Annotated in this window: 52 protein-coding genes and 1 pseudogene (1 of these 53 running past the window's edge); 30 read left to right on the top strand and 23 right to left on the bottom strand. The window is 72.3% G+C overall.

What is annotated here, in order from left to right; translation table 11 throughout:
• Window positions 1-220, top strand: partial view of an RNA polymerase sigma factor gene (locus AC07FJ_RS27005; protein ID WP_479052128.1) — the 3' portion only. It extends 443 nt beyond the left edge of the window; the window shows 220 of its 663 coding nt (coding positions 444-663); the start codon falls outside the window, past its left edge; its stop codon occupies window positions 218-220.
• Complete coding sequence (locus AC07FJ_RS27000; RefSeq protein ID WP_479051892.1) at window positions 220-1,419, top strand: hypothetical protein; 1,200 nt, start codon at window positions 220-222, stop codon at window positions 1,417-1,419. Before AC07FJ_RS27005 ends, AC07FJ_RS27000 begins: the two co-directional genes overlap by 1 nt.
• A gap of 213 nt (window positions 1,420-1,632) precedes the next feature.
• Here the strand turns inward: AC07FJ_RS27000 and AC07FJ_RS26995 are convergent, their stop codons facing one another.
• Window positions 1,633-2,505, bottom strand: a complete 873-nt coding sequence (locus AC07FJ_RS26995) for a L,D-transpeptidase family protein (protein WP_479051890.1) — start codon at window positions 2,503-2,505, stop codon at window positions 1,633-1,635.
• Between the two features lie 187 nt (window positions 2,506-2,692).
• On the opposite strand from AC07FJ_RS26995, the gene AC07FJ_RS26990 reads away from it, so the two are divergent.
• The 3 genes from AC07FJ_RS26990 (at window position 2,693) to AC07FJ_RS26980 (ending at window position 6,540) form a co-directional block, all read left to right on the top strand.
• On the top strand, window positions 2,693-4,273 hold the full coding sequence (locus tag AC07FJ_RS26990; RefSeq protein WP_361420923.1) for an acyl-CoA mutase large subunit family protein: 1,581 nt from the start codon (window positions 2,693-2,695) through the stop codon (window positions 4,271-4,273).
• A 638-nt stretch (window positions 4,274-4,911) separates the two neighbouring features.
• Window positions 4,912-5,610, top strand: a complete 699-nt coding sequence (locus tag AC07FJ_RS26985) for a DUF2637 domain-containing protein (protein ID WP_479051889.1) — start codon at window positions 4,912-4,914, stop codon at window positions 5,608-5,610.
• Window positions 5,611-5,712: 102 nt separating this feature from the next.
• Window positions 5,713-6,540, top strand: coding sequence for a MerR family transcriptional regulator (locus tag AC07FJ_RS26980; RefSeq protein ID WP_479051888.1), 828 nt, complete (start codon window positions 5,713-5,715; stop codon window positions 6,538-6,540).
• Here AC07FJ_RS26980 and AC07FJ_RS26975 read toward each other — a convergent pair.
• Together AC07FJ_RS26975 and AC07FJ_RS26970 are read right to left on the bottom strand one after the other, a co-directional pair.
• Window positions 6,527-7,885, bottom strand: coding sequence for a polysialyltransferase family glycosyltransferase (locus tag AC07FJ_RS26975; RefSeq protein WP_479051887.1), 1,359 nt, complete (start codon window positions 7,883-7,885; stop codon window positions 6,527-6,529). The two genes, AC07FJ_RS26980 and AC07FJ_RS26975, sit on opposite strands and share 14 nt — an antisense overlap.
• Window positions 7,882-8,865, bottom strand: a complete 984-nt coding sequence (locus tag AC07FJ_RS26970) for a glycosyltransferase family 2 protein (protein ID WP_479051886.1) — start codon at window positions 8,863-8,865, stop codon at window positions 7,882-7,884. The genes AC07FJ_RS26975 and AC07FJ_RS26970 overlap by 4 nt, the downstream gene beginning before the upstream one ends.
• A 176-nt stretch (window positions 8,866-9,041) precedes the next feature.
• Here AC07FJ_RS26970 and AC07FJ_RS26965 point away from each other — a divergent pair, with 176 nt between their 5' ends.
• The 13 genes from AC07FJ_RS26965 to AC07FJ_RS26905 all read left to right on the top strand — a co-directional run bounded on the left by AC07FJ_RS26965 (window position 9,042) and on the right by AC07FJ_RS26905 (window position 23,274).
• Window positions 9,042-10,331 carry a DUF6716 putative glycosyltransferase gene (locus tag AC07FJ_RS26965; RefSeq protein WP_479051885.1) on the top strand — a complete coding sequence of 430 codons (1,290 nt, stop codon included), beginning with the start codon at window positions 9,042-9,044 and terminating at the stop codon, window positions 10,329-10,331.
• The gene (locus AC07FJ_RS26960) at window positions 10,328-11,548 is read left to right on the top strand and encodes a cytidylyltransferase domain-containing protein (protein ID WP_479051884.1); all 1,221 of its coding nucleotides are present in this window, start codon (window positions 10,328-10,330) and stop codon (window positions 11,546-11,548) included. The genes AC07FJ_RS26965 and AC07FJ_RS26960 overlap by 4 nt, the downstream gene beginning before the upstream one ends.
• Window positions 11,549-11,561: 13 nt before the next feature.
• Window positions 11,562-12,449 carry an N-acetylneuraminate synthase family protein gene (locus AC07FJ_RS26955; RefSeq protein ID WP_479051883.1) on the top strand — a complete coding sequence of 296 codons (888 nt, stop codon included), beginning with the start codon at window positions 11,562-11,564 and terminating at the stop codon, window positions 12,447-12,449.
• On the top strand, window positions 12,446-13,492 hold the full coding sequence (locus AC07FJ_RS26950; RefSeq protein WP_479051882.1) for a hypothetical protein: 1,047 nt from the start codon (window positions 12,446-12,448) through the stop codon (window positions 13,490-13,492). Before AC07FJ_RS26955 ends, AC07FJ_RS26950 begins: the two co-directional genes overlap by 4 nt.
• 214 nt (window positions 13,493-13,706) lie before the next feature.
• Entirely contained in the window at window positions 13,707-14,933 is a 1,227-nt protein-coding gene (locus AC07FJ_RS26945; RefSeq protein ID WP_479052127.1) for an amidohydrolase, read from the top strand.
• A gap of 286 nt (window positions 14,934-15,219) precedes the next feature.
• Complete coding sequence (locus AC07FJ_RS26940; RefSeq protein ID WP_479051881.1) at window positions 15,220-16,263, top strand: BMP family lipoprotein; 1,044 nt, start codon at window positions 15,220-15,222, stop codon at window positions 16,261-16,263.
• Window positions 16,264-16,456: 193 nt separating this feature from the next.
• Window positions 16,457-18,049, top strand: a complete 1,593-nt coding sequence (locus AC07FJ_RS26935; RefSeq protein ID WP_361421646.1) for an ABC transporter ATP-binding protein — start codon at window positions 16,457-16,459, stop codon at window positions 18,047-18,049.
• The gene (locus AC07FJ_RS26930; RefSeq protein ID WP_479051880.1) at window positions 18,046-19,155 is read left to right on the top strand and encodes an ABC transporter permease; all 1,110 of its coding nucleotides are present in this window, start codon (window positions 18,046-18,048) and stop codon (window positions 19,153-19,155) included. The genes AC07FJ_RS26935 and AC07FJ_RS26930 overlap by 4 nt, the downstream gene beginning before the upstream one ends.
• The gene (locus AC07FJ_RS26925; protein ID WP_479051879.1) at window positions 19,152-20,423 is read left to right on the top strand and encodes an ABC transporter permease; all 1,272 of its coding nucleotides are present in this window, start codon (window positions 19,152-19,154) and stop codon (window positions 20,421-20,423) included. The genes AC07FJ_RS26930 and AC07FJ_RS26925 overlap by 4 nt, the downstream gene beginning before the upstream one ends.
• Entirely contained in the window at window positions 20,420-20,815 is a 396-nt protein-coding gene (locus AC07FJ_RS26920) for a cytidine deaminase (RefSeq protein WP_479051878.1), read from the top strand. Before AC07FJ_RS26925 ends, AC07FJ_RS26920 begins: the two co-directional genes overlap by 4 nt.
• 80 nt (window positions 20,816-20,895) lie before the next feature.
• Entirely contained in the window at window positions 20,896-22,173 is a 1,278-nt protein-coding gene (locus AC07FJ_RS26915; protein ID WP_479051877.1) for a thymidine phosphorylase, read from the top strand.
• An 88-nt stretch (window positions 22,174-22,261) separates the two neighbouring features.
• A complete protein-coding gene (locus AC07FJ_RS26910) occupies window positions 22,262-22,852 on the top strand; it encodes a Uma2 family endonuclease (RefSeq protein WP_479051875.1) in 591 nt (196 codons plus the stop codon).
• A gap of 74 nt (window positions 22,853-22,926) precedes the next feature.
• The gene (locus tag AC07FJ_RS26905; protein ID WP_479051874.1) at window positions 22,927-23,274 is read left to right on the top strand and encodes an STAS domain-containing protein; all 348 of its coding nucleotides are present in this window, start codon (window positions 22,927-22,929) and stop codon (window positions 23,272-23,274) included.
• Here the strand turns inward: AC07FJ_RS26905 and AC07FJ_RS26900 are convergent.
• From AC07FJ_RS26900 to AC07FJ_RS26890, 3 genes are all read right to left on the bottom strand, one after another.
• Window positions 23,207-24,172, bottom strand: coding sequence for a sigma-70 family RNA polymerase sigma factor (locus AC07FJ_RS26900; protein WP_479051873.1), 966 nt, complete (start codon window positions 24,170-24,172; stop codon window positions 23,207-23,209). The genes AC07FJ_RS26905 and AC07FJ_RS26900 overlap by 68 nt on opposite strands.
• A gap of 68 nt (window positions 24,173-24,240) precedes the next feature.
• Window positions 24,241-24,915, bottom strand: a complete 675-nt coding sequence (locus tag AC07FJ_RS26895; RefSeq protein WP_479051872.1) for a L,D-transpeptidase family protein — start codon at window positions 24,913-24,915, stop codon at window positions 24,241-24,243.
• A gap of 60 nt (window positions 24,916-24,975) precedes the next feature.
• Window positions 24,976-26,265, bottom strand: a complete 1,290-nt coding sequence (locus tag AC07FJ_RS26890) for an MFS transporter (RefSeq protein ID WP_479051871.1) — start codon at window positions 26,263-26,265, stop codon at window positions 24,976-24,978.
• 62 nt (window positions 26,266-26,327) lie between these two features.
• Here AC07FJ_RS26890 and AC07FJ_RS26885 point away from each other — a divergent pair, with 62 nt between their 5' ends.
• The gene (locus AC07FJ_RS26885; protein ID WP_361420867.1) at window positions 26,328-27,287 is read left to right on the top strand and encodes a LysR family transcriptional regulator; all 960 of its coding nucleotides are present in this window, start codon (window positions 26,328-26,330) and stop codon (window positions 27,285-27,287) included.
• 57 nt (window positions 27,288-27,344) lie between these two features.
• On the opposite strand, the gene AC07FJ_RS26880 is transcribed toward AC07FJ_RS26885, so the two are convergent.
• Window positions 27,345-28,115 (bottom strand): alpha/beta fold hydrolase, encoded by a 771-nt coding sequence (locus AC07FJ_RS26880; protein ID WP_479051870.1) that lies wholly within the window; start codon window positions 28,113-28,115, stop codon window positions 27,345-27,347.
• A gap of 110 nt (window positions 28,116-28,225) precedes the next feature.
• Between AC07FJ_RS26880 and AC07FJ_RS26875 the strand changes: the two genes are divergently transcribed.
• Window positions 28,226-29,371, top strand: a complete 1,146-nt coding sequence (locus AC07FJ_RS26875; RefSeq protein ID WP_479051869.1) for an adenosine deaminase — start codon at window positions 28,226-28,228, stop codon at window positions 29,369-29,371.
• A 138-nt stretch (window positions 29,372-29,509) separates the two neighbouring features.
• A complete protein-coding gene (locus AC07FJ_RS26870) occupies window positions 29,510-29,824 on the top strand; it encodes a hypothetical protein (protein ID WP_479051868.1) in 315 nt (104 codons plus the stop codon).
• A 99-nt stretch (window positions 29,825-29,923) separates the two neighbouring features.
• On the opposite strand, the gene AC07FJ_RS26865 is transcribed toward AC07FJ_RS26870, so the two are convergent.
• From AC07FJ_RS26865 to afsQ1, 5 genes are all read right to left on the bottom strand, one after another.
• Window positions 29,924-30,124 carry a PspC domain-containing protein gene (locus tag AC07FJ_RS26865; protein ID WP_361420856.1) on the bottom strand — a complete coding sequence of 67 codons (201 nt, stop codon included), beginning with the start codon at window positions 30,122-30,124 and terminating at the stop codon, window positions 29,924-29,926.
• A gap of 77 nt (window positions 30,125-30,201) precedes the next feature.
• Window positions 30,202-30,756, bottom strand: coding sequence for a VanZ family protein (locus tag AC07FJ_RS26860; RefSeq protein WP_479051867.1), 555 nt, complete (start codon window positions 30,754-30,756; stop codon window positions 30,202-30,204).
• A 92-nt stretch (window positions 30,757-30,848) separates the two neighbouring features.
• Entirely contained in the window at window positions 30,849-31,493 is a 645-nt protein-coding gene (locus AC07FJ_RS26855; protein ID WP_479051866.1) for a hypothetical protein, read from the bottom strand.
• Window positions 31,480-32,958 carry an ATP-binding protein gene (locus tag AC07FJ_RS26850; protein WP_479052126.1) on the bottom strand — a complete coding sequence of 493 codons (1,479 nt, stop codon included), beginning with the start codon at window positions 32,956-32,958 and terminating at the stop codon, window positions 31,480-31,482. Before AC07FJ_RS26850 ends, AC07FJ_RS26855 begins: the two co-directional genes overlap by 14 nt.
• A 32-nt stretch (window positions 32,959-32,990) precedes the next feature.
• Complete coding sequence (afsQ1, locus tag AC07FJ_RS26845; RefSeq protein WP_361420847.1) at window positions 32,991-33,668, bottom strand: two-component system response regulator AfsQ1; 678 nt, start codon at window positions 33,666-33,668, stop codon at window positions 32,991-32,993.
• A gap of 170 nt (window positions 33,669-33,838) precedes the next feature.
• Here afsQ1 and AC07FJ_RS26840 point away from each other — a divergent pair, with 170 nt between their 5' ends.
• The gene (locus AC07FJ_RS26840) at window positions 33,839-34,567 is read left to right on the top strand and encodes a SigE family RNA polymerase sigma factor (RefSeq protein ID WP_479051865.1); all 729 of its coding nucleotides are present in this window, start codon (window positions 33,839-33,841) and stop codon (window positions 34,565-34,567) included.
• Between the two features lie 156 nt (window positions 34,568-34,723).
• Here AC07FJ_RS26840 and AC07FJ_RS26835 read toward each other — a convergent pair whose 3' ends face one another.
• Window positions 34,724-35,428: a uridine kinase family protein gene (locus tag AC07FJ_RS26835; protein WP_479051864.1), complete on the bottom strand. Its 705-nt coding sequence runs from the start codon at window positions 35,426-35,428 to the stop codon at window positions 34,724-34,726.
• Window positions 35,429-35,495: 67 nt separating this feature from the next.
• Here AC07FJ_RS26835 and AC07FJ_RS26830 point away from each other — a divergent pair, with 67 nt between their 5' ends.
• On the top strand, window positions 35,496-35,843 hold the full coding sequence (locus AC07FJ_RS26830) for a hypothetical protein (protein ID WP_479051863.1): 348 nt from the start codon (window positions 35,496-35,498) through the stop codon (window positions 35,841-35,843).
• A 122-nt stretch (window positions 35,844-35,965) separates the two neighbouring features.
• Here the strand turns inward: AC07FJ_RS26830 and AC07FJ_RS26825 are convergent, their stop codons facing one another.
• Entirely contained in the window at window positions 35,966-37,585 is a 1,620-nt protein-coding gene (locus tag AC07FJ_RS26825) for a serine/threonine-protein kinase (RefSeq protein ID WP_479051862.1), read from the bottom strand.
• A gap of 318 nt (window positions 37,586-37,903) precedes the next feature.
• Here AC07FJ_RS26825 and AC07FJ_RS26820 point away from each other — a divergent pair.
• Together AC07FJ_RS26820 and AC07FJ_RS26815 are read left to right on the top strand one after the other, a co-directional pair.
• Window positions 37,904-37,993 (top strand): annotated as a pseudogene (locus AC07FJ_RS26820) (IS5/IS1182 family transposase); the annotation flags it as partial.
• Between the two features lie 241 nt (window positions 37,994-38,234).
• On the top strand, window positions 38,235-40,352 hold the full coding sequence (locus AC07FJ_RS26815) for a GAF domain-containing SpoIIE family protein phosphatase (protein ID WP_479051861.1): 2,118 nt from the start codon (window positions 38,235-38,237) through the stop codon (window positions 40,350-40,352).
• Window positions 40,353-40,621: 269 nt separating this feature from the next.
• Here the strand turns inward: AC07FJ_RS26815 and AC07FJ_RS26810 are convergent, their stop codons facing one another.
• The 3 genes from AC07FJ_RS26810 to deoC are packed head-to-tail and all read right to left on the bottom strand — an operon-like array spanning window position 40,622 to window position 43,903.
• Complete coding sequence (locus tag AC07FJ_RS26810; RefSeq protein ID WP_479051860.1) at window positions 40,622-41,521, bottom strand: aldehyde dehydrogenase family protein; 900 nt, start codon at window positions 41,519-41,521, stop codon at window positions 40,622-40,624.
• Entirely contained in the window at window positions 41,514-42,947 is a 1,434-nt protein-coding gene (locus AC07FJ_RS26805) for an aldehyde dehydrogenase family protein (protein WP_479051859.1), read from the bottom strand. The genes AC07FJ_RS26810 and AC07FJ_RS26805 overlap by 8 nt, the downstream gene beginning before the upstream one ends.
• Before the next feature lie 5 nt (window positions 42,948-42,952).
• On the bottom strand, window positions 42,953-43,903 hold the full coding sequence (deoC, locus tag AC07FJ_RS26800; protein ID WP_361421637.1) for a deoxyribose-phosphate aldolase: 951 nt from the start codon (window positions 43,901-43,903) through the stop codon (window positions 42,953-42,955).
• 260 nt (window positions 43,904-44,163) lie between these two features.
• Between deoC and AC07FJ_RS26795 the strand changes: the two genes are divergently transcribed.
• The 3 genes from AC07FJ_RS26795 to AC07FJ_RS26785 all read left to right on the top strand — a co-directional run bounded on the left by AC07FJ_RS26795 (window position 44,164) and on the right by AC07FJ_RS26785 (window position 46,893).
• Complete coding sequence (locus tag AC07FJ_RS26795) at window positions 44,164-45,528, top strand: hypothetical protein (RefSeq protein WP_479051858.1); 1,365 nt, start codon at window positions 44,164-44,166, stop codon at window positions 45,526-45,528.
• 90 nt (window positions 45,529-45,618) lie between these two features.
• Window positions 45,619-46,257 (top strand): class F sortase, encoded by a 639-nt coding sequence (locus AC07FJ_RS26790; protein ID WP_479051857.1) that lies wholly within the window; start codon window positions 45,619-45,621, stop codon window positions 46,255-46,257.
• Between the two features lie 30 nt (window positions 46,258-46,287).
• Window positions 46,288-46,893, top strand: coding sequence for a PH domain-containing protein (locus tag AC07FJ_RS26785; RefSeq protein ID WP_479051856.1), 606 nt, complete (start codon window positions 46,288-46,290; stop codon window positions 46,891-46,893).
• A gap of 11 nt (window positions 46,894-46,904) precedes the next feature.
• Here AC07FJ_RS26785 and AC07FJ_RS26780 read toward each other — a convergent pair whose 3' ends face one another.
• The 4 genes from AC07FJ_RS26780 to AC07FJ_RS26765 form a co-directional block, all read right to left on the bottom strand.
• Window positions 46,905-48,095, bottom strand: a complete 1,191-nt coding sequence (locus tag AC07FJ_RS26780; RefSeq protein WP_479051855.1) for a hypothetical protein — start codon at window positions 48,093-48,095, stop codon at window positions 46,905-46,907.
• Between the two features lie 175 nt (window positions 48,096-48,270).
• The gene (locus tag AC07FJ_RS26775) at window positions 48,271-49,920 is read right to left on the bottom strand and encodes a phospho-sugar mutase (RefSeq protein ID WP_479051854.1); all 1,650 of its coding nucleotides are present in this window, start codon (window positions 49,918-49,920) and stop codon (window positions 48,271-48,273) included.
• Window positions 49,921-50,210: 290 nt separating this feature from the next.
• Window positions 50,211-51,035, bottom strand: coding sequence for a purine-nucleoside phosphorylase (locus AC07FJ_RS26770; protein WP_361429907.1), 825 nt, complete (start codon window positions 51,033-51,035; stop codon window positions 50,211-50,213).
• Between the two features lie 232 nt (window positions 51,036-51,267).
• Window positions 51,268-51,705 (bottom strand): gamma-glutamylcyclotransferase family protein, encoded by a 438-nt coding sequence (locus tag AC07FJ_RS26765; protein WP_071965776.1) that lies wholly within the window; start codon window positions 51,703-51,705, stop codon window positions 51,268-51,270.
• Window positions 51,706-51,896: 191 nt separating this feature from the next.
• Between AC07FJ_RS26765 and AC07FJ_RS26760 the strand changes: the two genes are divergently transcribed.
• Both AC07FJ_RS26760 and AC07FJ_RS26755 read left to right on the top strand, forming a co-directional pair.
• Window positions 51,897-53,363, top strand: coding sequence for an NAD(P)H-quinone dehydrogenase (locus AC07FJ_RS26760; protein WP_361429905.1), 1,467 nt, complete (start codon window positions 51,897-51,899; stop codon window positions 53,361-53,363).
• Between the two features lie 188 nt (window positions 53,364-53,551).
• The gene (locus AC07FJ_RS26755) at window positions 53,552-54,517 is read left to right on the top strand and encodes a DeoR/GlpR family DNA-binding transcription regulator (protein ID WP_468294454.1); all 966 of its coding nucleotides are present in this window, start codon (window positions 53,552-53,554) and stop codon (window positions 54,515-54,517) included.
• A gap of 27 nt (window positions 54,518-54,544) precedes the next feature.
• Here the strand turns inward: AC07FJ_RS26755 and AC07FJ_RS26750 are convergent, their stop codons facing one another.
• Together AC07FJ_RS26750 and AC07FJ_RS26745 are read right to left on the bottom strand one after the other, a co-directional pair.
• Complete coding sequence (locus AC07FJ_RS26750; RefSeq protein ID WP_479051853.1) at window positions 54,545-55,150, bottom strand: TetR/AcrR family transcriptional regulator; 606 nt, start codon at window positions 55,148-55,150, stop codon at window positions 54,545-54,547.
• Between the two features lie 124 nt (window positions 55,151-55,274).
• A partial coding sequence (locus AC07FJ_RS26745) for an ATP-binding protein (RefSeq protein WP_479051852.1) occupies window positions 55,275-56,495 on the bottom strand: 1,221 nt, incomplete at its 5' end.

The following is a 56,495-nucleotide window of genomic DNA, read 5'->3' as shown; positions in this document are numbered from 1 at the left end:
ACTGGACGCTAAAAGCGCGGCCAAGACCCTCGGCAAGCGCCCCGGCGCCGTCCGCACCGCCGCCCACCGCGGGCTCAAGCGACTGGCGGAGCTGATGGGCGCGGACGCGGACGCGGCTGCGCCGCTGGGGGCCGTACCGCCCCAACCGGGGCCGCACCGCGGGTCGGTGGCGCGTACGGGTGTGACGCATTGGCGCTCGCGGACGCAGAAGGACATGTGATGGCCGACGAGCGGGATGAGTGGCTCGATCAGGATGCGGCGGAGCGGCTGCTGCGTGGCGAACCGGTCGACCCTGTCGACGATCACGCGCGCGAGCAGGCCCGACGGCTGACCGAGGCACTGGAAGCGATACGGGCCGAGACGGTGGCTCCGGCGCCCCCGGCGCCGATCCCGGGGGAGGAGGCGGCGCTCGCCGCCTTCCGTGAGGCCCGGGCGGAGCGGATGGCGAAGTCCGCCGGCACGTCCGCCGCGTTCTCCTCCCCGTCCTCCCCGTCCTCCCCGTCCGCCAGGGCCGCCGGCGCCGACCTCGGGGCCGTACGGCTCAGGGCGCCGGCGCCGCGCAACCAGGTGCGGGGCCGCTGGACGCGGCCGCTGCGCTGGGGGCTGGCCGCGTCGGTGGCCGGGCTGGCCGTCGGCGGTGTGGCCGTCGCCGCGAGCACCGGCGTCCTGCCCGTCCTCGGCGACGACCGCAAGCCGCTGCCCGCCTCGTCGTCCGCCTCGGCGGCGACGCCCGGGCCGCTGACCCCCTCCGACGCGTCGGAGGACGGCGGTACGAGCGCGGGGCCGGGCTCGGCTTCACCCAGCGCACCCGGCGATCAGGGCGCAATACCGCCGTCCACGGGCGAGACGCCCCCGCCGTCCCTGCCGGGGTCTCCGGCACCGGAGGGGCCCGGCTCGGGCCGCGACAACGTTTCCGCGGGCAGCGGCGACGCTTCCGGCACCGGCGGCGCCGGAGCGGGCACCGGCGTCCCCGACGTCGGCGGTACGGTCGGTACCGGCGAGAAGGGCACCTGGTACGCGCGCACCGCACAGGCGTGCCACGACTACCGCCAGGGCCGGCTCGACAACGACAAGCGCCGGTATCTGGAGCTCGCGGCCAAGGGCGAGAGCGTCAAGAAGTTCTGCGACAAGGTACTGGGCACCGACACGCGCGGCCGCGAGGGCGGGACGGCGGGCGGCGGCGACGAGGACGCCGGCGACGGCGGGACCAGCGGCGGTCACGGCGGCGGCAAGGGTGGTGGCAAGCCCGGCGGCGGCAAGGGTGACGGTGCCGGCAAGGGTGACGGTGCCGGCAAGGGCGGCGGCAAAGGTGTCGGCAAGGGTGGTGGCAACGGCGGCAAGGGCCGCGCGGCCGCACCCGGCACGCCCCTCCCGGCGGTCCCGCTCATTGCCGTAGCGGCGCCGACTTCCACGCTCTGACCTGCGCTTTAAAAAAATTTCGGCGCGGGTGTGACGTTTTCGAGCCGCCCGGCGCAGTACTAAGTGAGCCGACTGGTCATCGGCAGCGCTAGAAGAGCCGGGGTTCCCCCCGTACCTACGGCTCAGCGCATATGGCGCGGGCGGGACACGTTCCCCCGGTCCCGCCCGCGCCCTCTCTCCCTCAGACCCTCCCGGGCCCGGTCCGGGTCCCGCTCACCAGTGGACGACGACCTTGTCGCCGACCTTCACCTGGTCGAAGAGCGCCGCGATCTTCCCCTTGTCCCGGACGTTGACGCAGCCGTGCGAGGCCCCGTTGTAGCCGCGCGCCGCGAAGTCCGAGGAGTAGTGCACCGCCTGGCCGCCGCTGAAGAACATCGCGTACGGCATCGGCGTGTGGTAGATCGTCGACTCCCAGTCCTTCGCCTTCCATCCGACGCTGAAGGTTCCCTCGCGGGTCGGCGTGTTCTCCGAGCCGAAGCGGACGTCCATCGCCGAGACGACCTTGCCGTCGATCATCCAGGCGAGGGTCCGGCTCTCCTTGCTGATGCACAGCACCCGGCCGGTCATGCAGCGCGCGTCCGGCGTGTCCAGCTCGTTCGTGGTCGGCGGGCGCAGCTCGTCGGCCGTCGGCTTGCGGGTCTGGGCGATCAGCTTGTTCCAGGTCGGCTCGTCGACCGAGCCGGTGGCGGGCAGACCGCGCTTGTCCTGGAACGCCGAGACCGCCTTGACGGTCATCGAGCCGTAGAAGGAGGTGGGGCTCCGGTCGAAGTGCCCAGCCTGGCGCAGACGCGCCTGGAGCTCGCGGACCTGCTCGCTCTCCGCCCCCTTCGCCATGATCACCTTGGGCTTCGGTGCCTGTGTCGCCGGTGAGGCGGACGGGGACGCCGGCGTGGACGGCGTGGACGGCGAGGGCGTGGAGCTCGCCGGCGGTGCCGACGGTGCGGACGGCGCGGACGGCGCTGTGGGCGAGGACGACGGCGCGGCGGCCCCCACCGCCTGCGCCGTGCACCCCGCGGCGGCCAGCGAGACGGCGGCGACGGCGGCCAGAGACGGCAGCGCTCTGCGTATGACGGACGTACGGTGCATGAAAGCCCCCCGGGAAGAACAGACGTGGCACCTACTTGATGCTTCCCGGGCGTGCTTGGTTGTGCACCGCGGCGCATGCTGTGAGCAAGGTCCCAGCGTGGGGCTCTCCACCGGCCGCACGCCCGCCGCTACAGTCCGTCGCGAGGGTCGGTTTACCTGCGAGTAGGTCTATCGGAAGGCACAGCACATGGCGCGCGAGTCGGAGTCGGGACTGCCCATCGAGCCGGTGTACGGGCCGGATGCGCTGGAGGGCTGGGACCCGGCGGAGAAGCTGGGGGAGCCGGGTTCGTACCCCTTCACGCGCGGTGTGTATCCGACGATGTACACGGGCCGGCCGTGGACGATGCGGCAGTACGCGGGTTTCGGTACGGCGGTCGAGTCCAACGCCCGGTACAAGCAGCTGATCGCCAACGGCACCATGGGGCTGTCGGTGGCGTTCGACCTGCCGACGCAGATGGGGCACGACTCGGACGCGGCGATCGCGCACGGCGAGGTCGGCAAGGTGGGCGTGGCGATCGACTCGATCGACGACATGCGGGTGCTGTTCGGCGGGATCCCGCTGGACAAGGTGTCCACGTCGATGACGATCAACGCCCCGGCCGCCCTGCTGCTGCTCCTCTACCAACTCGTCGGTGAGGAGCAGGGTGTTCCGGCGGACAAGCTGACGGGCACGATCCAGAACGACGTGCTCAAGGAGTACATCGCGCGGGGCACGTACATCTTCCCGCCGAAGCCGTCGCTGCGGCTGATCGCGGACATCTTCAAGTACTGCAAGGCCGAGATCCCGAAGTGGAACACGATCTCGATCTCCGGTTACCACATGGCGGAGGCGGGTGCCTCGCCCGCGCAGGAGATCGCCTTCACCCTCGCCGACGGCATCGAGTACGTCCGTACCGCCGTCGCCGCCGGGATGGACGTGGACGACTTCGCGCCGCGCCTGTCGTTCTTCTTCGTCGCGCGGACGACCATCCTCGAAGAGGTGGCGAAGTTCCGCGCCGCCCGCCGGATCTGGGCGCGGGTGATGCGCGAGGAGTTCGGCGCGAAGAACCCCAAGTCGATGATGCTGCGCTTCCACACGCAGACGGCCGGGGTGCAGCTGACCGCGCAGCAGCCGGAGGTGAACCTGGTCCGCGTGGCGGTGCAGGGCCTGGCGGCGGTCCTCGGCGGTACGCAGTCGCTGCACACCAACTCCTTCGACGAGGCGATCGCCCTGCCGACGGACAAGTCGGCCCGCCTCGCGCTGCGGACGCAGCAGGTCCTGGCGTACGAGACCGATGTGACCGCCACCGTCGACCCCTTCGCCGGGTCGTACGTCATCGAGAAGATGACCGACGAGGTCGAGGCGGCGACGCTGGAGCTGATGCGGAAGGTCGAGGACCTCGGCGGCGCGGTGAGCGCCATCGAGCACGGCTTCCAGAAGAACGAGATCGAGCGTTCGGCGTACCGCATCGCCCAGGAGACCGACTCCGGCGAGCGGGTCGTGGTCGGCGTGAACCGCTTCCAGCTCGACGAGGAGGAGCCGTACGAGCCCCTCCGCGTCGACCCGGCCATCGAGGCCCAGCAGGCGGAACGTCTCGCCAAGCTCCGCGCCGAGCGCGACCAGGCGGCCGTCGACGCGGCGCTCGCCGAGCTGAAGAAGGCGGCCGAGGGCACGGACAACGTCCTCTACCCGATGAAGGACGCGCTGAAGGCGCGGGCGACGGTGGGCGAGGTGTGCAACGCGCTGCGCGAGGTGTGGGGGACGTACGTCCCGTCCGACGCCTTCTGAGCCCGCCCGACGCGCTGCCGCGCGGAAAGGGAATACCAGGCGGGCCGGCCCGGCCGCGTGAGCCGGTCGTGTGATCTGGTCGTGTGATCCGGTCGCGTGAATGAAATTGTTTTCCTTCCAGATTCCCTTTCCGCGCTTTTCCGCTCCGAGGCGTGCACGAGTGAGACCGCCTTCGGTCACCGGTCTGTCCGAGACCCGCCACAGGGGCGATAAAAGCACCGCAGAAACACCCATATGCCCTAGGGATGTCACCCAGCCGCCGCGCACCTGGATCAAGATCCATGGCGTTAGGGCGAATATGACAACAGCGCATGTGTCCGCCCCGTTCTCCGGGCGCGGAACCGTTCGACCCACTCGTGCGGGAAAGTGGACGTACACGCCTCACTTCACCCCCTCCACCGGTCGGGAAAGCGCCACTTTGCACGACGGGAGCCGATGTATCGACCTGCGGTATTCCTCGGCGGTACTGGAGGAATTCCTGCGGACGATGAGCGGAATCCAGGCGGAGTTCGACCGTCGGGCGCGGGGCCGTGACGACTTCACGGTCCCCGCTCGGGAACGGACGGGCCAGGGCCGTCATGTATGAGCATTACGGCCGGGACGCACGTCGGCCCCTTGCACCGCTCGGCACGCTCGACATGGCGGACCTGGCATGGGACCCGGCGGAGGAACTCGCCTGCCTCCTCCAGGAGTCCACCGCACCGGACCCCCGGACCGCTCCGGGCCCCACCCCGTTTCCCGGCCCGGCCTCCGGCCCGGCTTCCGCCCCGGTTTCCGGGCCCGCTCCCGTCCCCGGTGCCGCCGACCGGCCCATGGAGCGCCTGGAGCAGATCACCGCCGAGCTGCCACCGGTGCGGCCTCCCCAGGCGAGCCACCGCCGCGTCCCCGCGAAGCGGCGCACGCTCACCCTGGTGCGGACCGCCAGCATCCTCACCGCCGCGCTCGCGGCCGTCATCGTGGCGATGGTCAGCGTCTACAGCGGAATGGTCGCCTACGACCCCCTGCGTCACGTCGCCGAACCCCACGCGTCCCACGGGGCGGTGGGCTGGTGGCCGCTGCTGGTCTACGGGCCCTGGATGGTCGCCTCCCTGTGCATCCTGCGCACCGCCCTCCACCGGCGCCGCGCGGCCCACTCCTGGTGCGTGGTCCTGCTCTTCTCGACCATCGCCATGCTGCTGTGCGTCGCCCAGGCCCCCAGAACCGTGCCGGACATCGCGACGGCCGCCCTGCCGTCGGTCGCCGCGCTCGCCTGCTTCCAGCAGCTGGTCCGCCAGATCACCCTGACGCGACCACCCCGCCAACGGGCGCCCCGGCACCGCAGCGCCGCCGGCGGGTGACCCTGGCACCGGGCTGACCTGGCACCGGGTTGACCTGGCACCCGGTTGACCTGGCGCCGGGTTGACCCTGACACCGTGTGAGGCTGTCCCGTAGGAGGCGTCATGTTCACCATCGGAGACTTCCCCAGACACGGTCGGGTGTCGGTCCGGATGCTGCGCCACTACGACGCGATCGGACTGCTGCGCCCCGCCCATGTCGACCCGTACAGCGGCTACCGCTTCTACGAGGCGGCTCAGCTCGCCCGGCTCAACCGCGTCATCGCGCTCAAGGACCTCGGCTTCACGCTCGACCAGGTGCGGTCGATCCTCGACGAACACGTCGGGGCCGAGGAACTGCGCGGGATGCTGCGGCTGCGCCGGGCCGAGCTGGAGTCGGCCATGAGTGAGGCGGCCGCCCGGCTGGCACAGGTCGGGGCGAGGCTCCAGGCCATCGAGAGCGAGGGGCGCATGTCCACACAGGACGTCGTCGTCAAGAGCATTCCCGCCACCCGGATCGCCGAACTGACCGGCATCGCCGGGGGCTTCGGTCCGGACCAGATCGGCCCGGTCATCGCTCCCCTGTACCAGGAGCTGTGCGCCCGGCTGGAGGCCGCCGGGGTCACCGGCTTCGGCCCGGGCATCGCCCACTACGAGGACGCCCCGGCGGGTGACGGCTCGATCGTCGTCCACGCGGGGATGACGGTCCCCGCCGGCGTCACCGCCGTCCCCGATGTGGAGATCGTCGACCTGCCCGCCCTGGAGCAGGCGGCGACGGTCGTCCACCGGGGCCCGATGGACGCCCTGCTGCCCACCCTCCAGACCTTGGCCACCTGGATCGACACCAACGGCTACCGTTCGGCGGGCTACTCCCGCGAGCTGTACCTGGAGTGGTCCGAGGACGAGACGAAGTGGGTGACGGAGATCCAGGAGCCGGTCGTCAGGGCGTCCTGACCAGCGCGCGCCGGAGCCGCCGGGCCTGCCGGGCCAGGCGCCGGGTCAGCGCGTTGCGCGGCACGCGCAGGCCGCCCGGTACGCCGCCGGGGAGGCCGAGGACGGTCAGGCGGCGGCGCTTGAAGTAGCGGCGGGTGCCGGTGTCCAGATGGGCGGCGAGGTACCGCTCCGCCGCCGGGCGGAGGTCCGGGCGGACCTGGGGGCGCATCGCGAAGCCCACGGCGTGGAGGAGGCCGGTGAGGTCGTCCACGTCGTGGGTCTCGCCGGTCTCCAGGTCCGGCAGCAGCGCGTCCGCCAGCGTCACCGGCACCCGGTTGCTGTTCTGGTACGGGGTGAGCCGGTCCAGCAGCGGCTCCGTGCCCAGACGGGCGACCGGGATGCCGTAGAAGCGGTCCGCCGTGAACAGCGCGGTCGAGAAGCAGGCCACCACCAGCACGGGCCGCAGCCGCCGGAAGAGCACCTCCGCGAGGACGGGCCGGTCGCAGACGGTCAGTTCGGCGTCCAGCGCCGCCGCCTCCCGCTCCAGGGCCCGCAGCCAGGAGGCGGGTGCCACGGGGTGCGGCTTGAAGACGAGCCTGCGGTGCCCGCGCGCCACCGCGCCGCGCACCATCCGCAGGTGCAGGGCCTCCTCCTCGGCGGGGGAGAGGATCCCGAGCGCCGACAGGTACTGCCCGAGCAGCAACGCCCCGCCTTCCGGAAGCCCGCCCTCGGAAAGCCGGCCGTCCGGAAGCCCGCCGCCCGCGAGCTCCTCCGCCGTCAGCTCGTCGACCACCTTGCGGAACACCTCCGCCGGTACGGCCTCGGGCACGGCCCCGAACTCCGCCAGCAGCAGCGGCCGCAGGTCCTCCACCAGCTCCAGGTGCAGCAGCCGCCGCACCCGCTCGCCGACCAGCGGGTCCAGCTTCACGCGGGTCGGGCCGTAGCTCATCAGCCCGTCCGCGTACACGTCGACGGGCGCGTCCGGGAACAGCTGCGCGAGCGTGAGCGCGGGCGCGACCTGGAGGGACTCGACGACCAGCTCCACCCGCTCGCCCTCCCCGAGCCCCCACAGCAGCCGCAGGTACCGCTCCCACAGCGGTACGTCGTCGGGGCGCGGCGACCACCCGCCCGGGTGGAAGGGCGCGATGGCCTCGTTCCACGACAGGACGGCGTCGAAGCGGGGGCGCAGCCGCTCGAAGCCGGGCATCCGGTCGAGCGGGACGGCCGTCTCGGGCGCCGCCGCGTTGTTGGCGACCAGCAGCAGCCGCCGGTCCGCCGGCGTCCCCGCGAAGCAGCCGCTGTCGAGCGCGGCGGCGAGCGTCACGGCCCCGTACAGCGTCGACGCGAGGAAGACGCGCGTGGTCACGCCGCCACCCCCGCCCGGAGGCCGGCCGGGCGCCGGTGGAGCCTGCGCAGCAGCGACGCCCGTTCGTCGTCCATCGTGTCGAGGGCGTCCCTCAGCACGTCCTGCGGCAGGCGGCGCAGCGCCGCCGCGCTCCGGCCGCGCAGGGCGCGCGCGACCGGCCGTTCGAACCGGTCGATCGCACCCACGTGGTGCGCGATGATCGCGCAGTACGTGCGCACCGCTTTCGGCAGGAGCCGAGCGGAATCCGGATCAGCGGCCGTTTCCTCGATGACGAGGTCGAAAGCCCGGAGGAAATCCAGCTGCCGCGCGTCGCCGATCTGGGTGAGGGAGGAGGAAACTCCCCGCCGGTAGAAAACACCGAGTGTGCTGACCGCCGCGAAGGAATCCGCCTCCCGGTGCAGCCGCCATATCCACGGCCGGTCCTCGGCGGTGCGCAGTCCGTCGGTGAAATGCAGCAGCCCCCGGTCGACGAGCCGCCGGTGGTACATGCCGGCCCACGCGTACGGATAGTCCACCGACGTGGACCGCTCGGCCGGCAGGATCGCGTCGCGCGGCCGCAGCACCTCCCCGCGCCGCCCCACCGGTACGCGGTGCACCGTCCGCGCCTTCCCCTTGCACTGCACGTGGTCCGTGCGGACGAAGTCGCACCCCAACTCCTCGATGGCGGCGAGGAGTCGGGCCAGCTGGCCGGGCGCCAGCCAGTCGTCGCCGTCGAGGAAGGCGAGGTACTCGCCGCGCGCCGCGTCGATGCCGGTGTTGCGGGCGGTGGCGAGCCCGGCGTTGCGCTCGTGCCGCAGCAGCACCGCCCCCGGGAGCGTGCGGGCGGCCCGCCGCAGGATGTCGTGCGTCGCATCCGTCGAACAGTCGTCGACGAGCAGGAATTCGAAGTCGTCGCGGGCGTTGGCCCGCAGACTTTCCAGGGTTTCCGGGGCGTATGTCTGCACGTTGTAGAACGGCACGACGACGGAGAGCTTGACCACCCGCCCGACGCTAGGCGCGGCCCCGGCATTCGCCCTGACGGGTAAAGGGATGCGCGGTGAACGCTGAGCGGCGCGCTCCTTAACCGGATCGCCGGCCGAATGCCGCCCAGTGCTGTTCACCCTTTGTTGCGGCCCTGTTGGGCCGCGAAGCGGAATGCCTTCCTAACGTCCTCGGCGTGCCTTCCACACGTACCGGCAGCAGCAGCGCAGCGGTGCGGATCGCGGTCCTCGCCGATTCCGACACCCGCTGGAAGTGGGGCGCCCTCACCGCGCGCCGCCTCACCCCGCCCGGACCGGCTCCCCAGATCAGCGGCTACGTGCTGCGCGGCCGGGCCACCCCGACCGCCCGTCAGCTCGCCGAGGTCGGCGCCGGCATCGGCGTACCCCGCGAGGTGACCGGCGCAGAGTTCCTGCGCGCGATACGGGAGGAGGCGTACGACGTCGTCGTCCTCGCGCTCGTCGGCGGCACGGTCCAGGCGCTGCTGCACGGCCTGGCCGGGATGGTGCTGCCCCGCCGCCCGGTCGTCGTCACCGGCTACGTCGGCGTCGTGTACGAGAAGCTCGCCGACGGGCTGCTGCTGCGGCACGGCGCCGACGTCGTCCTCGCCAACTCGCGCCACGACGCCGAGCGCTTCCGGGCGGTGTACGAAGGCGTCGGCGCGGACGCGTCGGCGGTGGTGGAGGCCGCGCTGCCGTTCCTCGGTGGGGCGCCGTACGCGCCGGAGCCCGGCCGCGACACGGTGGTCTTCGCCGCGCAGCCGTCCGTGCCCGCGACCCGCGAGGAGCGCGCGTACCTGCTGCGCCGGCTGGCCGAGCACGCCCGGCTGCACCCGGACCGCGAGGTGCTGCTGAAGCTGCGCTCCAAGCCGGGCGAGCACACCACGCACCTGGAGGAGCACCCGTACCAGAAGCTGGCGCGCGGCCCGCTGCCGCCCAACCTCCGCCTGGTCCACGGCCACATGGGCGAGGTGCTCGACCGTACCGACCTGCTGGTCACGGTCTCGTCCACGGCCGCGCTGGAGGCCCTGCACCGGCGCGTCCCGACGGCCGTCCTGACCGACCTGGGCGTGCGCGAGGCGCTCGGCAACCACCACTTCCTCGGCTCCGGCCTGCTCACCTCCTGGGACGCCCTCGACGCCGGCCACCGCCCCACGCCCGACCCGTCCTGGCTCGCCGCGCAGGGAGTCGCGCCGGACGGCTCGTACGCCACGGCCTTCGACGCCGCCCGCACCCGCGTGCGGGAGCTGCTGGACCGGCCGGTGCCGCCGCCCCTCGCGCCGTACTACACGCACCGGACCGCCCCCGGCTACCTTCCCGGCGTCCTCGGCCGCCACCGCCTCGACGCCGAGGCGGCGGCACCGGCGGCGTCCGCCGCCCGGCGCGTGCTGCGGGACGCGGCGCGCGGGCTGTACCGCCACGGGGTGCAGCGGGTGGCCCCGGTGATTCGCCGCCTGGGGGAGCTGTGACCGGGGCGGACGTGACCGGGGCAGCCGGGGCCGCGCGACCGGCCACGGTGCTGGCCGTCATACCCGCCCGGGGCGGCTCCAAGGGCGTCCCCGGCAAGAACCTCGCCCCGGTGGGCGGCGTCCCGCTGGTCGCCCGCGCGGTACGCGCCTGCCTCGCCGCCCCCCGGGTGACCGACGTCGTCGTCTCCACCGACGACCCCGCCATCGCCGCCGCGGCCCGCGCGGCCGGCGCCCAGGCCGTCGAGCGCCCGGCCGCCCTGTCCGGTGACACCGCCACCAGCGAGGCGGCGGTCCTCCACGCGCTGGACGCCTTCGAGGAGCTCCACGGCCGCCGCGTCGACGTGGTGCTCCTGGTCCAGTGCACGAGCCCCTTCCTCACGGCGTACGACGTCGACGGCGTGGCCGCCGAGATCCAGGAGCGCGGCGCCGACACCGCCCTGACCGTCGCCCCGACGCACGGCTTCCTGTGGAGGGCGCCCAACGACGCGTCGGGGGTGAACCACGACAAGGCCCACCGCCCCCGGCGCCAGGACCGCGAGCCCGAGTACCTGGAGACGGGCGCCGCGTACGGCATGGACGCGCGCGGGTTCCGCGCGCACCGGCACCGCTTCTTCGGGCGGACCGCGCTCGTCGTCACCGACCCCGCACGCGTCCTGGAGATCGACGACCCGCACGACCTCGCCCGCGCCCGCGCCCTCGCCCCGCTCCTCGACGAATCGGTCAGGCCGACCGCCGACGACGTCGACGCCGTGGTCCTCGACTTCGACGGCACCCAGACCGACGACCGGGTGCTCATCGACTCCGACGGCCGCGAGCTCGTCGCCGTCCACCGGGGCGACGGGCTCGGCGTCGCCGCCCTGCGCCGCTCGGGCATCCGGCTGCTGATCCTGTCCACCGAGCGCAACCCCGTCGTCGCCGCCCGCGCCCGCAAGCTCGGCGTCCCCGTCCTGCACGGCGTCGACCGCAAGGACCTCGCCCTGAAGCAGTGGTGCGACGACCACGCCCTCGACCCCCGACGGGTGCTCTACGCCGGCAACGACGTCAACGACCTGCCCTGCTTCGGGCTCGTCGGCTGGCCCGTCGCCGTCGCGAGCGCCCACGACGCCGTACGGGCCGCCGCCCGTGCCGTCACCGAGACCCCCGGCGGCGCCGGCGCGGTCCGCGAGATCGCCGCCTGGCTCCTCGGCCCCACCCTGCACGCCCTCCCCGCCCCGTAAAGGAACCACGAACGTGACCTCCCGCCTGCGCACCATCGGACGCACGACCGTCGGCCCCGACCAGCCCGTCTACGTCACCGGCGAGATCGGCATCAACCACAACGGCGACCTCGACAAGGCGCTCGCCCTCATCGACGCCGCCGCCGACGCGGGCTGCGACGCCGTGAAGTTCCAGAAGCGCACCCCCGAGATCTGCACCCCCCGCGACCAGTGGGACGTCGAGCGCGACACGCCCTGGGGCCGCATGACGTACATCGACTACCGCCACCGCGTCGAGTTCGGCGAGGACGAGTACCGCGCCATCGACGAGCACTGCCGCGCGCGCGGCATCGACTGGTTCGCCTCCCCGTGGGACACCGAGGCCGTCGCCTTCCTGGAGAAGTTCGACCCGCCCGCCCACAAGGTCGCCTCCGCGTCCCTCACCGACGACGAGCTGCTGCGCGCCCTGCGCGCCACCGGCCGGACCGTCATCCTCTCCACCGGCATGTCCACCCCGCGCCAGATCCGCCACGCCGTGGAGGTCCTCGGCAGCGACACCGTCCTGCTGTGCCACGCCACCTCCACGTACCCCGCGAAGGCCGAGGAGCTGAACCTGCGCGTGATCCGGTCCCTCATGCGCGACTACCCCAACATCCCCATCGGCTACAGCGGCCACGAGACCGGCCTCCAGACCACCCTCGCCGCCGTCGCCCTCGGCGCCTGCTTCGTCGAGCGCCACATCACCCTGGACCGCGCCATGTGGGGCTCCGACCAGGCCGCCTCTGTCGAGCCCGGCGGCCTCACCCGCCTCGTCCGCGACATCCGCACCATCGAGACCGCCCTCGGCGACGGGATCAAGAAGGTGTACGAGTCCGAGCTCGCCCCCATGAAGAAGCTCCGCCGCGTCCCGGCCACGGTATGACCGCCGAACACCCGGCCCCCTGCCTGGCTTTCGTGGAGAGCCCGGTCCAGCTGCTCAACGTCCTGGAGTGGGCCCACCACACCGGGCGGCCGCGCCTCACCATCGTCGTCCTGCCGCCCACCGACCCCATGTCACGCGGCCAGCTGCGCCGCATGGCCGGCCTCGCCCGGGACGAGGGCGTCACCGTCCGCTGGCAGGAGGCCCGCCTCGGGCGCGGCGCCCTGCCGCGCACCCTGCGGGAGCTGGCGCCGCTGCTGCGCGGCGCGGAGCGCGTGCTCGTGGGCGACCCGTTCTCGCGGTACGTGCAGCTGCTGCTGACGCTCTTCGGGCCGCGCGCCGTCACCGTCGTGGACGACGGCACGGCGACGATGGAGTTCACGGAGCGGCTGGCGCGCGGCGAACGGCTCGTCCGCTGGCACCGGCGCGGCCACGGCCTCACCCCGCGCGAGCTGGCCCTGGCGCCGGTGACCGCCCTCGCCCGCCGCAGGCTCGCCCCCGGGCGGCGGCGGGCCGTGGAGGTCTTCACCGCCCTGCCGGTCGAGGCGCCGCCGGGCGCCACCGTCACGCCGAACCGCTTCGCCTGGACCCGCGAGCGCTTCGGGCCGCCGCGGGTGAGCGGGGGCGCGGACCTGGTCGGCACCTCCCTCGTCGAGACGGGCGTGGTGGAGCCGGAACCGTACGTGGCGGCCGTCGCCGCCCTCGCCGCGGCGCACGGCGCGACCCGGTACTTCGCGCACCGCCGCGAGAGCGTCGAGAAGCTGCACCGCATCGCCGCCGGGACCGGCCTGGAGATCGTGCGCCCCGAGCTCCCGCTGGAGCTGATCGCCCGGCGCGGCCCGATCGGCCGTACCGTGCTGAGCTTCCCCTCCACGGTCGTCCACACCCTCCCGCTGGCGCTGGCCGGCACCGGGGTCCGGATCGCGGTGTGCGAGGTGGCGCCGGAGTGGCTGCGGGCGGGCGCGTCGCCGCGGGCGCGCGGGTTCCTGGCGGCGGTGACGGAGTCGGCACGCACGGCACACGGACCGGGCCTCACGGTCGCGTGAGCGGCGAGGGAGCGGCGAGGAGCGGCGACCGCGCGGCAATCGAGCGGAGACCGAGCGGCGATCGAAACAAGGTCGAAAACGCGTGAGCTTACCCACTTCGCTCGCCGCTCAAGCCCGCCCAACCAGGTTTCTTTCCCCTAACGGGCTGAAGTTTTGTAGATCACACGTTAGTTGAGGGGGGAACGCGCCTACCCTGTCATGGGTGAACAAGTTGATGTCCCGCGACCTCGAAACCGACGTTCCCGCCGAAACACCTCTGCTCGGAGCGCTGCCCGACGCGCTGCGCGCCGAGCTGATCGCCTTCCGCCGGGATGTGCACATGCACCCCGAGCTCGGTTTCCAGGAATTCCGTACGACGGCCGCGCTCAAGACCCGCCTGGAGGCGGCCGGGCTGCGCCCGCGGGTGCTGCCCGGCGGTACGGGGCTGACGTGTGACATCGGCAGAGGGGACGGCGCCCGTCCCATGCTCGCCCTCCGCGCGGACATCGACGCGCTGCCCATCCCCGACACCAAGACGGACGTGCCGTACCGCTCCACCGTGCCGGACCGCGCGCACGCCTGCGGCCACGACGTCCACACGACGGTGGTCCTGGGCGCCGGGCTCGTCCTGGCGGACCTCGACCGGCAGGGGCTGCTGCCCCAGCCCGTCCGGCTGATCTTCCAGCCCGCCGAGGAGGTGCTGCCCGGCGGCGCGGTCGAGGCGATCGACGCCGGCGCGCTGGACGGCGTGGGCCGGATCATCGCCGTGCACTGCGACCCGCGCGTCGACGCCGGGCGCATCGGACTGCGCACCGGGGCCATCACCTCGGCGTGCGACCGCCTGGAGGTCACCCTCGGGGGCCCCGGCGGCCACACCGCGCGCCCCCACCTGACGACGGACCTCGTCACCGCGGCCGCCCGCGTGGCGACCGACGCGCCCGCCGTCCTCGCCCGCCGCATCGACGCCCGCGCCGGGCTGGCCCTCACGTGGGGCCGCATCGAGTGCGGCCACGCGCCGAACGTCATCCCGCAACACGCCGAGCTCGGCGGCACCGTGCGCTGCCTGGACCTGGCGGCCTGGCGCGACGCCCCGGACCAGGTGTACGCCGCGATCGACGAGGTGGCGACGCTGCACGGCGCGAAGTGCCAGATCGAGTACGTGCGCGGCGTCCCCCCGGTCGTCAACGACGCGACCGTGGCGGGCCTGCTGCAGGACGCGATGACCCGGCGCTACGGCGCGTACACCATCGAGGACACCGAGCAGAGCCTCGGCGGCGAGGACTTCTCCTGGTACCTCGAACACGTCCCGGGCGCCATGGCCCGCCTGGGCGTCCGCCGCCCCGGCGACCCCGCCAAGCACGACCTCCACCGCGGCGACTTCGACGTGGACGAGTCCGCCATCAAGGTGGGCGTCGAACTCTTCACGGCGGCGGCCCTGCTCGACGCCGAGCGCTTGGCCTAGGTGAGCCCTTCGAGGCGGGGCCCCTCCGGGGCGGGGCAGCCCCTCCGCGCTGGGGTGAACACCCCCGGAGGGGCGGCCGCTTCGACACGGGCTGTCGTCGCTTCACTACGCCGCGCCGCGCGGCCGAAAGGCGCCGTACCGCCCGCCGCTACGCCAACGACGTGGGCTGTTCGCGTCGATCTGGTAACGGCTACCGAACAGGCCTTTACCTGACATCTACGCGCGTTACGATCGCCGCGAAACCAGCGCCGGAAGTGGCGCTTCGGTCAGGTCGAAGGAGCCCCCCTTGCGCCGGATCACGAGGATCGCAACAGTCAGTGTTGCCTCCGCGGCACTCGCGCTCAGCGCCACCGCGTGTGGCGGAAAGTCGTCGGACACCGCTTCCGGCGGCGACCCGAAGGCGGCCATCGCGTACGACGTCGGCGGCCGCGGTGACCAGTCCTTCAACGACGCCGCCTTCGCCGGCCTCGAGAAGGCCGAGAAGGACCTCGGCATCAAGGGCACCGAGGCGGAGCCCAGCGAGGGCGAGGGCGACCCGGACAAGGTCCAGCGCCTCACCGAGCTGGCCCGCGCCGGCAACAACCCGGTCATCGGCGTCGGCTTCGCCTACGCGCCGGCCATCGCCGAGGTCGCGCCGAAGTTCCCGAAGACCACCTTCGGCCTCATCGACGACACGTCCAAGACCGGCAAGAACATCGCCAACCTGGTCTTCAACGAGGAGCAGGGCTCCTACCTGGCCGGCGTCGCCGCCGCCAAGGTGACCAAGTCCAAGACGGTCGGCTTCATCGGCGGTGTCGAGACCCCGCTGATCAAGAAGTTCGAGGCGGGCTTCGTCCAGGGCGTCAAGGACACCAACAAGGACGTCAACGTCAAGGTCCAGTACCTGACGCAGCCGCCGGACTTCGGTGGCTTCTCGAAGCCGGACCTTGGCAAGGCCGCCGCGCAGGGCCAGATCGACGCGGGCGCCGACGTGGTGTACGCCGCCGCGGGCCTCGCCGGCTCGGGCTCCATCGAGGCCGCCGCCAAGGCCAAGAAGTGGGCCATCGGCGTCGACTCCGACCAGTACAACCAGAAGGGCCTCGCCGCCTACAAGGAGTACATCCTCACCTCGGTGACCAAGGACGTCTCCGACTCGGTCTTCAACCTGATCAAGTCGGTCAAGGACGGCAAGCCGCAGTCCGGTGAGATCCGCTACGGCCTGGACAAGGACGGCGTCGGCCTCTCCACGTCGAACCCGGCCTACACCAAGATGACCGACGTGGTCGCCGCGGTGGACAAGGCCAAGGCCGACATCATCGCCGGCAAGATCACGGTCAAGACCGCCCCGTAACGGCGCGGCCGGAACAGCCTGGTTCCGCGGGTCCGGAGAGTGCGGCGCGAGCCGCCTCTCCGGACCCGGGCCATGTCCCGCCCCCGGTTTTTTCCATTCGGGATCGCTACGCGCGTAGAGCCCCGCGTGTCGCGATAGCTTCGAAGGCCATCCCCCCTGCCCTCCGCTCCTTTCCCGCCAAGGAGAGTGCGTCATCAACGCGTCCAGTCCGTCATCGCCGCCGGCTGCGTCGGCCGCCGCCGTAGAGCTGCGCGGCATCACCAAGCGCTTCCCCGGCGTCGTGGCCAACCACGACATCGACATCACCATCCGCAAGGGCACCGTCCACGCCCTGATCGGTGAGAACGGGGCCGGCAAGTCGACCCTGATGAAGATCCTCTACGGCATGCAGAAGCCGGACGAGGGCACCATCACCATCGACGGCAAGCGGGTCTCCTTCTCCAGCCCCGCCGACGCCATCGCCATCGGCATCGGCATGGTCCACCAGCACTTCATGCTGGCCGACAACCTCACGGTGCTGGAGAACGTCGTCCTCGGCAGCGAGAAGCTGTACGGCATCGGGGGCAAGGCCCGTAAGAAGATCATGGAGATCTCGGAGGCGTACGGGCTGAACATCCGCCCGGACGTGCTCGTCGAGCAGCTGGGCGTCGCCGACCGCCAGCGCGTGGAGATCCTGAAGGTCCTCTACCGCGGCGCCCGCACCCTCATCCTCGACGAGCCGACCGCCGTGCTCGTCCCGCAGGAAGTCGACGCGCTCTTCGCCAACCTGCGGGAGCTCAAGGCGGAGGGCCTCACCGTCATCTTCATCTCGCACAAGCTGGGCGAGGTGCTCTCGGTCGCCGACGACATCACCGTCATCCGGCGCGGTACGACGGTGGGCACGGCCGACCCGCGCACCGCCACCACCAAGCAGCTCGCCGAGCTGATGGTCGGCGCCGAGCTGCCGTCGCCGGAGACCCGCGAGTCGACGGTCACGGACGTGCCGATGCTGCGCGTGCAGGACCTGCGGCTGGCGGAGACCGACCCGGACGGCATCGTCCGCGAGGTCCTGGCGGGCATCGACTTCACCATCCACAAGGGCGAGGTCATGGGCATCGCCGGCGTCGAGGGCAACGGCCAGACCGAGCTCATCGAGGCCCTGATCGGCCTGCGCGACCCCGACGGCGGCGTCATCACGCTCGACGGCACCGACATCTCCCACGCGCCGACCCGCAAGCGCCGCGAGGACGGCATCGGGTACATCCCCGAGGACCGCCACCGCCACGGCCTGCTGCTGGAGTCCCCGCTGTGGGAGAACCGCATCCTCGGCCACGTCACCGAGGAGCCCAACAGCAAGCGCGGCATCCTCGACCTCAAGGCGGCCCGCAAGGACACCGAGCGGATCGTGCGCGAGTACGACGTCCGCACCCCCGGCATCGAGGTCACCGCGGCCTCCCTCTCCGGCGGCAACCAGCAGAAGCTGATCGTCGGCCGCGAGATGAGCCACAACCCCAAGTTCCTCATCGCCGCCCACCCCACCCGTGGTGTGGACGTCGGCGCCCAGGCGCAGATCTGGGACCAGATCCGCGCGGCGCGCCGCGAGGGCCTGGCGGTGCTGCTGATCTCCGCCGACCTGGACGAGCTCATCGGGCTCTCCGACACCCTGCGGGTGATGTACCGCGGCCGGCTGGTCGCGGACGCCGACCCCGCCACGATCACCCCGGAGGAGCTGGGCTCGGCCATGACCGGCGCCGCGACCGGCCACCTGGAGCACCACGACGAGACCCCGAACGGTGAGGGCCGATGAAGAAGTTCCAGAAGGACCGGCTGATCCTGGGCCTGGCCGGCCCGGCGCTCGCGCTGGTCGTGGCCTTCCTGCTCACCTCCGTGGTGCTGCTGGTCTCGGACCGTGACCCGATCGAGCCGTACCGGATCATGTTCCAGAGCCTGGAGTTCACCGACATCCAGGTCCTGATCCTCAACCAGACCGGCACGTACTACCTCGCCGCGCTGGCGGTCGCCATCGGCTTCCGGATGAACCTGTTCAACATCGGTGTCGACGGCCAGTACCGCCTCGCGGTGATGCTCGCCGCCGTCGTCGGTGCGGCCGTGGAGCTGCCCGGGCCGCTGCACGTGCTGATGATCGTGGTCGTCGCCATGCTCGTCGGCGCGCTGTGGGCCGGCATCGCGGGCGTCCTGAAGACCACCCGCGGCGTCAGCGAGGTCGTCTCCACGATCATGCTGAACGCCATCGCCACCAGCCTGATCGCCTGGCTGATCCTGCCCGTCAACCTCGGCGTGCAGCCGCCCGGCTCCAACGACCTCACCACCGGTGAGATCGCCGAGTCCGGCTGGATGCCCGGCCTCGACGTGGACGGCGGCACCATCTACGGCTTCACCTTCGTCGCCTTCGCGCTGGGTGTCGTCTACTGGTTCGTCCTCAGCCGCACCCGCTTCGGCTTCGACCTGCGCGCCACCGGCGCGAGCGGTTCCGCCGCCCAGGCGAGCGGTGTCGACGCCAAGCGGATGGTCCTCACCGCCATGCTGATCTCCGGCGCGGTCGCCGGCCTGGCCGGCATGCCGATGCTGCTCGGCCAGACCCACACGTACAGCCTGAGCTTCCCGGTCGGTGTCGGCTTCACGGGCATCACGATCGCGCTGCTGGGCCGCAACAGCCCCGTCGGCATCTTCTTCGCCGCACTGCTCATCGCCTTCCTCGACAAGGCGTCGGCCTCCCTCGACCAGTACGGCTTCGAGAAGGAGATCGCCATGATCATGCAGGGCCTGATCGTGATCTCGGTCGTCGTCGCGTACGAACTGGTCCGGCAGTACGGCCTGCGCCGACAGCAGCAGAAGGTGGGCGAGGAGCTCGCCGCCCAGGCCCGACTGAAGAAGGAGGACGTGGCAGCATGAGCGAGTCCACGAGCACTGTCACGGCCGCTGCCGCGGCGCCCAAGAAGGGCGGCGGACGCCGCAAGCTGTCCCTTCCCGTCATCCTGCTGATCATCGCGGGCGGCCTCGCGCTGTTCTCGCTGGTCCGCGTCATCAGCGGCGCCGACGACCTCACCTCCGTGGGCCAGATCTCCGGCGCCCTCCAGCTGGCCGTCCCCATCGGTCTGGCGGGCCTCGGCGGCCTGTGGTCCGAGCGGGCCGGCGTGGTCAACATCGGCCTCGAAGGCATGATGATCATGGGTACCTGGTTCGGCGCCTGGGCCGGTTACCAGTGGGGCCCGTGGACCGGTGTCGCCCTCGGCATCCTGGGCGGCGCGCTCGGCGGCGTCCTGCACGCGGTCATGACGGTCACCTTCAACGTCAACCACATCGTCTCCGGTGTGGCCATCACCATCCTGGCCACCGGCGCCACCCGCTACCTGTCGAACTTCACCTTCGCCGAGACCCCGGGCGGCTCCTCCAAGCAGTCCCCGCGCATCGACCGCGTCACCGACATCACCATCCCCGGGTTGTCGGACGGGCTGGCCGACCTCCAGGCCAAGCACTGGTTCTTCGTCTCCGACCTCGCGGGCCTGCTCGGCGGCCTGGTCACCAACCTGTCGCTGCTCACCGTCGTCGCGCTGCTGCTCGTCCCCGCCTCCTGGTGGATCCTGTGGCGCACCGGCTTCGGCCTGCGGCTGCGCTCCTGCGGTGAGAACCCGGTGGCCGCCGAGTCCCTCGGCGTCAACGTCTACAAGTACAAGTACATCGCCGTGATCGTCTCCGGCGCCCTCGCGGGCCTCGGCGGCGCCTTCCTCGCCATCGTCTCCACCGGCATCTACCAGGAGGGCCAGACCGGCGGCCGCGGCTACATCGGCCTCGCCGCGATGATCTTCGGCAACTGGATGCCCGGCGGCCTCGCGCTCGGCGCCGGACTCTTCGGCTTCACCGACAGCCTCAAGCTGCGCGGCGGCGCCGAGAACGTGCACGCGATGCTCCTGCTGCTGGCGATCCTGCTCGTCGCGCTCGTCGTCTGGCAGCTGTACAAGAAGAAGTACGTCTCCGCCGCCATCTCGGCCGTCGTCGCCGCGCTGCTGTTCGTCTGGTACGCGGGCACCGACAAGCTGCCCAGCCAGTTCGTGGACGCCGCGCCCTACGTCACCACCCTGCTGGTGCTGGCCCTGTCCGCGCAGCGGCTGCGCATGCCGAAGGCGGACGGCATGCCGTACAAGAGGGGCCAGGGCAAGTGACGCCCGACGACCACCTCTGGGAGTCCCTGCGCGACGCCGCGAGGGAGGCCATGGCGCACGCGTACGCCCCCTACTCGGGGTACGCGGTCGGCGCGGCCGCCCTCGCGGACGACGGCCGCACGGTCACCGGCTGCAACGTGGAGAACGCCTCGTACGGCATCGGCCTGTGCGCCGAGTGCGGCCTGGTCTCCCAGCTCCAGGCCACGGGCGGCGGCCGGCTCACGCACTTCGTGTGCGTGGACGGCCGCGGCCAGGTGCTGGTGCCGTGCGGCCGGTGCCGCCAGCTGCTGTACGAGTTCGGCGGCGACGAGCTGCTGCTGGACACCCCCGCCGGGGTCCTCACCCTCGCCGAGATGCTCCCCCAGGCCTTCGGCCCCCAGCACCTCGCCTAGGGGGTGTCTCGCCGGTCATGCCGGGCCGGCCTGATCGACACGACACCCCGCAGAAGCCACTGGAAGGAAACACCCACCCCATGGACGCGATTTCCGTCATCCGCACCAAGCGGGACGGGGGCGAGCTGAGCCCCGAGCAGATCGACTGGGTCATCGACGCGTACACGCGCGGCGTCGTCGCGGACGAGCAGATGTCGGCGCTGGCGATGGCGATCCTGCTCAACGGCATGAACCGTACGGAGATCGCCCGCTGGACCGCCGCGATGATCGCCAGCGGCGAGCGCATGGACTTCTCGTCCCTCTCCCGCCCGACCGCCGACAAGCACTCCACGGGCGGCGTCGGCGACAAGATCACGCTGCCGCTCGCCCCGCTGGTCGCCGCGTGCGGCGCGGCCGTGCCGCAGCTCTCCGGCCGGGGCCTCGGCCACACCGGCGGCACGCTCGACAAGCTGGAGTCCATCCCCGGCTGGCGGGCGCTGCTCTCCAACGAGGAGATGCTCCACGTCCTCGACACCACGGGCGCGGTCATCTGCGCGGCCGGCGACGGGCTCGCCCCCGCCGACAAGAAGCTGTACGCGCTGCGCGACGTCACCGGCACGGTCGAGGCGATCCCGCTGATCGCCTCCTCGATCATGTCCAAGAAGATCGCCGAGGGCACCGGCTCGCTGGTCCTGGACGTCAAGGTCGGCTCCGGCGCCTTCATGAAGAACATCGACGACGCCCGCGAACTGGCCTCCACCATGGTGGGCCTGGGCACCGACCACGGTGTGAAGACGGTCGCCCTCCTCACCGACATGGCGACGCCGCTCGGCCTGACGGCGGGCAACGCCCTGGAGGTCCGCGAGTCCGTCGAGGTCCTCGCGGGCGGCGGCCCCGCCGACGTCGTCGAGCTCACCCTCGCGCTCGCCCGCGAGATGCTCGACGCGGCCGGCCTCAAGGACGCCGACCCGGCGAAGGCCCTCGCGGACGGCTCCGCGATGGACGTCTGGCGCCGCATGATCGCCGCCCAGGGCGGCGACCCGGACGCCCCGCTCCCGGTCGCCCGCGAACAGCACGTCGTCACGGCCCCCGCCTCGGGCGTCCTCACCCGCCTCGACGCGTACGGCGTCGGCGTCGCCGCCTGGCGCCTCGGCGCGGGCCGCGCCCGCAAGGAGGACCCGGTCCAGGCGGGCGCGGGCATCGAGCTGCACGCCAAGCCGGGCGACACCGTCACGGCGGGCCAGCCCCTGCTGACCCTCCACACGGACACCCCGGAGAAGTTCGACTACGCCCTGCAGTCCCTGGCCGGCACGTACGACGTCGCGCCCGAGGGCACGACGTACGAGCCGAGCCCGGTGGTGCTGGAGCGCATCGCCTGACACTCGTACGGCTGAACGGGACCGATGGACCTCCGTCGGTCCCGTTCGGCATGCTGGGATCGGTGACGCACCGATAGAGGAGACCGCCATGAGCGCACTCGCCGTCGAACCCGAGCCGAACAGCGGCGAGGACTGGGACCTGCTCGTCTGGGTTCGGGAGGAGACGGGCGTACCCGAGGGCTGCCGGGTGGAGATCATCGAGGGGATCATCACCGTGGCACCGACGCCGTCCTGGGAGCACAGCGATACCGCCGACGAGGTACAGCGCTTGCTGTACACGGTGGTGCCCAGGGATTGGGGCATCTACCACTCCGTCAGTGTCACGGTCCCGGACCGCTTGGGACTGTATGTCCCCGACCTGGCGGTCATCCCCAAGTCCGCGCCTCGTAACTCCCAAGGGCACGTACCGGCAAGCCACGCCCGGCTGGTCGTCGAGGTCACCTCCCGCTGCAACGCGAACCACGACCGGGTCAAGAAGCTTCAGGGCTACGCGACCGCAGGCGTGCCGCTGTACCTGCTCTTGGACCGTTGGCACACTGGAAGGCCCACGGCGACGCTTTACGGGGAGCCGAAGGGCGGGATGTACCGAGTGCTCGCCACCGGAGAGTACGGCGAAAAGATCCACCTGCCGCAGCCGTTCGACGTCACACTCGACACCAGCACGTTTCCGGTCTCATAGCGGCGCCGACTAGCCGAGGCGTCGCAGCGTACGGGCACCGATGAGTTCCCGGCGCGGAACGGGTCTCCCCCCATGTGGACACCACCGAGCCCCTCGTCTTCCGCGTCGCCGGCCCCCTCGGCCCCGACGACGTGCCCCGGCTCTGCGCCGAGCTCGCCGAGCTGCTCGACGGCGCGGGGGCCGGGGTGCCCGTCGACTGCGACGTCGGCGGGGTCGTCCGGCCCGGCCTCGACGCCGTCGAGGCACTCGCGCGGCTGCGGCTCACCGCGCAGCGGCTCGGCCACCCCCTGGCCGTCCGGGGAGCGGCGCCCGGGCTGCGGGCGCTGCTCCGGCTCGTCGGGCTGGAGGCGCTCCTCACGCCTCCAGGCGGTCCGGGAGGTCGAACAACGGGAACCAGCGCTTCACGTCCAGGAACGACGTGATGCCCGAGACCTTCCCGTCCACGATCTCGATGACCATGAGCGCCCACGGGCTGAAGCCGCCCTCCGGGTCCGGGTGGTAGTGCGCGAACGCGGGCGTGCCGTTCGCCACGACCGGCACCAGACGTGAGCCGCGGCAGACCTCGCCGACGCCGAGCATCCAGCCCACGATGTCGTCGTGGCCGCGCAGCCACAGGTCGTAGGGCGGCATGGAGAGCGTCGCGTCCTCGTGGAGGAGGGCGGTCAGGGCCTCCATGTCGTACCCCTCGAAGGCCGCGACGTAGCGCTCGAGGAGCTGCTTCTGCTCCTCGTCGAGCGGGTCGGCCAGGTCCGTGTCGGCCGGGGGCGACTCCGCCAGCGTCGCCCGCGCCCGCTGCAGCGCGCTGTTGACCGAGGCGACCGACGTACCGAGGAGCTCCGCCACCTCGCTCGCCTTCCACGCCAGCACCTCGCGCAGGATCAGCACCGCCCGCTGCTTGGGCGGCAGGTGCTGCAGCGCGGCCACGAACGCCAGCCGCACGGTCTCGCGCGACACGGCCGTCTCCGCCGGGTCCGCCACCGACGGCAGCACCCGCCCGTCCGGCACCGGCTCCAGCCAGGTGAGCTCCGGACGGGCGTTGAGCCGCGCCTGCGCCACCGGTGTCGGGGCCGTCAGGTCCATCGGCCGGGCCCGGCGGTTCCCGGCGTTCAGCGCGTCCAGGCACACGTTCGTCGCGATGCGGTACAGCCACGACCGCAGGGACGAGCGCCCCTCGAACGAGTCGATGGAGCGCCACGCCCGGACCATCGTGTCCTGCACCGCGTCCTCGGCCTCGAAGGCCGACCCCAGCATGCGGTAGCAGTACCCGGTCAGCTCGGTCCGGTACTCCTCCAGCCGGTCCTGCACGGCCGCATCGCCCATGACGTCCACCCCTGTCGCGCTTCCCTGCCTCTCTCACGGAAGCTACAGGAGGCCACTGACAGCCGGGGTCAGGTTCCCGGCTTCCGCCCGTAGACGTACACGTCGTCCCCGTTGCGCAGCAGGTTCCAGTACGCCTTCGCGTCCGCCGGCCGCAGGTTGACGCAGCCGCCCGAACCCGGCGGGTTGTACATGGACTTCTCGACCGAGTGGAACGCCTGCCCGCCGTCGAAGAACTGCGCGTACGGCATCCACACCTTGTAGATGGTCGACCAGTGCTTGATGTTGCGGTGGTAGACCCGCTTGGCGCCGGTCCGGGTCTCCGCGCCGTCCCGCCCCGTGCGCACCGGCACCGGACCGTACGTCAGCTTCGCGCCGTCCTGGATCCAGCTCAGCTGCCGCGTGAGGTCCACGCACGCGATCCGGCCCTTGTTCGTCGGGCACGCGCCCGCCTTGTTGGGCGTCTTGCCGGCCGCCCGCTGCGCCAGCATCGTGTTCATGGTCTGCCACGTCAGGGGCCCGGCGTACCCCACCGACGGCGTTATCCCGTGCGCCTTCTGGAACGACTGGACGGCCTTGCAGTCGGCCGGCGACTGCTTGCCGTCCACCGGCCGCCCGAGGAACTTCTCCACCTGCTTCTGGTACGGCCCCGTCTGCGTCGTACAGGACGCCGCCGCCTGCGCGGGAGCGGCCAGTGCGACCGTCAACGGCACGACCAGCCCCGCGAGTCCGAGGGTGACCCCCACCCCTCTGCGTGTGCGCTTCCCACCCACGTACACCAACCCCCATCCGGTTCGGTGCGGTTGTTATGCCCTTAGGACGCTCCGGGAAGCCGTGCGGTTGTACGTGCGCCGCGATTCACGCTCCTGTACGCGCGCGCTGTGCGTGCCGTACAGGGTGACGGACACGACGCCGAGGACGGCGACGAGCCCCAGCAGGACCGTGCCCGCCCAGCCGCCCGCGTGGAAGGCGACCGCGCCGAGCGTGCCGCCCGCGCTGCTGCCCAGGTAGTACGCCGACTGGTAGAGCGCCGACGCCTGCGCGCGGCCCGTCTTCGCCGTACGGCTCACGGAGGACGAGGCGACCGCGTGGCCCGCGAAGAAGCCCGCCGTGATGAGGACCAGGCCGGCCAGGACGGCGGCCAGCGCGTCCGAGAGGGAGAGCAGCAGGCCCGCCGCGGTCGTGGTCACCGCCAGGTACAGCGCGCCGCGCCGCCCGAGCCGCCCCACCAGCTTGCCGGCCGCGGCCGACGACACCGTACCCACCAGGTAGATCAGGAAGATCGAGCCGATCACGCCCTGCGGGAGCGAGAACGGCGCCTCGACCAGCCGGTAGCCGATCACCGTGTAGACGGCGCCGAAGACCGTCATGAACAGGGCGCCGATCGCGTACAGGCGCATCAGCAGCGGGTCCGCCAGGTGGACGCGCACGGCCTTCGCCAGCGCGCGCGGGCGCAGCGAACCCGGCGCGAAGTGGCGCGCCTTCGGCAGCATCAGCCGGAACACCACCGCGCACACCAGCGCCATCACGCCGACCGCGGCCAGCCCGGCGCGCCAGCCCCACAGCTGGGCCGCCCAGCCGGTGACGATCCGGCCGCTCATGCCGCCGATGGAGTTGCCCGCCACGAACAGGCCGATCGCGGCGACCAGCGCCTTGGGCCGCACCTCCTCCGCCAGGTACGCCATCGCCGACGCGGGCAGCCCCGCGAGCGCGGCGCCCTGGACGGCGCGCAGCGCCACCAGCCAGGAGAGATCCGGCGCGAACGGTACGAGGAGGCCGACGGCGACCGCGACCGCGAGGGAGGCGGTCATCAGGGTCCGGCGCCCGAAGCGCTCCGACAGGGCGCTCAGCGGCAGCACGCACAGCGCGAGCGCGCCGGTCGCGGCGGAGACGGTCCAGCTGGCCGCCGAGGCGCTCACGCCGAAGTCGGCGGAGACGGCGGGGAGCAGGGCCTGGGTCGAGTAGAGGAGGGCGAAGGCGGCCACTCCGGCGGCGAAGAGCGCGAAGCTCATCCGGCGGTAGCCGGGGCGGCCGGGGGCAAGGCGAGTGTCGGCGACCGCGTCGGTGGCGGCCGCCTTGGTACTGGCGGAAGGCATACGACGACGGTAGGCACACCTGTTTCATGCGTCCAATGCATGGAACGGCTTTAATCGTTCCCATGGCGCATCAACACAGCTCACGGGAGTGGCTGTCACCGAACAGTAACGAAGAAGACATGGGGCTGCTGCTCGCGCCGCGCCTCGCGTACTTCGCGGCGGTCGCCCGCCACGAGCACGTGACGCGCGCCGCGCACGAACTCGGCGTCCCGCAGTCGACGTTGTCGCGGGCGGTGGTCCGCCTCGAAGAGGACCTGGGCGTGACGCTGTTCGCGCGCAAGGGCCGCACCGTCTCGCTGACCCCCGCCGGGCGCACCTTCCTCGCCTCCGCCGAGCGCGCGCTGGCCGAGGTGGAGCGCGCCGCCGACACCGTACGCGCCGACGCGGACCCCGCCGCCGGGCGGGTCGCCTTCGGATTCCTGCACACCATGGGCTCGGAGACCGTACCCGAGCTGATCCGCGCCTTCCGCGTGGACCACCCCAAGGTGCGGTTCACCCTCGTCCAGAACTACGGCGAGGCCATGATCGAGCGCCTGCGCTCCGGGGAGTTGGACCTGTGCCTGACCTCCCCCGTCCCCGACGCCCCGGACCTGGTCACCCGGCGCCTCGACGAGCAGCGGCTGCGCCTCGTCGTCCCCGACGACCACCGCCTCGCCGGCCGCAAGCGCGTCCGGCTCGCCGAGGCCGCCGACGAAACCTTCGTCACCCTGGAGCCCGGCTACGGCCTGCGCCGCATCACCGACGCGCTCTGCGCCGAAGCGGGCTTCTCGCCGCGCGTCGCCTTCGAGGGCGAGGAGGCCGAGACCCTCCGCGGCCTGGTCGCGGCCGGGCTCGGCGTCGCCCTCCTGCCGCCCCCGGCGGTCCCGCGCCCCGGCGTCGTCGAACTGACGGTGACGGCCCCGCGCGCGGCCCGCGAGATCGGCGTCGCCTGGCTCGACGGCCACCCGGACACCCCGCCGGTGGCGGCCTTCAAGCGCTTCCTGCTCTCCCGGCGGGGCCGCCTGATCGACGAATCGGCGTGAGCGGACGCGCGCGGCCGGTGACCCGGGCAGCCCGGTGACGCGCCACCCCGAAGGGCCCTACCGCCTCAGCGCCCGCCCGAACCCCGAGGCCAGCGGCATCCGCAGCCCCAGCGGCGGCGGGGCCGCCAGCGCGTCGGCGACGGGGCGCGCGTACGGGCGCGAGAACAGCGCGCCCAGGACGAAGTCGGCCGCCAGGGCGAGGACTTCACCGCGGTGCTCGCGCAGGGCGTGTCCGTCCGAGTGGACCTCGAAGCGGCACGTGTCGCGGTTGACCTTCTTCGCGCGGTCGGCGAGGCGGTAGGACGACTCGGGGTCCGTGCGCGCGTCGTTCGTGCCGTGCACGATCATCACGTGCCGTCCCGCGAGCTGCTTCACCGGTTCGGGGCTGGCCGCCACGTCCTGCTCCGGCAGCCACGGCGCCAGCGCCAGGACGGAGTTGACGGCCGTGTGCCCCGCCGCGCGCAGCGCCGCCCGGCCGCCCATGCCGTGGCCGGCCAGGCAGACCGGCACGTCGCCGTACCGCCGCACCACCTCCGAGGCCGCCCACGCGGCATCCGCCGCGAACAGCGCGTCGGCGCCGTTCCACCCGCGGCCCCGGTAGCGCACCACATGCGCCACCAGCCCCTCCGCCCGGCCCTCGCGCGCCAGCCACCGCGCCAGCGGCAGACACGCCGCGCGCGCCAGCGCCGAGGGCCCGCGCCCGGACGCGGGCGCACCGTCCGGCAGGAGCAGCACCACACCCCCCACCGCCGGCACCCCGGCCCCGACGGGCCGGCCCAACCGAGGAGCACGCGCGCCGCTCGTTCCTACGAGTGCGTGGTTCGCCATGGCAGAACAGTCTCAGAAGTCGAGATGTACTCCATCCGTACGGGCGGTCACTGTTGCGTATCGACGCCGAACAACCCTCCTTCTACGCGCGTAGGGGCTAGAGTTCGAAAATGACGAGCTCCATCCCCAACCTCCCGACCACCGACCAGATCCGCCGCGCGCCCAAGGTGCTCCTCCACGACCACCTCGACGGCGGTCTGCGGCCCGGCACCGTCGTCGAACTGGCCCGGGACGCCGGGTACGGCGCGCTTCCCGAGACCGACGCCGACAGGCTCGGCGTCTGGTTCCGCGAAGCCGCCGACTCCGGCTCCCTGGAGCGCTACCTGGAGACCTTCGCGCACACCTGCGCCGTCATGCAGACCCGCGAGGCCCTCGTCCGCGTCGCCGCCGAGTGCGCCGAGGACCTCGCCGCGGACGGCGTCGTCTACGCCGAGGTGCGGTACGCGCCCGAGCAGCACCTGGACCAGGGCCTGAGCCTGGAGCAGGTCGTCGAAGCCGTCAACGAGGGTTTCCGCCTCGGCGAGCAGCGCGCCCGGGCGGCCGGACACCGTATCCGCGTCGGCGCCCTGCTGACCGCCATGCGGCACGCCGCCCGGGCCCTGGAGATCGCCGAGCTGGCCAACCGCTACCGCGACCGCGGCGTCGTCGGCTTCGACATCGCGGGCGCCGAGGCGGGCTTCCCGCCCACCCGCCACCTCGACGCCTTCGAGTACCTCAAGCGCGAGAACAACCACTTCACCATCCACGCGGGCGAGGCGTTCGGCCTGCCGTCCATCTGGCAGGCGCTCCAGTGGTGCGGCGCCGACCGCCTCGGCCACGGGGTGCGGATCATCGACGACATCGAGGTCGCCGACGACGGCACCGTCGTGCTCGGGCGGCTCGCCGCGTACGTGCGCGACAAGCGCATCCCGCTGGAGATGTGCCCGACGTCCAACCTCCAGACCGGCGCCGCGGCCTCGTACGCCGAGCACCCGATCGGCCTGCTGCGCCGACTGCATTTCCGGGTGACCGTCAATACGGACAACCGCCTCATGTCCGGCACGAGTATGAGCCGGGAATTCGAGCGGCTGGTCGAGACGTTCGGTTACACGCTCGACGACATGCAGTGGTTCACAGTCAATGCGATGAAATCAGCATTCATTCCTTTCGACGAACGCCTGGCCATGATCAACGATGTGATCAAGCCCGGTTACGCCGAGCTCAAGTCCGAATGGCTGTTCACGCAAACCGCTGCGACCAGCGGTTCCGCCTCCTGAACCACCTCGCGGACGGTGACCGGAAACGGCCGGGGCGTGCGCGACCCGGCCGTTTCCGGTGTTTGCGGAGATCGCCGTCGGCTGACTAGCTTGCAGAGCCGCTCATCTTCCCCCGAATTCCCCCGAGGACGATTTTCGATGAAGCACTCCGCCGCCAAGACCCTCGGTGTCGCCGCTCTCGGTGCCGCTTTCGCCGCGACCGCCGCCGGAAACGCGTCCGCGGTCGTCAGCCCCGCCTCCGCCGGCCTCGAGGCCACGAACAAGGTGCTGCCGATGGCCATGCCGCTCGCGGGTGCCGCCATCGAGCAGCTCCCCGGCCAGGCCATGGAGGCGGTGGGCACCGCCCAGGGCCTCACCGGCGCCGTCCAGGGCCTGCCCGTCGACCCGGCCGTGGTGACCGGCCTCCTCGGCGGCCTGCCCGTCGGCGGCAGCCTGCCGGCCGCCGGTCTCTGAGTCCGCAGACCGGTCCCGTACGGCTTCCGTACGGCTTCCGTACGACGAACGGGGCGCGCGACCTCACGGTCGCGTGCCCCGTTCGCGCATGCCGACGGATCACCAGGCCGGCTTGGCGGCCTTCTCCGACGGCAGGAGTATCCACAGCGCCAGGTACAGCAGGAACTGCGGGCCGGGCAGCAGGCACGACACGAGGAAGATCACCCGCATCGTCGTCGCGGAGGTGCCGAAGCGCCGGGCCAGCGCAGCGCACACTCCGCCGATCATGCGGCCTTGGCTGGGGCGGACAAGTGCGGCCATGGTGGGCTCCTTGGTGACGGGGTGAGTCATCGTCCTTGTCTTCATCCTCACCCGTCCAAGCGGGTCAAAGCGTCGGACTACGGGGCGATTCCGACCCTGGGAATCGTCGGGGTCGCACCCTGAGAGGTCTCCTCCCGGCGGACCGGACGCTCCCGGCGCGCCCCCCGCCGCAGCCGCGCCCGCGCGGCCGGCACCACGGCCAGGTGCGCCAGCGCCACCCCCACGGTGTTCAGCAGCAGCGCGTCCACGTCCACCACCCGCCCCGGCACCACGGTCTGCAGCAGCTCGATGGCCAGCGACACCAGCGCGCCCGCCGCGACCGTACGGGCCAGCGAGGCCCACGGCGAGACGTCCAGCCGGCCGCCCGCCACCGGCAGCAGCACACCCAGCGGGGCGAGGAGCAGCAGGCCCTCGCCGATCCGGCGCGCGGCCTCGGCGGCTCCGAGCGCCAGATCCGCCTTGATGCCCGCGAACGGCTCGAGGTTGTCGGCGTTCACCCACATCACGTCCAGTGGCCGGAGCGTCAGCCATCCCACCAGCACCAGGTGCGCGAGAAGCAGGACGAACCCCACCGCGCGGAAGCCGATGCGGAACCGGATGGCGGCACTGCCGCCCGAACCTTGACGCTGCACGCCCCCCAAGACGCGCCCACCGGCAGGATCGGTTCCGCTCACCTCCCGGCCGTACCCGAGCAGCCGTCCGAACGGTCGTCCGAGCAGCCGCGTCAGGACGCGGACGCCTCCGCCCTCGGCTCCACCGACTCCGGACGCTCCTTGACCGCCTTCGTACACGCGTACCGCCGCGCCGGGCGGTCCCCGGGCCCGCCCAGGACGACCGTGTCGTCCCCGGCGGTGGTCGCGGCGTTCTCCGCGTACGTGCACACCAGCTGCGACAGCGCCGCCGGCGGCAGGTCGTCGGGCTGCCGGCTCAGCCGCAGCGCCCGCGCCGGATCACCCTCCCGGCCCGCCGAGACGCTCAGCGGCGGCTCCACGTACGTGACGAAGCCCGCCTGCCGCTCGCTCGCCGACGGCTCGGCCGACAGCTGGGTCAGCAGCGCCCCGGCCACCGCCACACGGCTGTCGCGGCCCTTCACGACGGGCGGCTCGTCGGCCGTGCGCCGCACCGGCTCCAGACCGGACGCGCACACCAGGTACACCGTCACCGGCAGGCCCTGCCGCCCCTCGGCGCCGGCCGCGTCGGAGCCGGAGTCGGAGTCGGATTCGGAGAGCGTGCACGGCATCCGCGAGGGCGCGGCACCCGCGTCGACCGGGACCGTCGGCCGGATCCCGCAGCCGGCGGCGAGGGCGGCGACCGCGGCGGCACCCGCGAGCACGCCCGCGCCCCGCCGCCACCGCTTACGCGTCCTCATGCCCGCCGCCATGTCCGCCGCCCTTCTGCTGTCCGTCCTCGCCGAGGGGGGTCCGCGACGCGTCGCGCGGCAGCCGCAGCACGAACACCGCGCCGTCGCCGTCGGGAAGGTTCGCCGCCGTGATGTCACCGCCGTGGATCAGCGCGTTCTCCATCGCGATCGACAGGCCGAGGCCGCTGCCCTCGGAGCGCGGCCGGGAGGCGCTCGCCTTGTAGAACCGGTCGAAGACGTGCGGCAGCACGTCCTCGGGGATGCCGGGGCCGTGGTCGCGCACCTCGATGAGGAGGTCGTCGCCCTCCGTCCGCACCGCCACCCGCACCGGCGAACCGCCGTGCTTGAGGGCGTTGCCGATGAGGTTCGCGAGGATCACGTCCAGGCGGCGCGGGTCGAGCCGCGCCATGAGGCCGCGCTCGGCGTCCAGCTCGACCGCGTCCAGCCACGCGCGCGTGTCGATGCAGGCGGTCACCTGGTCGGCCACGTCCACGTCGTCCAGCACGAGCCGGGCCGTACCGGCGTCGAAGCGGGTGACCTCCATCAGGTTCTCGACCAGCGTGTTGAGCCGCCGCGTCTCGCTGACCACCAGGGCCACGGCCGGCGCGATCATCGGGTCGAGGCCGTCCTGCTCCTCCTCCAGGACCTCGGTCACGGCGGTCAGCGCGGTCATCGGCGTCCGCAGCTCGTGCGACATGTCGGCGACGAAGCGGCGGCTCGACTCCTCCCGCGCGCTCATGTCCGCGACCTTCTTCTGCAGGCTCTCGGCGGCCGCGTTGAACGTCCGCGACAGCTCCGCCAGTTCGTCCGTGCCCGACACCCGCAGCCGCGTGTCCAGCTTGCCCTCGCCGAGCCGCCGCGCCGCCTCCCCGAGCCGGTGCACCGGCTTCAGCACGGTCGTGGCCGCCGCCTGCGCGAGCAGCGCGGAACCCAGCAGCGCCAGCAGCGTGGCTATGCCCAGCGACCAGGCCAGCGAGTTGAGGTCCTGCCGCTCCGGGTCCAGCGACTTGAACATGTACCCGGTCGGCCCGCCGCCCACGATCCGCGTACCGCCCACCAGGTAGGGCGTCTGGCCGCGCGTCGTGCGCTGCCAGAACAGGTGGTACGCGTACGGATTGCCGTCGTTGACCTCGTGCCGCTCGTCCACCGCCGCCCGCAGCGCCTGCGGTACGTCTTCCAGCGTGAACCGGTCCGGGTCGGAGACGCCGACGATCGGCTTGCCCGCGTCCCGCTCGGCCAGCAGCACCACGCCGTACCCGACGCCGTTGGACGACATCTCCTCGGCGGTGCGCCGCAGCTCCTCCTCGGTGGGCCGCAGCGGCAGCGACGCGGCCCGGTTCTGCATCTCCTGGCGGAAGTCGTTCAACGCCGAGTTCTGCGTCCGCGTCAGTACGGCCTCGCGGTTCAGCCAGTACGCGATGCCGGACGCGGACACGGCGGCGGTCAGCGCGACGAGCGCGAAGACGACCACCATGCGCAGCCGCAGGCTCGTCCAGCGAAGAGGTCTCACGAAGGTACGTCCAGCCGGTAGCCCACGCCCCGCACCGTGCGGATCAGGGTCGGCGACGACGGCACGTCCTCGACCTTCGCCCGCAGCCGCTGCACACACGCGTCCACCAGCCGCGAGTCGCCCAGGTAGTCGTGCTCCCACACCAGCCGCAGCAGCTGCTGGCGCGACAGCGCCTGGCCCGGCCGGCGGCTCAGCTCCAGCAGCAGCCGCAGCTCGGTCGGGGTGAGCTGGAGGTCCTCGCCGTTCTTCGTCACGGTCATCGCCGACCGGTCGATCACCAGCGACCCGAACGTCGCCGAGTCCGTCGACTCGCGCTCACCGCGCCGCAGCACCGCCCGGATACGGGCGTCCAGCACCCGGCCCTGCACCGGCTTGACGACGTAGTCGTCGGCACCGGACTCCAGGCCCACCACGACGTCGATGTCGTCGCTGCGCGCCGTCAGCAGGATGATCGGCAGCTGGTCGGTGCGCCGGATGCGCCGGCACACCTCGAAGCCGTCGATGCCGGGCAGCATCACATCCAGCACGATCAGGTCCGGCCGCTGCTCGCGCAGCAGTTTCAGGCCGTCCTCGCCCGTCGCCGCGGTGGCCACTTTGTGGCCCTGGCGTGACAGCGAGAGTTCGAGGGCCGTGCGGATGGCGTCGTCGTCCTCGATCAGCAACAGGAAAGGCACGCCGTCATTCTGTCCCATGGTGGAGGGGCAGTTCGACCGCCCGTCGCCCCGCGGCCGGCCCCCGGCCGCTGTGACAGGTCTGTGACAGTCGGCGGACACCGCTATGAAGTCGCCCGGGCAAGCTTTTTCGCACCGGACCGAAACAGACTCCAACCGACGGGGGGCGTGAGATGAACGCAGTGCTCAGCACCGGCACCACCTCGAACGCAGTTGTCACGCGTCTCCACGACGTCACGCGGAGCACCGAGAAGTCCGGTGCCGTGAACGGGCGGGGGTGCGTTCGCGGCGCCGGACGTCAGCACAAGTCGCCGTACATGGCGGCCGTGCCTGACGGGGGAGGGTCGTACGGGGAGGCCACGGGGGAGCGCTCGACCCGCACGGAGGTGGAGTTCACCGCCTACGTGCGCGAGCGCCGGGCCTCCCTGTACGCCACGGCCTACCACCTCACCGGTGACCGTTTCGAGGCCGAGGACCTGCTGCAGAGCGCGCTCTTCTCGACGTACCGCGCCTGGGACCGCATCACGGACAAGGCGGCGGTCGGCGGCTACCTGCGCCGCACCATGACGAACCTGCACATCAGCGCCTGGCGGCGGCGGAAGATCGACGAGTACCCGACGGAGGAGCTGCCCGAGTCCGCCGGCGACAGCGACGCGATGCGCGGCACCGAGCTGCGCGCGGTGCTCTGGCAGGCGCTGGCCCGGCTGCCCGAACTGCAGCGCACCATGCTGGTCCTGCGCTACTACGAGGGCCGTACGGACCCGGAGATCGCGGAGATCCTCGACATCAGCGTCGGCACGGTCAAGTCGAGCATCTGGCGCTCCCTGCGCCGGCTGCGCGAGGACGACGTCCTCGGCTTCGGCCGTGACCAGGAGGAGTCCTTCGGCCAGCTCGTGGCCTGAGGGAACGGGGGGCCCGCCGCGCGGCCTCGGGGGAGGCCGCGGCGGGTCATGGGTACGGGGGTGCCCACAACAGGGGGGACACGGGGGTACGGGGGAGCGTGGGGCCGGACGGGGCGGAAGCCCTGCCCGGCCCCACGCGCGTTCCCGTGCCGGCGTCTACGCCGTCGCCGAGGGCGTAGGGGCAGGGGCGCGGTCCGCCGCCGCGGCGGTCACGCGTACGAGGGCCTCGGGCTGGTCGCAGGGGTGCGCGCCCAGGGCCGTCTGGCGGGCCACGATGGAGCGCTCGGCGCGCATCAGCCGCCAGCCCCTGCGCAGCAGGAACGGCACCGACTTGCGGCCCTCGCGCAGGTCGCGCGCCAGCCGGCGGCGGAACGTCGTGGACGGGCGGCCGCGCAGGCACAGCGCGTCGGCCAGGACGCCGAGCTCCCGGCAGCGCGCCACGATGTCCGCCGCGAAGATGCCCTCGGCCACGAACAGCGGTGCGCGCGCGATGTCGAGGACGTCGCGGCCGACGCGCGCGCTGGTGGCGATGTCGTAGACCGGGACGTCCGTACGGCCGGTGGCGCACAGCTCCGTGATCGCCGCCACCGCGGCGTCCGCGTCCCAGGACGACGGGGAGTCCCAGTCGATGTCGGGGCTGCCGGGGACGAGCGGGAGCGTCGGGTCGTCGGCCTCCTTGTAGAAGTCGTCGAGGCGCAGCACCGGAAGGCCGGTCCGGGCCGCGAGGGAGGACTTGCCGGAGCCGGACGGTCCCGCGAGCAGCACGACGCGGGCCTGAAGGGGATGGGAACTCACGGGACACCAGTCTGAGGCATGCACCCGTGCGGGGGACCCCGCCGGGCACCCGTTGGTATCGAGCATCACATCTCGCATACGCTGCGTGGTCGTTCGGTTGCGCTCGACACACACGCTGGCAGGAGCCCCTCCCATGGCACGTCACACCCTTCTCCAGGCCGGGCTGACCCTTTCCGCCCTCGGCGCCGCGCTGGGCGCCGCGGGGGGCACGGCGCACGCCGTCCCGTCCCCGGTGGGCGAGCTCGACACGGCGTCCGCGATGCAGGGGGTGCAGGCGGCCGCCCCGCATGTGGTGGGCGCCGCCAAGAACCTGAAGATCAACCCGCTCGCCCAGACCGGTGTCGACCCGCTCAACAACGGTGTCGGCACGCAGGTCGGCGACTTCCAGCCGGTGAGCACCACCAGCATGACGGGCTCGCTGACCAGCGCCCCGAACCTGCCGGTGGCCGGACCGGTGGTGGGCGGCGCGCTGCCGGGCTAGGGCCTGTCTCCTTGATCCGTGCACATTCGGTTCGCGCAGTTCGACTGCTCGGTGGCACGGTGCCGTTATGGATCAAGCCGAGGTACTGCTCATCGGCGGGCGCCCGGTTCGCGCATCCGCTGCTACTGCTTTTGCCAGAGGGTCAGCCGGGCGGCGTAGTCGGGCAGGTTGCCCTGACTGGTGGTGATGCCGGTGACCTCCAGCATGGCCAGCCGGTTCTCGGTGGTGACCGTGCACAGCAGCGTCCCGACGGGGATGGTGGTCCGCAGGTTGTCCGCCTCGATTTCGGTGGGCAGCACGTCGGCCTGGGCGCCTTGGAGGCACTGCTGCGGCGTCTTGCCGGTGCTCTTGCCCATCGGGGTGTAGAACTCCCAGCGGCCGCCCGAGATCTCGCTGAGCATGAGCTCCCGGCCCGGGGTGTCCTGCACGACCTGCGGAACGTCAAGGTCAACCCTGACGAGGTTGGCCCCGCTCGGCGAGCGCAGGGCGAAGGGACGGTCCCGGAAGACGACGGCGTACCCGGAGTCGTCGTCGGCGGAGGGCGTCGGAGCAGTGGATTGGGTGGGCTGCACCGACTGCTTGCTGTCGCCTTTGCCCTGCCCATCCTCCGAGGTGTCGCCGGAGCGGGTCAGCGTCCAGGTCAGGATCACCGCCAGGACGACGGCCACGGCGGTGCCGGCGACGACGAGCCCGGTCCGCGGGCGCCGCGGCGCCGCCGGGGCCGGCGGTGTCGACGGCGGCGGGGGCGGCGCCACGGTCGGAGTGGCGGCGAAGGTGGGGCCGTGCGGTGGGCGCGGCCCGGAGTCGGTGACCGTTGGCTCGGGCGGCGGGCTGAGTGCGGCACGCTCCCGGGCGGCCAGCTGTGCGGTCAGCGGCTGCGGCAGCCAGCCGGTGAAGTCGTTCAAGGAGCGTCCTGCCGCCTGCTCGCACAGTACGGCCAGTTCCGGGGTGCCGATGCGGTCGCCCGGGTCGGCGGACAGGCAGCGCTCCAGGAGCGGGCGGAGCCGGTCGTCGTAGAGGTCCAGACGGGGTGGGCGTACGGCAGTGTTGGCGATCTGTGCGGCAAGGGTGAGAGCGCCGCCGTCGCCGTAGGGGTGGCGGCCGGTCGCGGCGACGGCGGCGATCAGGCCGAGCGAGAAGACGTCGGTGGCCGGTCCTACCGGCTCGCCGAGCGCGTGCTCCGGGGACATGAACTGCGGGGTGCCGATGACGCCGCCGGACAGGGTGAGCTGGGTGGCGTCGGCGGCGCGGGCGATGCCGAAGTCGATGACGTAGGGGCCCTGGTTGCTCAGCAGGATGTTGCTGGGCTTGAGGTCGCGGTGCACGATGCCGGCGGTGTGGATCGCGGTCAGCGCCCGCGCGGTGCAGCCGACGAGCTGGAGGACGGCGGGCAGCGGCAGCGGGCCGTGCGCCGCGAGAGCCTCGTGCAGGGGCAGACCGGGGATGAACACCGAGGCCAGCCAGGGCTGTTCGCCGGTGGTGTCGTGGTCGACGACCGGGACGACGTGGTAGCCCTGGACCCGGCGGGCCGCCTGAACCTCCTGCTCGAAGCGGCGGCGGAAGGCGGGGTCGCCGCCGTACTCACGCCGGATCACTTTCAGCGCGATGGGCTGTCCGCCGCGGGTGCGGGAGAGATAGACGGTGCCCATGCCGCCTTCGCCGATGCGGGCCAGCAGCCGGTACCCCGCGATCTCCCGCGGGTCCTCGGCACGCAGCCGTTCACCCGTCGTGTCCGCCGCCATACCGGACCCGCCCCCATCCCTTGATCGTCGCCTGCGGCGAGCGTAGTGGAGGCGAACCCGGCACCGCGTCCTGTTTCACGTGCACGGCGGCTCATGGCACAGCAGGTCAGGCCCAGCACGCCCCGATTACACCGCGGTGGCCGTGCCGTCAGGAGGGGGGTGAAGGTGCCGTCGGCGGCCCAGCGGGCGCATCGTCCGTGGACGGTCTGCCACGGGCCGAACCGGTCAGCCACTCCTGCGCCGTCGCCACCTCCGTCGCCTCCGGGCAGAGCGTCCACGGGGCACTCAGCCCGTTGTCGGTGAACAGCCGCTCCAGCTGCGCACAAGCAGCGCAACACCGTCGAGCGGCGCACCAACAAGCTCAAGCAGTGGCGCGCCCTTGCCACCCGATACGGCAAGCCCGCCATCACTGGGTGCTGTGTCGCCTAGTAACACGAGTGGGTAAAGACTGCGCGTGTCTCTTTCGGCACCCAGGCCGGATCAGCGACACTTGTCATGAGGCAAAAGTTGTCACAGGCGGACACCACGGGCAAAGTATCCGCTGGCCTGCCGGCGCAGGGACAGTGGGAGACGTGCGATGACCGCGATAGCCGCTGGAGCGGGTGAGGCCTCGGAGGGGGCTCGCCCGACTGGTCTACCAGCAGGGATCATGCCCGAGGTGTTCGAGTGTCTGCCGGACGCTGTCACTGTCTCCGTTGCCGTGCGGGACGGCGATGGGCGTGCGGTGGATATGCGGCTGGAATCCATGAACGCAGCCGCTCGGGCCGGGCAGCCCGGCCAGGCGGCGCCCATCGGGGGATTGTGCAGCGAGCTGTGGCCGCAGATGGTCGACAACGGCTCCTTCGCCGCTTGCATGCGCGTCCTGGACACCGGCGAGCCTGCGCAGGGAGCGTTCACCTGGACTCAGGTGAGCGCGTATCGGGCGGCGGACTACGAGTATCAGGCCGTGCGGGTCGGACCGGATCATCTGCTGTGGGTGCTGCGCGACAACAGCGAACGTGTACTGAGAGCCGAGCTGCTGGCCGAGGTCACCGCAGCGCTGGCCGCGGCGGATACCGTCGCCCAGGTCATGACGGTTCTCACCACGCGTATCATGCCGGCCGTCGGAGCCGTGGTCGGTGGCGCCGTCCTGAGCGAGCCGGGCAGTGACTGCTACACGGTGCGGCACCTTCATGACGCCGATCAGACGCTCAAGCCTCCCGCTCCATTCAGCGTTCACGCGCCCTACCCCATGGCCCACACGGCCCGAACCGGGCAGGCCCTGTTCTTCGCCGACCCGGCCGAGCGGGCGCAGGCCTTCCCCGAAGCCGCCCATTTCTTCACCGACCGATTCCAGTCGACGGCAGTACTGCCCATGCGCGTGGAGGAACGCCTCTTCGGCGCGGTCAGTTTTCACTTCTCCGTGCGCCACCTTTTCGCCGAGTCCGAGCGTGGCTTCCTCCGTGCTCTGGTAGGGCAGTGCGCTCAGGCCATAGACCGTGCCCGGCTGCTGCGCGAGTCTGCTGACAAACAGGCCCAGCTCCAGGCTCTGTCCGACGTCAGCCGTGTTCTTGCCACATCCCTGGACCCGGAGACAACCTTCGCCAACATCGCAGCCACTGTGGTGCCACAACTCGCCGACGGATGCCTTATCCATGTCATCGACGAAGCCGGCCAGCCGGCCCTAGTCGCCCTGGCCCACCGCGACCCCGCGCAAGAGCGATCCCTGCGCGCTCTGTTGCGTGATTTCCCTCCGCGGCTGGACGCCGAAGGCGGAGTCGGAGCTGTGATCCGTACCGGCCGCCATGAACTGATCACCGATGTCGCTCGCACTCTGGACCGCCTGGCACGCAGTCCGGAACATCGATCAGCCCTGCGCGGTCTCATACCGGCGGCGTCCTGGCTTGCGGTTCCCATGACGCAGACCGGGGCCGTCATCGGCGCCATGGTCCTGATCCAGGCCGCCCCTGCGCAGAGCCTGTTCACCGAACGAGACATCCCCTTCGCCCAAGAACTCGCACAACGCGCCGCACAGGCAGTCGACAACGCACGGCGCTTTACGGAACAGAGCCAGGTCGCCAACGCCCTGCAGAAAAGCTTGATGCCGGCCAGCCTGCCGGACATTCCCGGGGTGGAGCTCGCCGCGTGCTATCACCCCGGAGCCCGGGGCAGCCTGGTCGGCGGCGACTTCTACGACATCGTCCCGACGGGACCCCGCAGCTGGGCCCTCACCATCGGTGACGTGTGCGGCAAAGGCCCTGAAGCGGCCGCGCTGACCGGCCTGGTACGCCACACGGCGCGCGCCGCTGGACGCCTGGAGACCGGTCCGCACACAGTGCTGCAGGCCGTCAACAGCGCCATCATCGCGGACCGGCCTGCTCACCGCTTCTGCACGGCCGCCTACGCCGACCTCGACCTCAACGCATCACCGGCCAGCCTGCGCCTGACCCTTGGTGGGCATCCGCACCCGCTGCTGCGCCGGGCCGACGGAACGATCACCCGCCTGGGCAGAGCAGGCACCCTCCTTGGCGTCATGAACGACCCCCCTCTGCACACCACCGAAGACGACCTCCAGCCCGGGGACCTGCTCCTGCTGTACACCGATGGCGTCACCGAACGCCGTTCGGGCTCCGTCATGCTCGGCGAGGACGGCGTCCGCAGCACTCTCGCCCGTACGTGCCACTCTTCCGCCGCCGCCACCGTCGCCGCGCTCGAGGAGGAAGTCCTCGGCTACGGTCCGACACCGCCAGGCGACGACTTCGCCATCCTGGCCTTGCGTATCACCTGAGCTGCCGAGACATGCGGCAGCTGGCCACGGCGCCGGTAGGGGTGCCGTCGGCGGCCCAGCGGGCGAAACGTCCGTGGACGGTCTGCCAATGGGCCGAACCGCCCAGCAGCGTCAGAAATCTCCCCGTCCCTCACCAGCGGACCGACGATCCGATGATCGGAAAGACACCCCCTAGGGCGGTGTCCCCGTACGAGAACGGCCCCGCGCTCCCCCGGACGGAGGGGAGGCGGGGCCGTCCGCACAGGGGGCCCGTCGGACAGGGGGACCCGTCAGTACGAGGAGCCCGAGGCGCCCAGCGAACCCGTGGGGTGCCAGACCGTCTTGGTCTCCAGGAACGCGGTCAGGCGGCGCGTGCCCGGGTCGGCCGTGAAGTCCTCGCCGTCCACGGCCGCGGGGCGCAGCACCCGCTTGAGGTTGTCCGCGGCGGCGATCTCCAGCTCCCGCGCCAACTCCGCGTCCGCGCCCGTCAGGTCCATGGCGTTGACGTCCTGGTGCGCGGCGAGCGGCCCGGCGATCTCGGCCGTACGGCCCGACAGGACGTTGACGACACCGCCCGGCAGGTCCGAGGTGGCCAGGACCTCGCCCAGCGACAGGGCGGGCAGCGGAGCCTTCTCGGAGGCGATGACGACCGCGGTGTTCCCGGTGGCGATGACGGGCGCGACGACCGACACCAGGCCCAGGAACGACGACTCCTGGGGCGCGACGACCGCGACCACGCCCGTCGGCTCCGGCGTCGACAGGTTGAAGAACGGGCCCGCGACCGGGTTCGCCCCGCCCACGATCTGCGCGATCTTGTCCGTCCAGCCCGCGTACCAGACCCAGCGGTCGACGGCCGCCTCGACGGCCTCGGCCGCCTGCGCCTTCGACAGGCCCTCCGCGTGCGCGACCTCGCGGACGAACTGGCCCTTGCGGCCCTCCAGCATCTCGGCGACGCGGTAGAGGATCTGGCCGCGGTTGTACGCCGTCGCGCCCGACCAGCCGCCGAACGCCTTGCGCGCCGCGACGACCGCGTCCCGCGCGTCCTTGCGGGAGGAGAGCGGCGCGTTGGCCAGCCACTTGCCCTTGTGGTCCTGCACTTCGTACACCCGGCCGCTCTCGCTGCGGGGGAACTTGCCCCCGACGTACAGCTTGTAGGTCTTGAAGACGCTCAGACGGTTCTGCTCAGACATCGAGGTACGCCTCCAGGCCGTGGCGGCCGCCCTCGCGGCCGAAGCCCGACTCCTTGTAGCCGCCGAAGGGCGAGGTCGGGTCGAACTTGTTGAACGTGTTGGCCCAGACGACGCCCGCGCGGAGCTTGTTCGCCACCGCGAGGATGCGGGAGCCCTTCTCCGTCCAGATGCCGGCGGAGAGGCCGTACTGGCTGTTGTTGGCCTTCGCGACGGCCTCGTCCGGGGTGCGGAAGGTCAGCACCGACAGGACCGGGCCGAAGATCTCGTCACGGGCGATGGTGTGCGCCTGCGTGACGCCCGTGAAGAGCGTCGGCGCGAACCAGTAGCCGTGCGCGGGCAGCTCGCAGGCGGGAGACCAGCGCTCGGCGCCCTCCGCCTCGCCGGTGTCGGCGAGGGCCTTGATGCGGGCCAGCTGCTCGGCGGAGTTGATCGCGCCGATGTCGGTGTTCTTGTCCAGCGGGTCGCCGAGGCGCAGCGTGGACAGCCGGCGCTTGAGGGCGTCCAGCAGCTCGTCCTGGATGGACTCCTGGACGAGGAGGCGGGAGCCCGCGCAGCAGACCTGGCCCTGGTTGAAGAAGATGCCGGTGACGATGCCCTCGACGGCCTGGTCGATGGGCGCGTCGTCGAAGACGATGTTGGCGCCCTTGCCGCCCAGCTCCAGGGTGAGCTTCTTGCCCGTGCCCGCGACCTGGCGCGCGATGGCCTTGCCGACGGCGGTGGAGCCGGTGAAGGCGACCTTGTCGACACCCGGGTGCTCGACGAGCGCGGCGCCGGCGTCCCCGTAACCCGGGAGGATGTTGACGACACCCTTCGGCAGGCCCGCCTGGCGGCAGATGTCCGCGAAGAAGAGCGCGGAGAGCGGGGTGGTCTCGGCCGGCTTGAGGACGACCGTGTTGCCGGCGGCGAGCGCCGGGGCGATCTTCCACGCGAGCATCAGCAGCGGGAAGTTCCACGGGATGACCTGGCCCGCGACACCGAGGGGGCGGGGGTTCGCGCCGTAGCCCGCGTGGTCGAGCTTGTCGGCCCAGCCCGCGTAGTAGAAGAAGTGCGCGGCGACCAGCGGGAGGTCCGCGTCGCGGGTCTCCTTGATCGGCTTGCCGTTGTCCAGGGTCTCCAGGACGGCGAGCTCGCGGCTGCGCTCCTGGATGATCCGGGCGATGCGGAAGAGGTACTTCGCGCGCTCGGCGCCCGGCAGCGCCGACCACTTCTCGAACGCCTTGCGGGCGGCCTTCACGGCCCGGTCGACGTCCTCGGTCCCGGCCTGGGCGACCTCGGAGAGGACCTCCTCGGAGGAGGGCGAGATCGTCTTGAAGACCTTGCCGTCCGCGGCCTCGGTGAACTCGCCGTCGATGAACAGGCCGTAGGACGGCGCGATGTCGACGACCGAGCGGGACTCGGGTGCGGGTGCGTACTCGAACTTGGTCATGGTGATCAGTCCACCGTCACGTAGTCGGGACCGGAGTAACGTCCGGTGGCCAGCTTCTGACGCTGCATCAGCAGGTCGTTGAGCAGGCTCGAGGCGCCGAACCGGAACCAGTGGTTGTCCAGCCAGTCCTCGCCCACGGTCTCGTTGACCAGGACCAGGAACTTGATGGCGTCCTTGGTCGTGCGGATGCCGCCCGCGGGCTTCACCCCGACCTGGACCCCGGTCTGCGCGCGGAAGTCGCGCACCGCCTCCAGCATGAGCAGCGTGTTGGCGGGGGTGGCGTTGACGCCCACCTTGCCCGTCGAGGTCTTGATGAAGTCGGCCCCGGCGATCATGCCGAGCCAGGAGGCGCGGCGGATGTTGTCGTACGTCGACAGCTCGCCGGTCTCGAAGATGACCTTCAGGCGCGCCCGCTCGCCGCAGGCCTCCTTCACGGCCCGGATCTCCTCGTAGACCTTCAGGTAGTCGCCCGCGAGGAACGCGCCGCGGTCGATCACCATGTCGATCTCGTCCGCCCCGGCCTCTACGGCGTCCCGCGTGTCCGCGAGCTTGACGTCGAGGGCGGCGCGGCCGGCCGGGAAGGCGGTCGCGACGGAGGCGACCTTGACGTCCGTGCCGGTCAGGACGGCCTTGGCGGTGGCCACCATGTCGGGGTACACGCACACCGCGGCGGTGCGCGGGGTGGTGCGGTCGGTCGGGTCGGGGTGGACGGCCTTGGCGGCGAGCGCCCGGACCTTGCCCGGGGTGTCCGCGCCTTCGAGCGTCGTCAGGTCGATCATCGAGATGGCCAGGTCGATGGCGTACGCCTTGGCCGTGGTCTTGATCGAACGGGTACCGAGTGACGCGGCGCGCGCTTCGAGGCCGACGGGGTCCACACCGGGCAGCCCGTGGAGGAAGCGGCGCAGTGTGCTGTCGGACGCGGTCACGTCAGCGAATGCGGAGAGGGTGGTGGGCATGGTCACCACTGGAGCATATCTACGCGCGTAGCGGCCTGTACAGCCCCCGTATCCGGGGCTGTGGAAAACCCCTGGTGGCGGCGGTGGACACGGGGAGCGTGAGCGCTGTCACACGCCTGTGACAGGGAGCGGACGACTCCCCCACACAAGATCCATAACTTTGTTCGTGCAGCCCCGCCCCACACTCAACGGCCACACCGACGAGGCAAGGCAGGCATGCGGCTCTTCCATCCGAAACCGACCTGTTCACAGGAGTCGTTATGCGTTCCGCCCTTCGCACCGCCCTTGCCACCGCCGTCCTCGCCGGCATCGCTCTCACCCCGGCCGTCACCGCCGGCGCCGCCTTCGCCGCGGACGGCACCGCGCCGGCCGCCGGCGCCAACAACGCCGACACGAAGGCCGGCGACAGCAAGACCGCCGAGCGCGTGCACGTGCGGACCGAGCAGCTGCTGGCCGGTGTGGTCGCCGAGGTCTACAAGAAGGGCGACGGCCGCTTCGTCGCCGAGTTCTTCAAGGACGGCAAGCTCCTCGGCAGCCTCACCAGCGGCGACAAGGTCGTCAGGGGCCGGTTCGCCAACGTGGGCGTCGAGCTCAGCCCGAACGGCCACCTGCTGGCCTTCCTGACCACCCCGGGCTCCCAGGGCGAGCTGATCAAGACCCACCTCCTCCCCAAGGAGATGGTCGCCCACGTCTACAAGGTCAACGAGGAGGTCTACTCCGCGGAGATCCTCAAGGGCGCCGACTCCGTGGGCGCCCTCAAGGCCGGCACGGCGGACTTCCTCATGCCGCAGGACTGGAAGGTCTTCGACGGCGTCAAGGTGACCCTGAAGGCGGACGGCACCCTCACCTGGAGCCTGCTCGACGAGGGCGGCAAGGATGACAGCGGCAAGGGTGAGGACGGCAAGGGCGACGCCGCCAAGGGCACCTTCGTCCGCGACGAGACCCTCTCCGACGGCACCCTCGTCAAGATCTACAAGGTCGCCGTCCGGCACTACCGCGGCGAGTCCTTCGTCAACGGCCGTTCCATCGGCGTCGTCGACGCCAACGCCCGCTCGGCCGCCGGCAACAACAACGGCGGCTTCTTCGTCCTGAACCCGGACGGCTCCACCCACCACTGGGTCGGCAACTTCACCACCGGCGGCAAGCCCGGCCAGTACAAGCTCGCCGACGGCACCGTCCTGGAGCTCGGCAAGAAGGACGGCATGTACGGCCTCCAGCTGGTCGAGAACGGCAAGGGCCGCGGCTTCACCTACACCAACGGCGAGGCCCGCCGGGTCTTCTTCTACGGCGCCTCCGTCGTCGTGCTGGAGCAGGACGGCGGCATCGCGGCCTACCACCTCAAGGGCGGCAAGCAGGGCGCGCCCGTCTTCCTCGGCAAGGGCGCCGCCCAGACCACCGGCGGCGCCAAGCCGCAGGGCGGCACCACCGGCAAGGCGTCCACCCAGCAGACCTCCGCCACCACCCAGACCACCATCGTGCCCAAGGGCGGCGTCGCCGCCGGTGCCGAGGTCGAGGAGGGCGACCACCTGCTGGTCGTCGCCGGTGCGGGCGCCGCCGCCGTCACCGCCGCCGGGCTCGGCTTCGTCGCCCTGCGCCGCCGCGCCGGCGCCGGCACCCGCGCCTGACCACCCCACCCCCACCGGGCGGGCCGCCGCACCCCGCGGCGGCCCGCCCGGGCCCGTACCACCCGTCCACCGTCCCCCTGGAGCCCGCCCATGCCCGCCGTCGCCGCCGTACCCCGCCGCATCGCCGCCGTGCTGCTCGCCCTCGCCGCCCCGGCCGCCCTGGCCGGCTGCGGTACGCCCGCGGCGGGCGGCCCCGCGAAGGCGGCCACCCCGCCGGCCCACATCGAGCCGGCCACCGCCGCCCCGGCGGCCGTCCAGGGTGAGCAGGCCGCCCCGCTGGCGCGGTCCAAGCCGGTCCGCGTGCGCGTGCCCGCGGCCGGCGTCGACACCGGGCCCGTACTCGACCTCGGTCTCGCCGCCGACGGCACCGTCGAGGTCCCCTCCGTCGCCGACGCCGACAAGATCGGCTGGTACGACAAGGGCGTGACGCCCGGCGAGACCGGACCGGCCGTGCTGATCGGCCACTTCGACACCGAGAAGGGCCCCGCCGTCCTCAAGAACGTCGCCAAGGTGCGCACGGGCGACGAGATCAGCGTCCAGCGGGCCGACGGCACCACCGCCGTCTTCCGCGTACGGGAGCTGGAGCAGGTCGCCAAGAAGGCGTTCCCCACCGCCAAGGTGTACGGCGACACCACCCGGCCCGAACTGCGCCTGATCACCTGCGGCGGCGAACTCGTCGACGGGCACCGCCCCGACAACATCATCCTGTACGCCGATCTCGTCGCGTGAGCCCGCGCGGGGTGAGGCAGAATCGGCCGCATGACGAGCCCCCAGCAGCCCGAGCCCGCCGCCGACCGGTCCTACCGCTCGCCCCTGGCGATCGTGGGCGGCCTCCTGTTGCTCGCGTTCGCCGCCTGGATCGGCGGTGACGCCCTCATCCGCGGCGAAGGGCGCGCCCGCTGGGTCGCGCTCGCGGCGCTGCTCCTCGTCGTGCCGCTCATCTCGGCCTTCACCTTCCGGCCGGTCGTGCGCGCGAACCACGACCGGATGATCGTGCGCAACCCGTTCCGCACCATCGAGCTCCCCTGGGCGGCGGTCTCCACCGTGCGCGCCGGATACTCCAGCGAGGTCTTCACCAAGGGCGGGACCAAGTACCAGCTCTGGTCGATACCCGTCTCCCTGCGGGAGCGGAAGCGCGCCGCCCGCCTCCAGGACCGTGCGGCGGCGAAGTCCGGCGCCTCCGCGCCCCAGGTCGCCGAAGCCATGGGCGCCGACCGGAGCATCGCCGAGCTGCGCCAGCTGGCCGAGCAGTGCGCCTCCCGGCCCACCGCGCAGGGCGAACCGCGCGTGCGCTGGGCGTACGAGGTCATCGCGACCTCGCTCGTGGGCCTGGTGCTGCTGGTGGTGCTCACCACCACCGCGTAACCGGCCGCCCGTCACGGCGGGCCCGGCCACACCAGCAGCATGTACGCGCCCAGCCACGCCGACACCAGCACCGCCCCGCCCAGCACCAGCCCCGCCACCACCCGCCGCGCCCGGCACACCGCCAGGGCGCACGGCAGCAGCAGCGGGAAGCCGGGCACCAGGAAGCGGGCCCGCGGGAAGTAGACCCCGCCGCTGCCCAGGACGACGAGCAGCAGCACCCCGCTGAAGACCAGCAGCACCGGCGGCTGCCGCTCCGCCAGGCACAGCACGTACGCCGCCGCCGACAGCACCAGCACCGCCGAGACGGCGACCAGGAACAGCTGCGGGTTCCGGTCGTACACCAGGAGGTACCGCAGCTCGCGCAGGGTGCCCGCGCCGCCGTCCCACGCGTTGCGCCACAGCCGCTGCACGGCGAAGTAGCCGTCCCAGCGGCCGATCCGGGCGCCCACCCAGGCCACGTAACCGAGCCAGCCCAGCGGGGCCGCGCAGGCGGCGGCGAGCGGCGCCCCGCGCCGGGTGCGCGCCGCGGCGAGCAGACCGGCCACCGACACCGCCGCCGCCACCGCGATCCCGGTGGGCCGGGTCAGCCCCGCCAGCACGGCGAGGGCCCCCGCCGCGTACCAGCGCCCGGTCAGCACGGCGTACAGCGCCCAGGCGGCGAGCGCCGTGAACAGCGACTCCGTGTACCCCATCCACTGGACGACCGCCACCGGCAGGGCACCCCACAGGACGGCCAGTACGGTGCCCGCGCGACGCCCGTGCAGATGGGCGCCGACGGCGAACACCCCCCACGCCGCGACCAGCGAGAAGCCGACCGCGAGCACCAGCGCCACCGACGCGCGCGAGCCGGGCGTGACGCCCGCGACCGCCTTGATCAGCACCGGGTAGAGGGGGAAGAACGCCAGGTTGTTGGCGTTGTACGCGGTGCCGAGGGAGTCCTCGTAGCCGTGGTCGGCGATGCCCAGGTACCAGTCGGAGTCCCAGGACGTGGCGAGCGTCGGCCAGACGCCGTGCCCCTTCAGATGGGCCCAGCGGGCCAGGACGAGCAGCCCGAAGAGCCGCACCGTCAGATAGCCGACGAGGGCGGGTGCGGCGTACCGGAAGGACCGGGCGGCCCGCTCCCGGACGGATACGGCCGCCGGGGACGGGGGCCGCCGGGACGCGGGGACGGTCGGGCGGGCGGTGATCGCCGACGGCGGCACGGTGGAACTCCAGTCTCGCTCGGGGCTCGGCTGCGCTATGGGGGTCACCCTGCTCGTCGGCCCGGGGTGCGTATCGGAGCCGTGCGTCACCTGCCGTACGAGAATCACCCGCAAGAGGGCCCGTACGGAGAGCTCGGCGAAGCTCTCCGTACGGGCCCTCTCAAGGGTGGCCGGCTCAGATACCGGCGGCGGCCGCCAGGTCGCGCTTCAGCGCGCCCAGGACGTCACCGGCCTTGGCACGCGCGTCGGCCAGTCCGCTCGCGTCGGCGACCGGGACGACGACCTCCAGGTAGCACTTCAGCTTCGGCTCGGTGCCGGACGGGCGCACGATCACGCGCGCCGTGAAGGCACCCTCCAGGTAGTACCGCAGCCCGTCCGTGGGCGGCAGCGCCTCGCTGCCCTCGTTCAGGTCCTCGGCGGAGGTCACCGTCAGCCCGGCGAGCGCGGTGGGCGGCTGCTCGCGCAGCCGGCGCATGGCGTTCGCGATGATGCTCAGGTCCTGCACGCGCACCGACAGCTGGTCCGTGGCGTGCAGGCCGTGCGCGACGGCCAGCTCGTCCAGCAGGTCCGTGAGCGTACGGCCCTGCTCCTTGAGGACCGAGGCCAGCTCGGCGACGAGCAGCGCCGCCGTGATGCCGTCCTTGTCGCGGACGCCCTCGGGGTCGACGCAGTAGCCGAGCGCCTCCTCGTAGCCGTACGCCAGGCCGTCCACGCGCGCGATCCACTTGAAGCCGGTCAGCGTCTCCTCGTACGGCAGCCCGGCCGCCTCCGCGATCCGGCCCAGCAGCGACGACGACACGATCGACTCGGCGAAGGTGCCCCGGGCGCCCTTGCGGACGAGGTGGGCGGCGAGCAGCGCGCCGACCTGGTCGCCGTGGAGCATCCGCCAGCCGCCCTCGGCGGTGTCGTCCGGGACGGCGACGGCGCAGCGGTCGGCGTCCGGGTCGTTGGCGATGACGATGTCCGGACCGGCCTCGCGCGCCTTCGCGAAGGCCAGGTCCATCGCGCCCGGCTCCTCGGGGTTCGGGAACGCGACGGTCGGGAAGGCCGGGTCGGGCTCGGCCTGCTCCTCGACGAGCACCGGCGCGGGGAAACCGGCCCGCTCCCAGGCGGCGAGGACGACGTCCTTGCCGACGCCGTGCATGGCCGTGTAGACGACGTTCGCGGTCCGGGGGGATCCGGAGGTCAGGACGGCGTCCGTACGCGCCAGGTAGGCCTCCAGGACCTCGTCCCCGAGGGTCTCCCAGCCGGACTCCGGACGCGGTACGTCGGCGAGGCGCGCGACGGCCGCGATCTCGGCCGCGATCTCGGCGTCGGCGGGCGGCACGATCTGGGAGCCGTCGCCGAGGTAGACCTTGTAGCCGTTGTCGCGCGGCGGGTTGTGGCTCGCGGTCACCTCGACACCGGCGACCGCGCCCAGGTGCCTTATGGCGAACGCCAGGACGGGCGTCGGCAGCGGCCGCGGCAGCACGGCGGCGCGCAGCCCCGCGCCGGTCATCACGGCGGCGGTGTCCCGGGCGAAGTCGGCCGACTTGTAGCGGGCGTCGTAGCCGATGACGACCAGGCCGCCCTCCTGACCCTTGCCCTTCAGGTACGCGGCGAGGCCGGCGGCGGCCCGGATGACCACGGAGCGGTTCATCCGCATGGGCCCGGCGCCCAGCTCACCGCGCAGCCCGGCCGTCCCGAACTGCAGCGTGCCGCCGAACCGGTCCGCGAGCGCGTCGAGGTCACGGGCCTCGATGAGCTTGGCCAGCTCGTCGCGGGTCTCGCTGTCCGGGTCCTCGGCCAGCCACGCCTCCGCCTGCGCGATGAGGTTCTGCTGCACGGTGGTCTGCCTCTCTGGGAGTCGTACGGAGTGGTCTGCGCTACGGGTACCCCGCCCCCGGGCGGAGCAGGGCGCGGCCCCGGACTGGGTCGTGTCCGCAAAGTCCCGTCTGCCTGGCGGCGTCTGGCACGCACGCTCGCCGCGTTGTCGTCAGTCGCCAATGCTCCGCAGTGGCTCCATCCTCCGCCTTGCGATCGCACGCACCAGACGCCGCCAGGCCCGCCCTCGCGGGCGGACGACGCTACTTTGCGGACACTCCCTAGGCTCCGGGGCCGCGCCACAGGGTGGTTCTAGATCTTGTCCAGGACCCGCGTGAGCAGCTCGCCCATGCGGGCGGCCGAGTCGCGGCCCGCCTGGAGGACCTCCTCGTGGTTGAGGGGCTCACCCGAAAGGCCCGCGGCCAAATTGGTGACGAGGGAGATGCCGAGCACCTCGGCGCCCGCCTCGCGGGCCGCGATGGCCTCCAGGACCGTGGACATGCCGACGAGGTCGCCGCCCATCACGCGGACCATGTTGATCTCGGCCGGGGTCTCGTAGTGCGGGCCGGGGAACTGGACGTACACGCCCTCCTCCAGCGTCGCGTCGACCTCCTTGCACAGCGCGCGCAGACGCGGCGAGTACAGGTCGGTCAGGTCCACGAAGTTGGCGCCCACGATGGGGGAGGTCGCCGTGAGGTTGATGTGGTCGCTGATCAGGACCGGCTGGCCGGGGCGCATGCCCTCGCGCAGGCCGCCGCAGCCGTTGGTCAGCACGACCGTCTTGCAGCCGGCGGCGACGGCGGTGCGCACACCGTGGGCGACGGCGGCCACGCCGCGGCCCTCGTAGAAGTGCGTACGGCCCAGGAAGAGCAGCGCCCGCTTGTCGCCGATGCGGTACGAGCGGATGCGGCCGCCGTGGCCCTCGACGGCCGGCGGCGGGAAGCCGGGGAGCTCCGTGACCGGGAACTCGGCCTCGGGGGCGCCGAGCGCGTCGACGGCCGGCGCCCAGCCGGAGCCCATCACGAGGGCGACGTCGTGGGTCTCGGCGCCGGTCAGCTCGCGCAGGCGCGCGGCGGCGTCGGCGGCGGCGGCGTAGGGGTCGCCCTGGAGGTGGTCCGGGGTGGCAGTTGCGTTCACAGAGTCTCTCGCCTCGCGAAGTAACAGTCGCCCCGGACCGCTGCGCGGAGCCGGGGGCCGGGGGCGGGCCCCGGAAAAACACGTACGGACAAGAGCGTAGCCCGAGATTGCCTACGCGCGTAGATGACGATGCCCACGGAGCTCGGATCGTTGCCTTGTCGTTTCCGACAAGAGCCGGCCGGGAGCGCCTCGGCAGCGCCTCCGCGGCGCCCGGGCGGCTTCGCGCAGCGCCTCAGCAGGGGCGCTTGCGCAGCTCCATCACGTAGTCGTGGGGCGCGCCCGCCGACTCGGCGGCGTCCGCGATCTCGCCCAGGTAGCGCGCGGAGGGCAGGCCGCCCTCGTAGCCGTTCAGGACGTAGACCCAGGCCGGCTCCTCGCCGTCCAGGGTGTGCACCCGCACCCGCATGCGCCGGTAGATGTCCAGGCCGACGCCCTCCCACCGGTCCATGGAGTCCTCGTCCATCGGCGCGATGTCGTACAGCGCGACGAAGACCTGTGAGCGCGGCGCCTCGACGATCGTGGCGAGGGCGCCCTCCCAGCCCATCTGCTCACCGCCGAAGGTCAGCCGCCAGCCGTTGAGCCAGCCCGTGCCGCGCAGCGGGGAGTGCGGGGCGCGGCGGGTCATCAGCCGCGCGTCGAGGTTGCCGGCGTACGCGGCGTAGAGCGACATGGGTCCGAGGGTACGGGAGCGGCCCGGGCGGGCGCTGTTCCCCGTGGGGCGGCCACCTGATCGGGACCCGCCCGGCACCCGCCCCGCGGCCCGGCCACGGCCCGGGCGCGGCGCGACCGCGGCGCGACCGGGACCCGACGGGAAGCCGCGCGGAGGGTGCGGGACAATGGGCTACGTACTCCATCCCTGCCGTGACGAGAGCGCGAGGCGTAACCCCAGTGACCCGGATCGTGATCATCGGTGGCGGACCCGGCGGATACGAGGCGGCCCTGGTGGCCGCCCAGCTCGGCGCGGAGGTGACCGTCGTGGACCGCGACGGCCTCGGCGGAGCGTCCGTCCTGACCGACTGCGTACCCTCGAAGACCCTCATCGCCACGGCCGAGGTGATGACCACCTTCGACTCCTCGCACGAGGAGCTCGGCATCATCGTCGCGGACGACACCCCGCACATCGACCAGCCCGCCCGGATCGTCGGCGTGGACCTCGGCAAGGTCAACCGCCGCGTCAAGCGGCTCGCCCTCGCCCAGTCCCACGACATCACCGCCTCCGTCACCCGGGCCGGCGCCCGCGTGCTGCGCGGCCGCGGCCGGCTCGACGGCCGCCAGGCCGTGGACGGCTCCCGCCAGGTGATCGTCACGGCCGCCGACGGCAGCGAGGAGACCCTCACCGCCGACGCCGTCCTGATCGCGACCGGCGGCCACCCGCGCGAGATCCCGGACGCCCTCCCCGACGGGGAGCGCATCCTCAACTGGACCCAGGTGTACGACCTCACCGAGCTCCCCGAGGAGCTCATCGTGGTCGGTTCCGGTGTCACCGGCGCCGAGTTCGCGGGCGCCTACCAGGCGCTCGGCTCGCGCGTCACGCTCGTCTCGTCCCGGGACCGGGTGCTGCCGGGCGAGGACCCGGACGCCGCCGCCGTCCTGGAGGACGTCTTCCGGCGCCGCGGCATGAACGTGATGGCCCGCTCCCGCGCGGCCTCCGCCAAGCGCGTCGGCGACCGCGTCGAGGTCACCCTCGCCGACGGCCGGGTCATCTCCGGCACCCACTGCCTGATGGCGGTCGGCGCCGTCCCCAACACCGAGGGCATGGGCCTGGAGGAGGCCGGCGTACGGCTCAGGGACTCCGGCCACATCCGGACCGACCGGGTCTCGCGCACCTCGGCGCCGGGCGTCTACGCCGCCGGCGACGTCACCGGGGTCTTCGCGCTCGCCTCGGTCGCCGCCATGCAGGGCCGCATCGCCATGTACCACTTCCTCGGCGACGCGGTGACCCCGCTCAACCTCAAGACCGTCTCCGCGAACGTCTTCACCGACCCCGAGATCGCCACGGTCGGTTACACCCAGGCCGACGTCGACGCCGGGAAGATCGACGCCCGGGTCGTGAAGCTGCCGCTGCTGCGCAACCCGCGCGCCAAGATGCAGGGCATCCGGGACGGCTTCGTGAAGATCTTCTGCCGTCCGGGCACGGGCATCGTGGTCGGCGGCGTGGTCGTCGCCCCGCGCGCCAGTGAGCTGATCCACCCGATCTCGATCGCGGTCGACAACAATCTGACCGTCGAACAGATCGCAAACGCTTTCACCGTGTACCCGTCGCTGTCGGGCTCGATCGCCGAGGTGGCACGGCAGTTGCACACCCGGAAGACGACCGCCGAGGCGTAACGCCCCCCGGTCACCGGGACAACACCCGGCAACCCCCGGCAAGTCGGGACATCGACCGGTCGAGGCCGATCGTCGTACGTACACGGACGGGGCCGCCCATACCACTTGGCGGCCCCGTCTGTTCGCATCTTCTCGTATTCGGTGCATACGGCTGCAAACACCCGCGTGCTGGGGTTACTGTCAGTTTCGTGTTCGCTGCAGAACGTCGCCAGTTGATCCTCGAAATGGTGCGCGCCAACGGGGCGGTATCGCTCCGTGAGCTCGCCCGCGTCGTCCAGACCTCCGAAGTGACCGTACGGCGTGACGTGCGGGCCCTGGAGGCCGAAGGACTCCTCGACCGCCGGCACGGCGGTGCGGTACTGCCGGGCGGTTTTACGCGAGAGTCCGGCTTCCCGCAGAAATCCCATCTCGCGACCGCGGAGAAGACGGCCATCGCCGACGCCGCCGCGGCCCTCGTCGAAGAGGGCGAGGCCATCGTCGTCGGCGCCGGGACGACCACGCAGGAGCTGGCCCGCCGGCTCGCCCGCGTCCCCGGACTGACCGTCGTCACCAACTCCCTGCTGGTGGCGCAGGCGCTCGCGCACGCCAACCGCGTCGAGGTCGTCATGACCGGAGGCACCCTGCGCGGCTCCAACTACGCGCTGGTGGGCAGCGGGGCCGAGCAGTCCCTCCAGGGGCTCAGGGTCTCGCGGGCGTTCCTGTCCGGGAGCGGCCTGACCGCCGAGCGGGGCCTGTCCACGTCCAACATGCTGTCGGCGAGCGTCGACCGGGCGCTGGTGCAGGCGGCGGCGGAGGTCGTGGTGCTGGCCGACCATACGAAGCTCGGCACGGACACGATGTTCCAGACCGTGCCGACGGACGTGATCACGCGGCTGGTCACCGACGAGCCCCCCGCCCATGACGAGCGCGCCGCCACCGAGCTCCAGGCCCTCGCGGACCAGGGCGTCCAGCTCACGGTCGCGAGCTCCGGCTCCGCCGGAGCCTCGGACGCCTCCCCGCCGGGCCGCCCGCCGCGCCGGGACGTGCCCCTGCCGGGCCAGCGCGGCGCCCGGCACCCGGGCGGCCCCCTGCGCTCGGCCGCGTCGGCCTCCCTGTCCGCGGACGACCGCGCAGCGGAGCGCGGCGCCCGGGTGGCGGACCTGCGGCGCCGCTGAGCGCGCGGGGCGAGCCCGCGCACGCGGTTACGCCTTCAGGCCGCGCAGGGTCAGCCGCAGCAGGCGGTCCGCCAGCTCCGGATCGTCCGGGGACTGCTCCGCCGCCAGGGCGATCGCGTTCGTCAGCTGCATCAGGTCGTCGATCGAGACGCCCTCCCGTACGGAGCCGCTGCTCACGGCCCGGTCCAGCAGGCGGGCGCCCGCCTGGCGCAGCGGCACGTTGCACTCCGACAGCGCCGAACTCCGGTCGTGCGACGCCGACATCAGCGCGCTCGCCAGGCCGCGGTACTCGCCCGCGTGCGTGATGATGGCGCGCAGCCAGACGACCAGAGCCTCGCACGGCTGCTCCGCGTCGGCGAGCTGCCGTGAGCGCTCCAGCAACGAGCCCAGCGCCTCCTGGAAGACCGCGCCCATCAGCGCGTGCCGGTTCGGGAAGTGCCGGTACAGCGTGCCGATGCCCACCCCCGCGCGGCGCGCGATGTCCTCCAGCGACGCGTCGGTGCCGTGCTCGGCGAAGGCGGAGCGCGCCTCCGACAGCAGTCGTCCGTAATTACGGCGCGCGTCCGCCCGCATGGGGCGCGCCGAGCCCGGTGGCGTACCCGGTGCCGTGCCCGCTGCCGTACTGGTCGTCATGGCGCCTCCTCCCTGCTCCGCCGTGTCTCCAGCATGCCATCGCCCAGCCGGAGGCCCTCTCCGCATGCGGAAGGGGCCCGCCGGTCACGACCGGCAGGCCCCTTCGCAGGAAGACGTACGGACGTCAGTCCTTGATCTCGCAGATGGGGGCGCCGGAGGTGAGGGAGGCGCCGACTTCGGCGGTGAGGCCCTTGATGGTGCCCGCGCGGTGGGCGTTGAGGGGCTGTTCCATCTTCATGGCTTCGAGGACGACGATGAGGTCGCCTTCCTTGACTTCCTGGCCTTCTTCGACGGCGACCTTGACGATGGTGCCCTGCATGGGGGAGGTGAGGGTGTCGCCGGAGGCGGCGGAGGCGGACTTCTTCGCGGCGCGGCGCTTGGGCTTGGCACCGGCGGCCAGGCCCGTGCGGGCCAGGCTCATGCCGAGGGAGGAGGGGAGGGAGACTTCCAGGCGCTTGCCGCCGACCTCGACGACGACCGTCTCACGGCCGGCCTCGTCCTCGGCCTCCTCCGCGCCGGCGGGGGCGGCGAAGGGCTTGATGTCGTTGACGAACTCGGTCTCGATCCAGCGGGTGTGGACCGTGAAGGGGCCCTCGGCCGGGGCGAAGGCGGGGTCGGTGACGACCTTGCGGTGGAAGGGGATGGCGGTGGCCATGCCCTCGACCTGGAACTCCTCCAGCGCGCGGGCGGCACGCTGCAGTGCCTGCTGGCGGGTGGCGCCGGTGACGATGAGCTTGGCGAGCAGGGAGTCCCAGGCGGGGCCGATCACGGAGCCGGACTCGACACCGGCGTCCAGGCGGACACCGGGACCCGACGGGGGCGCGAAGGTGGTGACGGTGCCGGGGGCGGGCAGGAAGTTGCGGCCGGGGTCTTCGCCGTTGATGCGGAACTCGAAGGAGTGGCCGCGCAGCGGCGGGTCGTCGTAGCCGAGTTCCTCGCCGTCGGCGATGCGGAACATCTCCCGGACGAGGTCGATGCCGGAGACCTCTTCGGTGACGGGGTGTTCGACCTGCAGGCGGGTGTTGACCTCCAGGAAGGAGATCGTGCCGTCCATGCCGACGAGGAACTCCACCGTGCCGGCGCCGACGTAGCCGGCTTCCTTGAGGATGGCCTTCGAGGCGCGGTACAGCTCGGCGTTCTGCTCGGCCGACAGGAACGGCGCGGGGGCCTCTTCCACCAGCTTCTGGTGGCGGCGCTGCAGGGAGCAGTCGCGGGTGGAGACGACGACGACGTTGCCGTGCTTGTCCGCCAGGCACTGGGTCTCGACGTGGCGGGGCTTGTCGAGGTAGCGCTCGACGAAGCACTCGCCGCGGCCGAAGGCGGCGACCGCCTCGCGGACGGCCGA

Source organism: Streptomyces sp. NPDC045998, from assembly GCF_056430285.1.
This window is presented reverse-complemented; position numbering and strand designations above follow the sequence as displayed.

Bases quoted from the DNA above. Each gene is read 5' to 3' on its own strand.
- AC07FJ_RS26765 (WP_071965776.1), bottom strand. From the start codon at position 51,705: ATGTCGCTCTACGCCGCGTACGCCGGCAACCTCGACGCGCGGCTGATG.
- deoC (WP_361421637.1), bottom strand. From the start codon at position 43,903: ATGCCCACCACCCTCTCCGCATTCGCTGACGTGACCGCGTCCGACAGC.
- AC07FJ_RS26865 (WP_361420856.1), bottom strand. From the start codon at position 30,124: ATGGCCGCACTTGTCCGCCCCAGCCAAGGCCGCATGATCGGCGGAGTG.
- AC07FJ_RS26880 (WP_479051870.1), bottom strand. From the start codon at position 28,115: ATGGCGAACCACGCACTCGTAGGAACGAGCGGCGCGCGTGCTCCTCGG.
- AC07FJ_RS26855 (WP_479051866.1), bottom strand. From the start codon at position 31,493: ATGAGGACGCGTAAGCGGTGGCGGCGGGGCGCGGGCGTGCTCGCGGGT.
- AC07FJ_RS26930 (WP_479051880.1), top strand. From the start codon at position 18,046: ATGAAGAAGTTCCAGAAGGACCGGCTGATCCTGGGCCTGGCCGGCCCG.
- AC07FJ_RS26825 (WP_479051862.1), bottom strand. From the start codon at position 37,585: ATGGCGGCGGACACGACGGGTGAACGGCTGCGTGCCGAGGACCCGCGG.
- AC07FJ_RS26885 (WP_361420867.1), top strand. From the start codon at position 26,328: ATGGCGCATCAACACAGCTCACGGGAGTGGCTGTCACCGAACAGTAAC.
- AC07FJ_RS26900 (WP_479051873.1), bottom strand. From the start codon at position 24,172: ATGGGCGATGCGGCCGTGCAGGACCGGCTGGAGGAGTACCGGACCGAG.
- AC07FJ_RS26810 (WP_479051860.1), bottom strand. From the start codon at position 41,521: ATGTCTGAGCAGAACCGTCTGAGCGTCTTCAAGACCTACAAGCTGTAC.
- AC07FJ_RS26990 (WP_361420923.1), top strand. From the start codon at position 2,693: ATGGCGCGCGAGTCGGAGTCGGGACTGCCCATCGAGCCGGTGTACGGG.
- AC07FJ_RS26840 (WP_479051865.1), top strand. From the start codon at position 33,839: ATGAACGCAGTGCTCAGCACCGGCACCACCTCGAACGCAGTTGTCACG.
- AC07FJ_RS26815 (WP_479051861.1), top strand. From the start codon at position 38,235: ATGCCCGAGGTGTTCGAGTGTCTGCCGGACGCTGTCACTGTCTCCGTT.
- AC07FJ_RS26870 (WP_479051868.1), top strand. From the start codon at position 29,510: ATGAAGCACTCCGCCGCCAAGACCCTCGGTGTCGCCGCTCTCGGTGCC.
- AC07FJ_RS26835 (WP_479051864.1), bottom strand. From the start codon at position 35,428: ATGCTCGATACCAACGGGTGCCCGGCGGGGTCCCCCGCACGGGTGCAT.
- AC07FJ_RS26980 (WP_479051888.1), top strand. From the start codon at position 5,713: ATGTTCACCATCGGAGACTTCCCCAGACACGGTCGGGTGTCGGTCCGG.
- AC07FJ_RS26805 (WP_479051859.1), bottom strand. From the start codon at position 42,947: ATGACCAAGTTCGAGTACGCACCCGCACCCGAGTCCCGCTCGGTCGTC.
- AC07FJ_RS26830 (WP_479051863.1), top strand. From the start codon at position 35,496: ATGGCACGTCACACCCTTCTCCAGGCCGGGCTGACCCTTTCCGCCCTC.
- AC07FJ_RS26945 (WP_479052127.1), top strand. From the start codon at position 13,707: ATGTCCCGCGACCTCGAAACCGACGTTCCCGCCGAAACACCTCTGCTC.
- AC07FJ_RS26915 (WP_479051877.1), top strand. From the start codon at position 20,896: ATGGACGCGATTTCCGTCATCCGCACCAAGCGGGACGGGGGCGAGCTG.
- AC07FJ_RS26910 (WP_479051875.1), top strand. From the start codon at position 22,262: ATGAGCGCACTCGCCGTCGAACCCGAGCCGAACAGCGGCGAGGACTGG.
- AC07FJ_RS26925 (WP_479051879.1), top strand. From the start codon at position 19,152: ATGAGCGAGTCCACGAGCACTGTCACGGCCGCTGCCGCGGCGCCCAAG.
- AC07FJ_RS26985 (WP_479051889.1), top strand. From the start codon at position 4,912: ATGGCGGACCTGGCATGGGACCCGGCGGAGGAACTCGCCTGCCTCCTC.
- AC07FJ_RS26850 (WP_479052126.1), bottom strand. From the start codon at position 32,958: ATGGTGGTCGTCTTCGCGCTCGTCGCGCTGACCGCCGCCGTGTCCGCG.
- AC07FJ_RS26790 (WP_479051857.1), top strand. From the start codon at position 45,619: ATGCCCGCCGTCGCCGCCGTACCCCGCCGCATCGCCGCCGTGCTGCTC.
- AC07FJ_RS26995 (WP_479051890.1), bottom strand. From the start codon at position 2,505: ATGCACCGTACGTCCGTCATACGCAGAGCGCTGCCGTCTCTGGCCGCC.
- AC07FJ_RS26785 (WP_479051856.1), top strand. From the start codon at position 46,288: ATGACGAGCCCCCAGCAGCCCGAGCCCGCCGCCGACCGGTCCTACCGC.
- AC07FJ_RS26875 (WP_479051869.1), top strand. From the start codon at position 28,226: ATGACGAGCTCCATCCCCAACCTCCCGACCACCGACCAGATCCGCCGC.
- AC07FJ_RS27000 (WP_479051892.1), top strand. From the start codon at position 220: ATGGCCGACGAGCGGGATGAGTGGCTCGATCAGGATGCGGCGGAGCGG.
- AC07FJ_RS26750 (WP_479051853.1), bottom strand. From the start codon at position 55,150: ATGACGACCAGTACGGCAGCGGGCACGGCACCGGGTACGCCACCGGGC.
- AC07FJ_RS26795 (WP_479051858.1), top strand. From the start codon at position 44,164: ATGCGTTCCGCCCTTCGCACCGCCCTTGCCACCGCCGTCCTCGCCGGC.
- AC07FJ_RS26950 (WP_479051882.1), top strand. From the start codon at position 12,446: ATGACCGCCGAACACCCGGCCCCCTGCCTGGCTTTCGTGGAGAGCCCG.
- AC07FJ_RS26890 (WP_479051871.1), bottom strand. From the start codon at position 26,265: ATGCCTTCCGCCAGTACCAAGGCGGCCGCCACCGACGCGGTCGCCGAC.